This window comes from Streptomyces sp. NPDC048411 (assembly GCF_040704695.1).
Lineage (GTDB): Bacteria > Actinomycetota > Actinomycetes > Streptomycetales > Streptomycetaceae > Streptomyces.
The window spans coordinates 1-56,132 of sequence record NZ_JBEZKL010000045.1 but is presented as its reverse complement, the minus strand read 5'-3'; the positions used below and the strand labels follow the sequence as shown (position 1 = coordinate 56,132).

Genomic DNA, 56,132 nt, shown 5'->3' with positions numbered 1-56,132 from the left:
CCAGACTCTTTTTCGTTTCCGTTTCCGGTCCGAATTTGATTCCGGTGGCCGTTGAAGTGGCCTTTGCCTTTCGGCGGATCCGACTTTATCAGAAGCGTTTCGACCGATCTAATCGGCTTCATTGCTTGAGATAGATAAAGGAATCAATGGCTCTACGGAAGCTTGGTTCCGTTGAGAGCGAGATAGATACTAGCCGTTGGGATCGAACCTGTCCAGTCCGACTCAACCGTTTGAATCTACCTCCCCCCGTCCACCATGTCAACGGTTTTTGGGGCGAGGAGAAGACTAGCAGGTCAGCGGGGTCGTACGCACCATCAGGCAGCGGCCGGGAGCTCGGCGCTCCGCTCGGTGGCGTCGAGGTCTCCTGCCTCTCCGGCTCGGGCCGCGCGGCCGCCGAGTATGTAGACATACGCGAGAAACGCCAGCTCGGCCGCGATGCCGATGGCGATACGGGCCCAGGTGGGCAGACCCGAGGGGGTGACGAAACCTTCGATCACGCCCGAGACGAACAGGACCAAGGCCAGACCGATGGCCATGCCAATGGCGGCTCGGCCTTGCTGCGCCAGGGCGGAGCGGCGGGTCTGCGGGCCGGGGTCGATGACCGTCCAGCCGAGGCGGAGGCCTGTACCGGCTGCGACGAATACCGCGGTGAGCTCGAGCAGGCCGTGCGGGAGGACCAGGCCGAGAAAGGTGTCGAGTCGGCCGGCCGACGACATCAGGCCGATGCCGACCGCGAGGTTGAGTACGTTCACGAAGAGGATCCAGATCACCGGCAGGCAGAGGAACGCCCCCAGGACCAGACACATCGCGGCGGCCTGAGCATTGTTCGTCCAGACCTGGGCGGCGAACGAAGCGGCCGGGTGGCTGGAGTAGTACGTCTCGTACTCCCCTCCGGGGCTTGTCATGCGGCGGAGGTCTTCAGGGGCGGCGATCGCCGCCTGGACCTCCGGGTGGGTGCCGATCCACCAGCCCATGAGTGCGGCCAGGAGCGTCGAGAGGACGGCCGTGGGTATCCACCAGTGCCTGGAGCGGTAGACCGCTGCGGGAAAGCCGGCGGTCAGGAAGCGGGTGGCGTCGCGCCAGGTGGCCAGGCGGGTGCCCGTCACCGTGGACCGGGCGCGGGCCACGAGCTGGGTGAGGCGCGCGGTGAGCATCGGGTCAGGGGCGCTGGACTGGATCAGTGAGAGATGGGTGGCCGTCCGCTGATAGAGGGCGACGAGTTCGTCGGCTTCGGCGCCGGTGAGACGGCGCCCGCGGTGCAGGAGGTGGTCCAGGCGGTCCCACTCGGTGCGGTGGGCTGTCACGAAGACGTCGAGATCCATGGTCGGCTGCTGCTCCAGGCATGGGTGCGTACGGGTCCGTACTACTGCGGCGCGCTGCGGGTCAGCTTGGCAGACTGACCTCCCGAGGGGCAGGGAAGGTCGGCGAAGGGTGGGCGGCAATGAGTGAGCTCGTGACCGGGGACGCGGTCGTGCTGGGGCTGAGGCCGGCGAAACTGCCGAGTCGGGCGCTGGCTCTGGCGATCGATCTTGTCGTGGTGTGGACGGTTTTCATCCTGGTGTCGATCGGGCTGACCGTCGCGACGGTGACGCTGGACGAGGCGGCGAGCGCGGCCATTGCCGTCGCCACGTTTCTGCTCGTGCTGGTGGGCGGGCCCATCGCGGTGGAGACGCTCAGCCACGGCCGTTCGCTGGGGAAGCTGGCGTGCGGGCTCCGGGTGGTGCGGGACGACGGCGGGCCGATCCGGTTCCGGCACGCGCTGGTGCGCGGGGCGATGGGGGTCGTCGAGCTTCTGATGACGCTCGGGGTCGTCGCATCCATCGCGTCGCTGGTGTCGGCGCGGGGGCGGCGGCTCGGGGATGTCTTCGCGGGGACGCTCGTCGTACGGGAACGGGTGCCTGCGGGGCGGGGTGTCGCCGTGCCGCCTCCGCCGCCATGGATGGTCGGACGGTTCGCCGGGCTTGATCTGTCGGCGGTGCCGGACGAGCTGTGGCTGGCGATACGGCAGTACCTGACGCGGATGAACCAGCTCGATGCGGAGGTGGGGTGGTCGATGGCCACGCGGCTGAGTGGGGAGCTGGCCGCGCGTACGGGGGTTCCTGTTCCGGAAGGGGTGCCGGCCGCGGCGTATCTGGCCGGCGTGGTGAACGAGCGGCAGGCACGGGACGCGCGGCGGGTGTTCGCCACTGCGCAGAGAGTTTCCCCGGAGGTCGCGGGTCCGCCTGTGGACGGACAGACAGGTCTGCACGTCGTCGGACAGAGCGGTATGGAGGGCGCGGGGGGCGTGCGGGCTGCGTCGGCGCCCATGGAGAGGCCGGCCCCTGTGGAACCCGTTAACCCTGGGGCTTTTGGCGTTTCCGAGGCGGACGGGTCCCCGGTGCGGACTCCGGGCACTGGGTTTGCGCCGCCTGCTTGAGGGGCTCACAAAATGGGAGTCCGATCAGCTCGGGGCGTCTGGTGCGTGCGATCGCAAGGCGCCGGAAGGTCCTCGGATGGGGTCTCCCCTGCTCGAACGAAGCTGAGAGCTTGGGGAAGGAGCTACTAGGGCATTTCGGCAACGCAGCGAGCGTGCGTGCCAGACGTCGCGAGCCGGGCGCCCATTTTGTGAGCTCCTCTTAGCGAGGGGAGGGCGGGGATTCCAGCTCTTCGAGCTCGATGCCGGGGGCCGAGAGGACCACGTCGCCGGCGATGTGGACGGTGTGCTGCTCACCCGTGTCCAAGGCGCTGACCTGGTATTCGTCCACCATCAGGGGGCCACTGTCAGTGGCATGCGCTTCACTGTTCACCAGGGCCCAGGACTGGTCGACGGTACGGGGGGCGAGGACGGGTTCCGTGAAGGCGACGAGGCGAACGCGGGTCGCGGGGGAACCGGGGGTGAGGCGCAGTAGTCGTGAGGTCGCGACGAGGAATGCGGGAGAGGTGCCGGTGAAGGCGTGGGCGCGGACATTGCCTTCGGTGGCATGGGTACCGGTCGGATCGGTGCGGACCCAGGTGACGCCTTCGAGGGCGGCTCCTCGGATCTGCCAGCTCGCGGCGTGGAGTTCGAGGCGAACGGGGCGGCCGAGTTCGTCGAGGGTGAGGTCGACGGAGCCCAGCTGATCGCCGGAGGGGGCGGTGGTCAGGGAGACGTAGCGCCAGCCGGAGGGGCCTGGGGCGCATTGGAAATGTTCTTGACCGAGGGGGGTGTGGTCGTGGGGATCATGGAGCGAATAACGGCCGCGGGGCATGGGGTCCTTCGGGTTCCTCGAGCTGTGCGGGTGCCGTACGGCGCAGGCCCCCGACACGGGGGTGCGGGGGCCTGCGCTCGTATCTGCTGCTGAAGGAAGGGCTGGTCCGTCCGTCAGGGCGGTTCCGGACCGGTCACCGGCCGGTCTGATCTGTGCCGCCGGCGGACGGGATCAGCGCCGGATCAGTAGCGGTAGTGGTCGGGCTTGTACGGGCCTTCGACCTCGACGCCGATGTAGGCGGCCTGCTCGGGGCGGAGTGTCGTGAGCTTCACGCCGAGCGCGGCGAGGTGGAGGCGGGCGACCTTCTCGTCGAGGTGCTTGGGCAGCACGTAGACGTCGGTCGGGTAGTCCTCGGGCTTGGTGAACAGCTCGATCTGGGCCAGGGTCTGGTCCGCGAACGAGTTGGACATGACGAACGAGGGGTGGCCCGTGGCGTTGCCCAGGTTCAGCAGGCGGCCCTCGGACAGCACGATGATGACCTTGCCGTCGGGGAAGGTCCACGTGTGGACCTGCGGCTTGACCTCGTCCTTGACGATGCCGTCGATCTTGGCGAGACCGGCCATGTCGATCTCGTTGTCGAAGTGGCCGATGTTCCCGACGATCGCCTGGTGCTTCATCTTGGCCATGTCGGCGGCCATGATGATGTCCTTGTTGCCCGTCGTGGTGACGAAGATGTCGGCCTGGGCGACGACGTCGTCGAGGGTGGCGACCTGGTAGCCGTCCATTGCCGCCTGGAGCGCGCAGATCGGGTCGATCTCGGTGATGATCACGCGGGCGCCCTGGCCACGGAGGGACTCCGCGCAGCCCTTGCCCACGTCGCCGTAGCCGCAGACAACGGCGGTCTTGCCGCCGATCAGGACGTCGGTGGCGCGGTTGATGCCGTCGATCAGGGAGTGGCGACAGCCGTACTTGTTGTCGAACTTGGACTTGGTGACGGCGTCGTTGACGTTGATCGCCGGGAAGAGGAGGGTGCCGTCGCGGTGCATCTCGTACAGCCGGTGCACACCGGTCGTGGTCTCCTCGGTGACGCCGCGGATCTCGGACGCCAGCTGGGTCCACTTCTGCGGGGCCTCGCCGAGGGTGCGGTTCAGCAGCGTGAGGATGTGGCCGTACTCCTCGCTGTCGGCGGTCGACGGGTCCGGGGCCGATCCGGCCTTCTCGAACTCGACGCCCTTGTGGACGAGGAGGGTGGCGTCGCCGCCGTCGTCGAGGATCATGTTCGGGCCGCCGGTGGGCGTGTTCGGCCAGGTCAGGGCCTGCTCCGTGCACCACCAGTACTCTTCCAGCGTCTCGCCCTTCCAGGCGAAGACCGGGACGCCGGCGGGGGCGTCCGGGGTGCCGTTCGGGCCGACGGCGATGGCCGCGGCGGCGTGGTCCTGGGTGGAGAAGATGTTGCAGGAGGCCCAGCGGACCTGGGCGCCGAGCGCGACCAGGGTCTCGATCAGCACGGCGGTCTGCACGGTCATGTGCAGCGAGCCGGTGATGCGGGCGCCGGCGAGCGGCTGTGCGGCGGCGTACTCCTTGCGGATCGACATCAGGCCGGGCATCTCGTGCTCGGCGAGCGTGATCTCCTTGCGGCCGAACTCCGCGAGGGAGAGGTCGGCGACCTTGAAGTCCTGTCGATTGGCGACCGTCGTCATAACGGGCTGCTCCTCGTAATGGGGTCGAGGGTGGATAGGGCCGGCTCTGCGGCGGCGGGCACACGAATGCCCGGGCGCTCGCAGCGCAGTCCGTCGGAGGCCCTCTCTCCCTCGCCCGGTCCGCAGGAGCGGAGCGGCCGACCGCCATCAGCAGCGACGTCTGACACTGTCACCGAATCTACACCGATCGGCCCAGTCGCTCCCAGCCCACTCGGGGCCGGGAGCGGTCAAAAGGGGGATCGGGAGGGTCAGTGGCCGGAATCGACCGGGTCGGTGTCGGGGGCCGTGGCCGGATTGGTGCCCGCGGCGGCGGCCGCCTCGTTGAAGATGTCCGGTTCAAGGTAAATGACCCGGGCGATCGGGACGGCTTCGCGGATGCGGGCCTCGGCGGCGTTGATGGCGTTGGCGACCTCGGTGGCGGTGTCGTCGTGCTGGACGGCGATCTTCGCGGCGACCAGCAGTTCCTCCGGGCCGAGATGGAGCGTACGCATGTGGATGATGCGGGTGACGGTTTCGCCGTCGACGACCGCGGCCTTGATCTTCTCGACCTGGTCGGTGCCGGCGGCCTCACCGAGCAGCAGCGACTTCGTCTCGGCGGCGAGGACGATCGCGATGATGATCAGCAGGGTGCCGATGCAGAGGGTGCCGATTCCGTCCCAGACGCCGTTGCCGGTCCCGAGGGCCAGGCCGACACCTGCGAGGGCGAGCACCAGACCGATCAGCGCGCCGAAGTCCTCCAGGAGGACGACGGGGAGCTCGGGGGCCTTCGCGCGGCGGATGAACTCCTTCCAGGAGAGCGATCCGCGGGTCTCGTTGGACTCCTTGATGGCCGTACGGAAGGAGAAGCCCTCGGCGATGATCGCGAAGACCAGTACGCCGACCGGCCAGTACCAGGCCTCGATCTCGTGCGGGTGCTTGATCTTCTCGTAGCCCTCGTACACCGCGAACATGCCACCGACCGAGAACAGGACGATGGAGACGAGGAAGGCGTAGATGTAGCGCTCACGGCCGTAGCCGAAGGGGTGCTGAGGGGTGGCTTCGCGCTGGGCCTTCTTGCCGCCGAGCAGCAGAAGCCCCTGGTTGCCCGAGTCAGCGAGCGAGTGGACGCTCTCCGCGAGCATCGACGACGAGCCACTGAACAGGAACGCCACGAATTTGGCCACTGCGATCGCGAGATTGGCGCCGAGCGCCGCCACGATCGCCTTGGTTCCGCCTGACGCACTCATGGGTGCCTGGTGTCCCTTCGTCAATGCTGCGGCCCTGGCGCCGCGGTACGGCCGGACATTGTTGCAGCCGCTGATTCGGACGGTACGTCAGGCCACCACTGTGGCGCGGAACAGTGTGCCGGTACCGGACGCTTCGACCGATTCGTCCGACGGCACGAAGACCGAGCCGCCGGGGGCGAGGTCAAGTGTGCCGACGCGAGGCGCACCGGCGGTGCAGAGCAGGATCTGCGGGGCGGACCTGGTCAGGTCCACGGGGGCGGCGCCGGGTGAGAGGTCGTAGCGCGACAGCCGGAATTCGTCGACCGGGGTCTCGTACAGCTCCTCTCCGGAAGGGGACGCCTCGGGACGCAGGATGCCGGGGTCGGTCGCCTCGAAGCGGACGACTGCGAGGAGCTCGGGGACGTCGATGTGCTTGGGCGTCAGTCCGCAGCGCAGCACGTTGTCCGAGTTGGCCATGATCTCCACACCGAGGCCGCCGAGGTAGGCGTGCGGGACGCCGGCGCCGAGGAACAGGGCTTCGCCGGGCTGGAGTTGCACGTGGTTCAGCAGCATCGCAGCGATGACACCCGGGTCACCGGGGTAGTGGTGTGCGATACGGGCGTACGGGGCGTGGGCGCCACCGAGGCGTTCGGCGGCGGCGGCCGCCGCCGTGACCGTCTCCGCCATCTCCGCGGGGTCGGCGGTGAGGATCGCCGTGAGCACTTCGCGGAGCGCCGCCTCTTCGGGGTGGGCTCCGAGCAGGTCGACGTACGGCTTGAGGGAGTCGACGCCGAGCGCCGCCATCGCCTCGGCAGCCTCGGTGGGCCGGCGGAAGCCGCAGAGGCCTTCGAAGGGAGTGAGCGCGCAGATCAGTTCGGGCTTGTGGTTGGCGTCCTTGTACGTGCGGTGGGGTGCGTCGATCGGGACGGACCGACGCTCCTCGTCCTCGTACCCCTTCTTGGCCTGCGCGAGGTCGGGGTGGACCTGGAGGGAGAGGGGGGCGCCCGCGGCGAGCAGCTTGAGGAGGAAGGGGAGACGGGGGCCGAACTTCTCGACCGTGGCCGGGCCCAGTTCACGCTCGGGGTCGGCGGCGATGATGTCGGTGAGGGGCTGCTCGGTGCCTGCTGTGCGGGTGAGGCGGGAGGGGGCTCCGGGGTGGGCTCCCATCCACATCTCGGCCTGGGGTTCGCCGGTGGGGGCGACACCGAGCAGTTCGGGGATGGCGGTGGTGGAGCCCCAGGCGTAAGGGCGCACGGTGTTGGAGAGCCGGTCCATGGAGATTTTTCGTCCTCGTGAGATGCGGGGATCGTGCGATGCGGTGGAGCGGGTCAGGGATGAGCCGCCGACGCCAGGGACAGGTAGACGGCGGCGAAGTCGGTGACTGCAAGGAGTTCGGCGAGGGCTTCGAGTTCGGTGCCCTCTTCCGGTTCGAGTTCGCTGATCGCCGTGTCGTGGCCGAGGGCGAGTTCGCGGGCGGCCGGGGCGGCGCTCAGGCCGCCGGTGGGCCGGTCCCGGAGCAGGACGACCCGGGCGTGCAGGGGCTCCGTCTCATCGACCCGGTCGCGGAAGAAGTCGTCGGGGTCGGCTCCGGCGGCGAAGGTGCCCGCCAGCAGTGCCCCGTGGGCGGGGAGCGCCTCGGGGAGTTCGGCGGCGATGGCCGGGCGGCCGGAGAGTTCGGCGAGGACGGCGGCGAAGCGTCGCCCGACCGGTCCTGCGGTGTCGCCCTCCGTCCAGATGAGGGGCAGGCTGTCAGCAAGTTCGGCGGCGAGGGTCTTGGCCGGGTTGCTGTACGTGGCAATGGCCGGGCCGCAGCGTTCGGCGGTGCGGTCGAGGCGGTCGGCGACGCTCTGCAGTGCCTCGGGGGTTGCGGTGACCAGGCCGACCCGGTCGAGCAGGGCGAGCAGCGGCGTGAACAGGGCCCAGAGCGTGCCGGGGCCCGCGGCCGAGGTCTCGGCGTCGTACTCGCCGTGCGGGGCGGACGCCATCGGTACGACGAGGCCGTGCACCCCGTCGACCGCCTCGCGCAGCGGGGACCGGTGGGGGGCGACGGCAACGACCGTGCAGCCGCGCCGGTACGCCTGTTCGGCGAGGAGGGCGAGGCCCGGTTCGGTGCCGTCGGCCGTGGCGATCAGCAGCAGGTCGACGGAGCCGGCCCAGCCGGGGAGCGTCCAGCGCATCGCGCCCGCGGCGGGTGCGACGCCGGAGGGGGAGATACGGGTGACAGGGGCCGAGGCGCCCGCCAGCGCGGCGATCAGGTCGGCGACGCCGAATGCGGCGGTGCCTGAGCCGGCGACCATGACCGCGCGGGGGCGGCCCTCCGGGGTCAGTTCGGTGATCCCGGCCTCCGCGGCGTGCCGGGCGGCGGTACGGACGCGCGCCCCGGCCTCGGCGGCGCCACGGAGCAGACCACGGCGGTCGGCTCGGGCCAATGCTTCCGGGGCGTCGAGCAACGACTCGTCGAGCATGGGGACGGGCCTCCGATCACGTGCTGCTCAGCGTGAGGTCTGCGGTGTACGGGGCGGGGCCGCCGGTGTGGTGGGTGACGGCGATCCCGTGGCTCGCCGTTACGCGGGGCGGCGGGCCTCGTCGACGAGGAGGACGGGGATGCCGTCCCGTACCGGGTAGGCCAGGCCGCAGTCCGTGCCGGTGCAGACCAGCTCGGGGCTGTCGGCTGCCGAGCGGTCGTCCAGCGGGGAGTGGCAGGCCGGGCAGGCGAGGATCTCCAGGAGGCCGGCTTCGAGCGGCATGGGGTGGGTCCCTTCGGGCATTCGAACGTGTGTGTCCGGTTCACGCGGATCGGGCGTCGTCAGCCTACCGCTGGGGTGGCGGGGGCGCGGCCCGGCCCCGAGCCGGTGGGGCGGGTGGGGCGGGTGGGGCGTTGTGGGGGTGCACGGGGTTGCGGTGCGCGTCGGGGCCGGCGGGTGGGGCGCCTTCGGCAGGCTCGTCCCTTTCCGAAACCGGTGCTCCGTCCCGGCCCTCCGTCCGGTTCCCGAACGCCGGACGGGCTGGATGCTGGCCCAAGAGGGCCGGGAGTGGACCTACGCGCGGACCAGGGTCAGCACCTCGTCGCGTACGGCCTTCATCGTCCCCTCGTCACGCGCCTCGACGTTCAGGCGCAGCAGGGGTTCCGTGTTGGAGGCCCGGAGGTTGAACCACCAGTCCGGTGCCGTGACCGTCAGGCCGTCCAGTTCGTCGAGCGTGATGCCCTCGCGCGCCTCGAAGCATGCGCGTACCACCGCTGTGCGGGCCGGCTGGTCGTCGACCGTGGAGTTGATCTCTCCAGAGCCGGTGTAGCGGTCGTACTGGGCGACCAGTTCGGAGAGCGGGCCCTGCTGGCCGCCGAGGGCGGCGAGGACGTGGAGGGCGGCGAGCATGCCCGTGTCGGCGTTCCAGAAGTCGCGGAAGTAATAGTGCGCGGAGTGTTCGCCACCGAAGATCGCGCCGTGTTCGGCCATCTCCGCCTTGATGAAGGAGTGGCCGACGCGGGTACGGACGGGGGTGCCGCCGTGTTCGCGGACCACCTCGGGGACCGACCAGGACGTGATCAGGTTGTGGATGACGGTGCCCTTGCCGCCGTTGCGGGCGAGCTCGCGCGCCGCGACCAGCGCGGTGATCGCTGACGGGGAGACACCCGCGCCGCGTTCGTCGACGACGAAGCAGCGGTCCGCGTCGCCGTCGAAGGCGAGGCCCAGGTCGGCGCCCTCGGCCAGCACCCGGGCCTGGAGGTCGACGAGGTTCTTCGGGTCGAGGGGGTTGGCCTCGTGGTTGGGGAACGTGCCGTCCAGTTCGAAGTACAGGGGGACGACATCGAGCGGGAGTCCCTCGAAAACGGTGGGGACGGTGTGGCCGCCCATGCCGTTGCCCGCGTCGACCACGACCTTCAGCGGGCGGATGGCCGTCAGGTCGACCAGGGACCGCAGGTGGGCCGCGTAGTCGGTGAGGGTGTCGCGGTCCGTGACGGTGCCGGGCGTGGCGACCGGCTGCGGTACGCCCTGTTCGGCCCACTTCTCGAGCAGGGTGCGGATCTCGGTGAGCCCGCTGTCCTGCCCTACCGGTGCGGCGCCCGCCCGGCACAGCTTGATGCCGTTGTACTGCGCCGGGTTGTGCGAGGCGGTGAACATCGCCCCGGGCAGGCCGAGGCTGCCGGAGGCGAAGTACAGCTGGTCGGTGGAGCAGAGGCCGATCAGCGTGACGTCCGCACCGCGTGCCGCCGCGCCGCGCGCGAACGCCGCCGAGAGGCTGGGCGACGACGGGCGCATGTCGTGGCCGATCACGATCGCCTCCGCGTCCGTCACCTCGACGAACGCCGCCCCGAACTGCTCGGCCAGCGATTCGTCCCACTGGTCGGGCACGACTCCGCGCACGTCGTACGCCTTCACGATCTGCGACAGATCAGCAGTCACGGGCCGGTCCTCCTGAGTTTCCTGCGGACCGCCCAAACTACCCGGCCGGTCCACGCGCCCACGGGGGGATGCGGTCGTTCGGTGATCGACCGCTTCAGGAGTCGGGAGAGCGCAGGACCCGCAGGTGACCGCGGCGCGCGACCTCCATCGGGTCCGCGGCGTGCGGGCCGCCGCCTCTGGCCCCCGCCGCGCGGTCGTGCGGACGCGCCGCTTCCCGCACGGCGTTGGCGAGTGCTTCGAGGTCGTCACCGCTGGGGCGCGTGGGTGCGGAGGGATCGGTGAGCCGGACGACTTCCCAGCCGCGTGGCGCGGTCAGTCGCTCACTGTGCTCGGCACAGAGGTCGTAGCAGTGGGGCTCGGCGTAGGTGGCGAGCGGGCCGAGGACCGCAGTCGAGTCGGCATAGACGTACGTCAGTGTCGCGACGGCAGGGCGGCCGCACGCGGTGCGCGAACAGCGACGTACAGGGCTCACGATGTTGGACGGTACCGCACTCTTGAGCGGGCTGCGACGACTCTCCCTCAGGTCACCCCACCGTGTCGCACTGTGACCTCCGGCACAACCACCTTTCGGGCAACTGGCCTGACCTGCGCGGGAGGACGGAAGCGCAGGTCGCAACGGCAACGATTCCGGTCACCACTCGGTGCATAAGCTGTCAATACGTAGGAGATCCATGATCGCGGACCGGGCCTGAAACGGGCTCAAGCTTGGCCGGAATGTTCAAGTGCGGACATGCCGCTGTGCTGCCGGCGACGGGCGATCCGGCCGCCCCGCAGAGGGTTACGCTGCGTCGGTGATGGACAGTCCTGTACCGCCGCCCCACCCGTCCGAGCCGCGGTCCGAGCCGCGACCGCGCCGTCGTGACCGCCATGGCCGCGGTATGCGCGGCCCCGTCGCCCCGCCCCAGGTACCGCTCTCGGCCACCAGGGCGGAGAACTTCCGTGATCTCGTACAGGACTCGGTGGAGCGGCTGGAGCGGCGCTGGCCTCAGCTGGCCGATGTCGACTTCATGGTCCTCGATGTGCCGGGGCCGCAGGCGGAGACCGTACCGCTGGGGCGTGCGGTGTCCGCGGAGAAGGACCGGCCCGCGCAGATCGTCATCTACCGGCGCCCCATCGAGATCCGCACCAAGAACCGCGACGAGCGTGCGCTGCTGGTGCACGAGGTCGTGGTCGAGCAGGTCGCGGAGTTGCTCGGGCTGTCGCCGGAGTCAGTGGATCCGCGCTATGGGCAGGACTAGCGCGTGCCAGGCGTCGCCTGGCAGGCGGGACTTTCGACACACGCCCTAGGAGGGTGCTGAAGATCTTGGCCGGATCAGCGAGCGGCGTCTGGTGCGTGCAGCTGCAAGGCGCCGAAGCGGCCTCCTAGCGGAACTATCAGGCCGTTTTGGCAACGCCGCAGATGTGCGTGCAGGACGCCGGGAGCCCGGCCAAGATCTTCAGCGCCCTCCTAGGGCCGTGACCGGCAGTTTTGCCCCCTGAGCAGCGTCGTCCGGTGCGCGCGATCGCCAGCGGAGCCACCAGGGCTTCTGGCCAACGTGGCGTGCCGGGCGGTGCGACGGGGCAGAGCTTGCCGGGAGGCGCACCAGGTCCTGTCGTCCGGATCAGGCTGCGACCCCCGCGAGCAGGGTCCTGACGAGAGGCCCTGGGTGTCCGGGGCGGGCCGGCCTCGGCCCGCCCCCGAACCCGTTGCTCAGTCGTCCAGGACCGAGAGGTCCTGTTCGGCGTCGGGTACCCCGACCGTTCCGCCGTCGTCCGGCAGCGTCTGCACCGTGAACATCGGGATCCCGTTCTCCGGAAGGGACAGGGTGCGCGCGGCATGGACCGGACCGCCCGACAACGTCTCGATCGTCAGCGCGTAGCTGCCCTTGAGCCCGGCCGGTACCGGCGGGGTGACGGCGATCGTCGTACCGGCCTTGACCGTGTACATCTGGACGGTCTGTTCGCCGCCCTCGCTGCCGGCTGAGGCCGTGACCTTCACCTTCCCGGTGGCGCCCGGAGCGGTGAGGGAAAGGGTCGAGCCCTTCGCCCGGTTGTCGGCCACGGTGGCCTGTGCGCCCACCGGCCCGGTCGCCGGAATGTACGCGACCTCCCGCTTGTCGCCGGTGCCGCGGACCACGCGCAGCGCCGCCACTACCGGAGTGGCCCGTCCGCTCTCCGCCGGGGTCAGCAGCAGGGAGCCCGCTTCACCCTTGGTGACGTCCTTCAGGTCGACGCCTGCGGTCATGTTCGACTTGATGTGAAGATCCTCGTGTCCGGCCGGTGAGATCGCACTGTTCTTGCCCAGCAGCTTCACCGTCAGATCGGCGTCCTCCTCGCCGGGGGCGAAGGCCACCAGCCGGACGTCCGTGGCGTCCGCCGGGATGCCGGGGAGGACGAGGGTGCCGGTCGGGTCGACGGAGGCGGCGAGCCAGTCGCTGCCGGCCTCGTTGTCCGCTGCCCTGACGACGGCGCCGACCCGGCCGGTACGCGTGGTGACGTGGACGGTCACGTCGTCGGCCGCCTCGCTGGTCAGGGTGGAGATCAGGACCGGAACGCTGGACCTGGCCGGGACCGTGATGCCCTCCCCCACATCGGACTTGAGCGAGCCGTCCGGCCCGTACAGCTCGATGTCGGCCACCGCGGCCGTGTCGTCCGGGTTGGTGAGGTGGACGTAGTCCTCGCGGGACTTCGCGGTGCTGGCGGCCGGGAACCAGAAGTTCGTGTCGGGGCCGGTGCAGCTGACCCCGAGCAGGCCGCGGGTGGCGCCCGCGCTGACCGTGGTGGTCTGCTGCGTGGTCCAGCCGGGCGCCAGCTCGCCGGTGGCGGTGCCGACCAGGGCCGGGGCGTCGGAACCGGACGCCTCGGCGGTGGCCGGTCTGCCCGGCTTCTTGAGGGAGACGACCGGCTTGCCGGAGTCCGCCTTCTTGCTCTTGTCCTTCTTCCCGTCCGTCTTGGCGGTGGTGTCGTCGCCCCCACCCGCCGTGGTGAAGACGGACGGCATCAGTTCAGCGGCGCCTGCCGCTCCGCCGCTGCCGGCCGCCGGGGTGAAGGACGTGTACGTCGTCTCCGCGAGGTCCGAGAGACCGGGCGCCGGGCAGAGCAGACTGGACCGCTCCACCGGCAGCCGTGCGGCGGCTTTCGCCTCGCCTGTATCTGCGGCGCCCGGCGCGGTGAGCGCGGCGAACCCGGTGACGGCGGCGAGGGCTACGGTGCCCGCGATGAGGGACAGGCTGGTGGACTTCACTCGGACTCGCCTCGCGATGCGTTACCGGTCGGCCACGGGTTCCGGGCCGGGGCGGGGTTCTCGTCGGGGTTCTGCGGGTCGTACGGGGGCTGTGCGGTGTAGGGGGCCTGTGGGTCGTACGGGGGCTGCGGGGCGTACTGGCTGTACTGGCCCTGGTCGTACGCGCCCTGGCTCTGGTCGTACTGGCCCTGCTCCTCGTTGTACTGGCCCTGGCTCTGGTCGTACTGGCCCTGGCTCTGGTCGTACTGCTGCTGGTAGCCGTACGGGTCGTAGACCGGGGTGGTGCCCTGCTGGTAGGGATCGGCGGCGGCCTGCTGCTGCTCACCCTGGTACTGCGTGTAGTCGGCGCCCTGGTACTGCTGGGTGTCCCACTCGCCGTACTGCTGTTGCTCCGGTACGGGGGCGTAGAGGCCGTCGTCGTCGGGTTGGGCGTACGGGTCCTGTGCCGCGGACTGCTCGCCGTACGGGTCCTGCGCTTCGGACCGCTCGGCGTACGGGTCGGCCGACTGCTGCGCGGGGATGTTCTGCCCTGCCTCGTCCGGCGTCGGCTCGGCGTCCTCGGATGCCGCCTCAGCCTCAGCGGCGGCGCGCAGCCTGCGCGCCCGGCGCCCCTCGCCGGCGACCGGCTCGGCCGGAACCGTCAGGTCAGCCTCGGGCAGGTCGTCGTCGATCTCCCGTCGGCGGCCCGGCAGGGCCAGGACCAGCAGGACCACGCCGAGCGCGGCCTGGGTCCAGATCCACGCGGTGTGGGTGATCGGCGTCTCGTACGTGACGTCCAGCGTGCCGCCCTCGGCGGGCAACTCGAAGCCCTGTGCCCAGCCGTCCACAGTCTTGGCGGTCAGGGCCCGGCCGTTCAGCGTGGCCTTCCAGCCGGGGTCCGCGGCGTCGGCGATCCGCAGGACGCGGCCGGAGCCGCCCGCGGGAATCTTGGAGTGCGCCTCGACCGGCCCCGAGCCGACGGGAAGCTGCTCGCCGCCGGCACCGGACGGGACGATCATGATGCGGGCGACCTGCCGGTCCACGCGCCACAGCGCGCTGCCGTCGAGCTGGCTCAGCCGGCTCAGACCCGGGGTCGCGTCGAGCACCCGGCTCATCTCGCGCGGCGCGCCGTCCCGTACGAGTACGTAACGGATCGCGAAGCCGCTGAGCTGACTGCCCTGGTCGGCACCCGAGCCCGCGACCAGGTTGGCGACCACCTTGTCCAGATGGCTGTTGGAGCCGCCCGACTCGGTCAGCTCCGCGTCGCCGAGCCGCGCGCCGGAGCCGCGGACCAGGGTGTACGCGACGGAGGCGGGCGAGCTGCCGCCGAGTACCAGGGTGCGGGGCTGGTCGCGGGTGCTGCTCTCCTCCGCGACGAACGCGGGGACCTGCACCGGGTCACGGCGCTCCAGCGGGCCCGCGGCGCCGCCGATCATCCAGCCGGCGGCGGCCAGCGCGGGGGCCAGCACCGCGGCGAGGGCGATCAGGGCGGCGACCGGCTGGCGCCAGCCGAAGCTGAGCTCGGCGACCCGTACCCGGGCACCGTCCGCGCCGACGAGCGCGGCGGTGATCAGCGCGATGCCGTAGACGAGGGTGGCGGGCCCGGCCCAGCCGGAGCCGTTGGCGAGCCCGGCGAAGAGCAGGGCGACGAGCGCGACGGCCCAGGCTGCGCGGATCGCGAACTGCCGCTCCCCGCGCAGCAGCGCGGCCAGCGCCGCGAGCACGATGCCGAGCAGCAGCACGCCGCCCGCGGCCTTGGGGCCGCCGGGACTGATCCCGAGCAGGTCGAGTGCGGAGGCCGTACCCGTACCGAAGTCCAGCCCCGCCTCGTTCAGGAACGACGAGGGGCTGCTGAGCAGCGACAGCGACCACGGGGCGAGGACCAGCAGCGGGGTGCCGATCGTGGCGAGGAACCGGAGCCCGTAGGCGGCGATGTCGTGGCGGCGCAGTACGAGGACGCCGATGCCGAGGACGACAGCGAGCGGCCAGACGATGGGCGTGAAGGCCATCGCGAGGGTGAGGAGCAGGGTGTACGCCCAGGTGGCGCGCCAGCTGCCGCGGGTGTCACCGTGGCCGCGCATCCCCCATGCGGAGACGGCGGCGCGGGTGATCAGCGGAAGCAGGATCGCCAGTACGGCGGTGCCGAGGCGGCCGGTCGCGAGGGCGCCGGTCGCGGCGGGCAGGAAGGCGTACGCGATGCTCGCCCAGGCCCGCAGCAGTCGTGATTCGAGCAGCGGGCGGGAGACGAAGTACGCGGTGAGTCCGGCGAGCGGGACCGAGCAGACGAGCAGCAGCGTGAGCGCGAAGCCGGTCGAGCCGAGGAAGAGCGCGGACAGGGCGGAGATCACGGCGAGGTAGGGCGGTGCGGTCTGGGTGCCGCCGGTGCCGACCGGGTGCCAGCCGTCCGCGTACCGCCCCCACAGGTCGGAGACGTCCGCGGGTGCGGGCAGCAGCGCGCCGCCCGCCAGTGCGCCGCCGCCGAGGAGACCGCGGCAGGCGATGAGGGAGACGAGGAGCAGGACGGCGAAGAGGACCGGGCCGGGCTTGCGGCCGATCCGCTTCAGCCGGGCGAACTGCTCGATCTCCAGGAAGTCGGCGTCGTCACCGCCCGGTCCGGACTCGACGGCGCCGTGCCGTGAGCCGCCGGAATCGGCGTCGGATCCGCTGCCGAAGTTTCCGGCGACCTGCTCGAAGGTGGCGCGGACGGTCGCACCGGGCGGCGGGAAGAGCCCCCGCAGCTCAGCCGTGTCCACGACGCCCTTGCCGCGCCTGCGGCGGGCCGCGAGGATCCTGCCGGGGCGCAGCAGGGTGCCGAAGAGTCCGGTGACCTCGTCGAGTGCCTGGCCGGGCACCTTGCCGACCAGGTAGGCGAGGGTGCGGAGCAGGGTGCCGAGCACAAGCCGGAGCAGCACCCAGGGCAGCTGTTTGCCGCGGGCGTTGGCGAGCATCGTGTAGACGGCGCCGGCCTTGTCGACACGGTGCGGGGAGGCGACGGAGCGTCCGGCGCAGTCGATGGGGCGGCGTTCCCGGGCGGATGCCTCGGCATGCCGCAGGACGGCGTCGGGGGCGACGAGGACCCGGTGTCCGGCGGCATGCGCGCGCCAGCAGAGATCGACGTCGTCACGCATCAGCGGGAGCCTGCCGTCGAACCCGCCGAGTTCCTCCCAGATGTCACGGCGGATCAGCATGCCGGCGGAGGAGACGGAGAGCACGGTACGGACCTGGTCGTGCTGGCCCTGGTCCTGCTCACGGCGGTCGAGTCCGGTCCAGCGGCGTCCGCTGTTGGCGATCGAGACGCCGACTTCGAGGAGCTGCTTGCGGTCGTACCAGCCGCGGAGTTTGGGGCCGACGATCGCTGCGTGGTGGTCGGTCTCGACGACGCGCAGCAGTTCGGCGAGCGCGTCGGGCTCGGGTGCGCAGTCGTCGTGGAGCAGCCAGAGCCACTGCACCGGTTCGCCGTGCGGCAGTTCGGGCAGGTCGTACGCGTCGTCGCGCCAGCTCCTGGTGACCGGGTCCCAGGAACTGGGGCGCTTCAGGTACGGCAGGTCGTCGGGGGTGAGTTCATCGGCCGTGCGGACCGCCTCGTCGACGGCCGTACCGAAGCTCGTACGGCGTGCGAGGTGCAGGACACGCTCGGCGCCGAGCGCCTCGGTGACCAGCCGCGCGGAGTCGTCGGCGGAGCCGGTGTCGGCGGCGACGACCTGCTGTACGGGACGTTCCTGCCCGAGCAGCCCGGCCAGCACGGTGGGCAGCCAGCGTGCGCCGTCGTGGGAGACGAGCACGGCGGTGACGACGTGCCGGGGGAACTCTGGGGCGGCGGCGGCCGCGTACGGCGCCGTCGATTGGCTGTGCACGGACATCGAGGTACGGGCCCTCCGGCCGGGTCCGGGGGGCGTCCCCCCGGGGGCTGCATCGGTGTACACGCGCGCTCCGTCGGGGCGTTGGCGCGTCTCGGACGGGGCCCCACACTAACGGTACGGATGACCGGGGTGGCGCCGAGCGGTTGAACGGGGGCGCTCGGAGGGCGACGGGCGGAGCGGCCGCGCCAGCAGTGGTATTGGGGTGTGCGGACACGGCGATGGCCCGCCGCCTGTGGGCAGGGTGCAGGCGGCGGGCCATCGGGGCCGAGGTCCGGAGCGTGGTCGGTGGCGCTCGGGCGGCCGGGGGTTCCAGTGAATCCGTCGGTCTGTTGCTTCGCAGGCCTCGCGGTCAGACAGCGGCCTTCTTCAGGCGTCGCCGCTCCCGTTCGGAAAGGCCGCCCCAGATACCGAACCGCTCGTCATTGGAAAGGGCGTACTCGAGGCATTCGGACCGGACTTCACAGGCGAGGCAGACCTTCTTGGCCTCGCGGGTCGATCCGCCCTTCTCGGGGAAGAAGGACTCGGGGTCGGTCTGGGCGCACAGTGCGCGCTCCTGCCAGCCGAGTTCCTCGTCCGCGTCCTCGACCAGCAGTTGTTGGAACAGCTCGGTCATGTGCGCCCCTCGTCTGTCTCTTGCGTCCCCGTGATGCAGCCGTTATCGATTCGGCCGAACGACACGAGTGAAATTACAAGTGTGTGGATCCGAGCCAGTCAAGCGGAGATCTGCTATTGGGCCCGGTATTCACTCTGCGGAACCAAGCCTATGCGGAAAGTGTGCAAATCACCAAAAACCTGACATATGCCATGGGCTTCTTCGCGCCCCCATCCGTCACAGAGTCAGACTCCCGGCAGGGCGGCCATGTTTCGATTCGATCACCGAAGCGATCAAGATCACAGTCGGATCACGAGGCCGCTACGACGTTTGAGGGCGCCGTCGTTGCGCCACATCTCCGGCACAGCGGGTGCACAAACCTTTCTCCGGCCGGAGTAACCGGATGAGGTGAAACATTACCGCCAAATCGGGCATCAGGTTGACAACGGGAGCTTTGCTCGGTTCCCTTTCTGTCATGCCAGCGAACTCCGTGATGCGTGTGACCCACCTCCGTGGGTTCCGCACCGCTGTGCAGGCTCGCTGTTGCTGTTCCAGCTGTCTCAGCTGTTGAGGCCTTCGCGCTCCAGCTAGTCGTAGCTCTTCTCCGGACCTCGACCTTCTCCGGCACAACCCCGTCGAACGGCTTCCCGACCGGCGGCTGCCCGGCCCCTCCCCGGTCCCCGGTCCTCGCGACACCCCTGGATCTCTGCATCTGCACTCTTGCCCTGCACTCACTTGCCGAGGAACCACCGCACCCATGAACAGCGACAGCGACCTCCAGATCGCCGGCGACATCCTTGAGGTCCAGCACCTCCTGCGCCCTGCCCGCCAGCACCCGTCCACGGTGGCCGAGTTCGTCGGGCTCGCCCGCAGCATCGCCGCCGACCGCTCGCAGTGGGCGCCGCTCGTCCAGTACGACGCGACCACCCGCTGGTACCACCGGCTCCGCACCGTTCCCCAAGCTCTCGGCTCCGCCCGAGCAGGGGAGGCCCCACTCGGTTACGAGGTGTGGCTGCTCAGCTGGGTCCCCGGTCAGGGCAGCGGGCTGCACGACCACGGGCTGTCATCCGGCGTACTGACCGTCCTGGAAGGCGAATTGACCGAGCGTACGGAGCGCGGAATGCGGTCGCTGAGCCCCGGCGCACAGCGCGTGTTCGCGCCCGGGTACGTCCACGAAGTGGTCAACGACTCCCTCGAACCGGCCGTCAGCCTGCACATCTACTACCCGGGGCTCACCGAGATGCCCATGCACGCGGCGCGGTGCACCTCGGCAACCGCCGACGCCGTACACGCCTGACCTTCCCCCACCCGTCGCCCACCACCACCCCCACAACGATCAGGCTGCGCCTGACAGACTGGTCTGCATGCGCATTGTGGTTCTGGCCGGCGGTATCGGTGGTGCTCGTTTTCTGCGTGGCCTCAAGCAGGCCGTGCCCGACGCGGACATCACGGTGATCGGCAATACCGGTGACGACATCCATCTGTTCGGACTCAAGGTCTGCCCCGACCTCGACACCGTGATGTACACCCTCGGCGGTGGCATCAACGAGGAGCAGGGCTGGGGCCGTACCGACGAGAGCTTCCACGTCAAGGAGGAACTCGCGGCGTACGGCGTGGGACCCGAATGGTTCGGGCTCGGCGACCGTGACTTCGCGACCCACATCGTCCGTACGCAGATGCTGGGCGCCGGCTACCCGCTGAGCGCCGTCACCGAGGCGCTCTGCGCACGCTGGAAGCCCGGGGTCCGGCTGCTGCCGATGTCCGACGACCGGATCGAGACGCACGTCGCCGTCGACATCGACGGCGAGCGGAAGGCGATCCACTTCCAGGAGTACTGGGTGAAGCTGCGCGCCTCGGTCCAGGCGCAGGCCATCGTGCCGGTCGGTGCCGAGCAGGCGAAGCCGGCGCCCGGTGTCCTGGAGGCCATCGCCGACGCCGACGTCATCCTCTTCCCGCCGTCCAACCCCGTCGTCTCGGTCGGCACCGTCCTCGCCGTGCCCGGGATCCGGGAGGCGATCGCCGAGGCCGGGGTGCCGGTCGTCGGCCTCTCCCCCATCGTCGGCGACGCACCGGTACGCGGCATGGCGGACAAGGTGCTCGCCGCGGTCGGCGTGGAGTCCACAGCGGCCGCCGTCGCCCGGCACTACGGCTCCGGGCTGCTCGACGGCTGGCTCGTCGACACGATCGACGCCGGCACGGTCGACGAGGTGGAGTCCGCGGGCATCCGCTGCCGCGCCGTGCCGCTGATGATGACGGACGTGAACGCGACCGCCGAGATGGCGCGGCAGGCGCTGGCGCTGGCCGAGGAGGTACGGGCGTGAGCGGCGCGGCCGCCGGTGAAACGCCCTCGTACCGGGTGTGGGCGCTGCCCGGGATGCCCGAGGTGCGGGCCGGTGACAACCTCGCGAAGCTGATCGCCGCCACCGAGCCGGGGCTGGCCGACGGTGACGTCCTGCTCGTCACCTCGAAGATCGTCTCCAAGGCGGAGGGCCGGGTCGCCGAAGCCACCGACCGGGAGGCGGCGATCGACGCCGAGACCGTACGGGTGGTGGCACGCCGCGGCACGCTGCGGATCGTGGAGAACCGGCAGGGACTGGTCATGGCCGCGGCCGGGGTCGACGCCTCGAACACCCCCGCCGGGACGGTGCTCCTGCTCCCCGAGGACCCGGACTCCTCCGCGCGGACGATCCGGGACGGGCTGCGGGACACGCTCGGCGTCGAGGTCGGGGTCCTGATCACGGACACCTTCGGGAGGCCGTGGCGCAACGGGCTGACCGATGTCGCCATCGGGGCGGCCGGGGTCCGGGTGCTGGACGATCTGCGGGGTGGAACGGATGCGCACGGCAATCCGCTGAGCGCCACCGTGGTCGCCACCGCGGACGAGCTCGCCTCGGCCGGTGATCTGGTCAAGGGCAAGGCGGAGGGGCTGCCGGTCGCGGTCGTGCGGGGGCTCTCGCATGTGGTGGACCCGGCGGACGCTGAGGCCGGGGCCCGCGCGATGGTGCGGGTGGCCGCCGAGGACATGTTCCGGCTCGGGACGTCCGAGGCGGTGCGGGAAGCGGTGACGCTGCGGCGTACGGTCAGGGAGTTCACGGACGAGCCGGTGGACCCGGCGGCGGTACGGCGTGCCGTGGCCGCGGCGGTGACGGCGCCGGCGCCGCATCACACGACACCGTGGCGGTTCGTACTCCTGGAGTCCGAGGAGTCGCGCACCCGGCTGCTCGACGCGATGCGGGATGCGTGGATCGCGGATCTGCGCCGCGACGGCAAGAGCGAGGAGTCGATCGCCAAGCGGGTGCGGCGGGGCGATGTGCTGCGCCGGGCGCCGTATCTGGCGGTTCCGTGCCTGGTGATGGATGGCGCCCATACGTACGGGGACGCGCGACGGGATGCGGCGGAGCGCGAGATGTTCGTGGTCGCGGCGGGCGCGGGCGTTCAGAACTTCCTGGTGGCGCTGGCAGGTGAGCAGCTCGGGTCGGCGTGGGTGTCGTCGACGATGTTCTGCCGCGATGTGGTGCGTGAAGTGCTGGATCTGCCGGCGGAGTGGGATCCGTTGGGGGCGGTGGCGGTCGGGCGTCCGGCGGTTGCGCCGGTGGCCCGGGCGGAGCGGGGTGCGGAGGGGTTCGTCGCGGTGCGGTGAGGTGGGCCGGGGTGGGATTTCCCCTGCCCACCCCTGTCCTGGGGCCCAGCGGCGGCCCTGGGGCCCGTTCGCCCTCGCTCGCCGGACCGGCTCGCATGCGACACCGCTGGTCGTGGACTGCGAGGCCGAGTCGGTGTTTGAGGGGATCTCAGAGGCGGGCGATGTCGCCTCTTGTCATGCGCGGAGCTCTGCGCGGCGGGGTGTGGCCCGAGAGCAGGATGAGGCGGGTGGCTCGGTGGCGCTGGCCCTCGTAGGGGGTGAGGAGCGTCAGCATTTCCGCGTCGTCGGCGTTTTGGTTGCCTGCCAGGGCGTGCCCGATGATGCCGGGGAGGTGGAGGTCGCCCACGGTGACCGCGTCGGGGGCACCGTTGGCTCGTTGGAGGGTTTCCGCCGAGGTCCACGGGCCGATGCCGGGGATCAGTTCCAGGCGGGCAGTGGCCTCGGGGAGGGGCATCGTCGCCGCTTCCTCCAGGCGGCGGGCGACTCGTACCGCGCGCAGGATCGTGGCCGAGCGCTTGGCGTCGACGCCGGCGCGATGCCATTCCCAGGACGGGATCAGCGACCAGGTGCGCGGGTCCGGCATGACGTGCAGGCCGTGCGTGCCGAACAGGGCCGCTGCCGGACCGGGGGCCGGAGTGCCGTACGTACGGACCAGGAGGCGCCAGGCACGGTAGGCCTCGTCGGTGGTGACCTTCTGTTCCAGGATCGACGGGATCAGCGACTCCAGCACCAGACCGGTGCGCAGCAGGCGCAGTCCGGGTCGGCGGTGCCGGACTGCTGCGACCAGGCGGTGGCGGGGGCGGAATGCTTCCGGGTCGTCCTCCGCACCGAGCAGGGTCGGGAGCTGGTCCAGCAGCCAGGACGCACCGGGGCCCCAGGCCGTCGCCTCGATCCGGCCGCCCCGGTCGGTGATGTGGAGCGTGCCGGGGCCTGCAGGGGTGCGGGTGGCCCGCCAGACCGAGCCGTCCCGGTCGATGCGGAACGTGGGGTCGGCGGGGCCGCGGCGCAGCGGGCCGAGGACGAGGCGCAGGTCGAGCGGGCCCGGCGGGGTCCAGTCCCGGGTCAGTGCCTCCGGTGCCGGACCGGTCGGCACCTGGCGTGGGACGGGCGTGCGCGGGGCGCTGCGGGGAGCGAATCGTCCTGCCACGGGTGAAGGTCCTCGGTCGTCGGGGATGCCTCTCGAGGGTACGCGCCGCAGCGCGTGCGTCATTCGTCCGACGAGAAACGGACCGACGCGTCCGGCAGGACCGCACCGCACCAGACACGGACGCCGTCACGCAGTTCGTTGTTGGCGCCGACGTGGGCGCCGTCGCCGATGACGGCGCCCACCAGGACCGTACGGCTGCCGATCCGGGCACCCGCTCCGACCAGGGAGTCCGTGATCACGGCGCCGGGTTCGACGACCGCTCCGGCCAGTACCGCGGAGCCGTCGATCCGTGCGCCGTCGCCGATCAGGGCGTCCTCGCCGATGACCGTACCGCCGGTGAGTTTGGCGTCGGCGGCGACGGATGCGGTCGGCAGGACGAGCCGGTCGCCGCACCGGCCGGGAACGGCCGGGGACGGGGCGCGGCCGAGGACGAGGTCGGCGGAGCCGCGCACGAATGCCTGCGGCGTGCCGAGGTCCAGCCAGTACGTGGAGTCGACCATGCCCTGGAGGTGCGCGCCGGAGGCAAGCAGTCCGGGGAACGTCTCGCGCTCCACGGAGACCGGCCGGCCGGCCGGGATCGTGTCGATGACCGAGCGGCGGAAGATGTACGCCCCCGCGTTGATCTGGTCGGTGACGATCTCCTCGGGCGTCTGCGGCTTCTCCAGGAACGCGGTCACCCTGCCCGTGGAGTCCGTCGGTACGAGTCCGAAGGCGCGGGGGTCCTCGACCCGGGTGAGGTGGAGCGAGACATCCGCGCCGTAGGTGGCGTGCGAGGTGACCAGCGCCCGGATGTCGAGGCCGGTGAGGATGTCGCCGTTGAAGATGAGCACGGGTTCGTCCGGGCCCGAGGTGAGGCGGGACGCCACGTTGCGGATGGCCCCGCCCGTGCCGAGCGGTTCGCGTTCGGTGACGTACTCGATGTGCAGGCCGAGCGACGAGCCATCACCGAAGTACGGCTCGAAGACCTCCGCCAGGTACGAGGTCGCGAGCACGATGTGCTCGACCCCGGCGGCCCGCGCCCGCGCCAGTTGGTGCATGAGGAACGGGACACCGGCCGCCGGAACCATGGGCTTGGGAGTGTGCACCGTGAGCGGGCGCAGTCGGGTGCCCTTGCCACCGACCAGGAGAATCGCTTCTTTTGCCTCTGTCACGGCACGTCTCTGCTTCCTGCTGGGGCCGGGCCTGGTTTTGGCTGGCCAGTGTATGCAGACCGGGCCGTTCATCACCGTCCGGCAGCCCCGCAGCAGTCCGCAGCGGCGGGTCGTCAGCGGCCTTGCAGACGGGCGGAGGTGGTCCGGGCCGTGCCGAGCTTCTCGTAGAGGCGTTCTCCCGGGCATTCGGTGACGAAGCCGTCCCGGTGGCCGGAGATGACCTTGAGTTTGACCTTCGTTCCCTTCTTGAACCGGTTGCCGCCGCCGGAGACGAGCGTGGTGCTGCCACTGGGGTCGGCGCCGAACAGGCCGAGCTTCCAGGCGGTGAGCTCGGCGACGGCGTTCACCACTGCGGTGGGCGGCTTGGACGTGGTGAAGGTTCCGAGCACCGCAATGCCCATGCTGTCGGCGTTGAAACCGAGCGTGTGCGCGCCCTGGACGGGCTTCGTCACGCCTCCGGCGCGCCCTTCGTAGATGGTTCCGCACTTGTCGACGGCGAAGTTGTAGCCGATGTCGCGCCAGCCGCTGCTCTCGACGTGGTAGCGGTAAATACCCCGAAGGACCGAGGCCGCTTGCGCACACGTGTAGCTATTGCCCGTAGCGGTGTGGTGGATGAAGGCGGCCTTGACGGACGTTGTGTACACGAAGGTGCTCTCGCGGAGCTTCTCGTCGGCGCCCCAGCCCTTGCGGGTGATGATGGTCGGTCGGGGGCCGATGTACGGCTTGCTGCCCGGGGCGACGCCGTCCTCGGCCTCGCTCTCCGCCTCGGTCTCCGCCTTGCTCAGCGCTGGGAGAACCAGGGCTTCGGAGGACTGGGCACGACTGTCCCCGCCGCCGGCTGCGGCTCCCGGGCCTGCTGCGGGGAGGTGTTGAGGGTCCTTGCCCGGGTCGACGAGCTCGAGTCGCAACCCGTCGGGCAGCGGGACGCTGGCGCCGCTGTCCCGGTCCCGTACGTCGGTCACTTCGGGGCTCACCCGGACCTCGACGCCGTCGGAGTCGCCGACCCAGAGCGGAGCGGTGGAGCCGCGGACGGTCCCGGAGTCGCGTTCGGCGGTGCCGGGGTCGGCGCCGTGCTCGACGTTGTGGGTCTCCAGCTCCTGCCAGTCCGACCAGTGGGTGGTGTTGGTGGCGCGGGTGCGGACCTGGACGGTGCCGTTGAGTTCCACGTCGGCGTCGTCCCAGACGACACCGACCAGGGAGAAGGGGTGGACGTCGCGCCGGGGCAGGCCTTGTTCGGCGGTGGCGGCGGCCTCGGTGGGGGCGCCGGTCGCCCGCGTGGACGCGGGGGGCAGCGCAGTGAGTGGCAGGGACTGGGTCGACCCGGGCACCTCGACGGGGTCGGCGGCCTCGGTCTCTGCGGTGACGGTGGTGTCGGGGGCGGCGCCCGCGGGCGCGGCGAGCGGCAGGACGAGGACTGCCGAGCAGGTGACACCGATGGCGGATGCAATGAAGGCACACATACGAACGATCTTGGGCATAATCCGACAACTCTGGCTACTGGGATATCTCCCTGCAATTGACGAGCCGTCTGCCGAACCGGTGTATGCGACATCCGTGGCACCGGGTCCCGTCCGACGCGGCCGCGTACCCTTGCGCGGATGAACGCCAGCGACCGCACCCCTGCCGACCTGCTGCGTTCCGCGCTCGCCGCGGACCCGGCCCGCCCCATGGTCACTTTCTACGACGACGCCACCGGAGAACGGGTCGAACTGTCGGTGGCCACCTTCGCCAATTGGGTGGCCAAGACAGCCAATCTGCTGCAGGGCGACCTGGCCGCGGAACCCGGCGACCGGCTCGCCCTCCTGCTGCCCGCGCACTGGCAGTCCGCGGTCTGGCTGCTCGCCTGCTCCTCGGTCGGCGTCGTCGCCGATGTGCAGGGCGACCCCGCCGCCGCCGATCTCGTCGTGACCGGTCCGGACACGCTGGACGCGGCGCGCGCCTGCCGCGGCGAGCGCGTCGCGCTGGCCCTGCGTCCACTGGGCGGCCGGTTCCCGCAGCCGCCCGAGGGCTTCGCGGACTATGCCGTGGAGGTGCCGGGCCAGGGCGACCGGTTCGCGCCGTTCGCACCGGTGGACCCGGACGCGCCCGCGCTGACCGTCGGCGGTGTCGCGCTGACGTCGGCGCAACTGGTCGCGCGCGCCCGCGAGGACGGTGCGGAGCTGGGTCTGATGCCGGGGTCGCGGCTGCTGACCGGGCACACCTACGACACCTGGGAAGGGCTCAGCGCCGGGCTGTACGCGCCGCTGGCCACCGGCGGCTCGGTGGTTCTGTGCCGACATGTGGACCGGCTGGACGAGGACGGGCTCGCCAAGCGCATCGAGAGTGAGCGGGTCACCAACACCGCGGTACGACCGGCACCCTGAGCGCACTCGTACGGCCCACAGCGGGCCGAGCCCCCGGGCCTGCGCCTCAACTCCGGTACATGATCGGCGGTACAGGCCCTGGGCACAACCAAAGCGTGGGGTTCAGCCGTCTACTCCTGCGACCGGCGGCCCAGCGCGCTGCCGAACGTGAAGGATGGACGCAGACGTGACCGAAAATGCCGGCACGCCGCCGGATCCCGACCACTCGGCCGCGGACAAGGACGAGGACACGTCGAGGGGCGAGTCGCAGGACAAGTCACAGGACGGGCCGGACGGAAAAGCCTCGCGCGTGCGCTGGCGGGACGGGGCCGCCCCCGCCCGGCGCAGGCACCACTGGCTGCGCTGGGCCGCGCTCGCCGCCTCGTTCCTCGTCCTGGTGGCCGCCGGCGCCGGCTGGTGGCTGTACCGGAAGCTCGACAGCAACATCAAGACGGACACGGCGGCCGCCGCCGAACTGCGCGCGTACGAGAAGGAGCGCCCGCCGTCCGTCGTGCACGAGGCGCAGAACATCCTGCTCATCGGCTCCGACAGCCGCGCCGGTGACAACCGCGAGTACGGTCGCTCCTACGGCGGCAGCCAGCGCTCGGACACCACGATCCTGCTGCACCTCCCCGCAGGCCGGAAGAGCGTCACCGCGATGTCCCTCCCGCGCGATCTGATGGCGGAGATCCCCAGGTGCCGCACATCGGACGGAAAGCAGACCGCCAAGCAATTCGCCCAGTTCAACTGGGCCTTCGAGTTCGGCGGCACCGCCTGCACGATCCGTACGGTCGAGCTGATGACCGGGATCCGCATAGACCACTACATGGTCGTCGACTTCAACGGCTTCAAGGACATGGTCGACGCGGTGGACGGTGTCGAGGTCTGCCTCAAGGAGCCGATCGACGACCCCGACGCGCACGTGAAGCTGCGCGCGGGACGCCAGAAGCTCGACGGCGAGCAGGCACTGGGTTACGTAAGGGCGCGCAAGTCCCTCGGCGACGGGAGCGACACCGACCGGATGGACCGCCAGCAACGTTTCCTCGGCGCGCTGGTGAACAAGGTGCAGAGCAATGGTGTCCTGCTCAACCCGACCCGCCTCTATCCGGTGCTGGACGCGGCCACCAAGTCGCTGACCACGGACCCCGGCCTGGGCAGCCTCAAGGACCTGTACGCGCTGGTGCGCGGCGTGCGCGACGTACCGACCGACAAGGTGCAGTTCCTGACCGTGCCACGACAGCCGTACGCCGCCGACCCGAACCGGGACGAACTCGTCCAGCCCGACGCGGCCAAGCTCTTCAAGCAACTGCGCCAGGACGCCTCTGTCACGGTGGTCCCGGCGGACGAGCCGGCACGCAGGAAGAACGGGAACAGGCACGCCTCGGAGTCCACGAACCCGACGCCCACACCCACCTATTCGGGCAACAACGCGGCCGCGGACCTGTGCAAGCAGTAAAGCAATGGCCAAGGAGATGTCGACGATCGGCGCACAATGAGCAGAATGACCGGTTGTAAAGTCCGTGGAATTTGTCACGCCCGTCGCTCGACGCCGAACTTGGCGGATAGTGTGACGCGATCCGGTGCTTCCGGCCGTCAGGTCGCGCACTGCTGGAGCGAAAGAACGAGCGCCTTGTCGGGGGAGGCGCCTCGCGTGGCACCGACGGAGGACTCAAACAACCGTGGATGCGCAAAGCCGTGGGCGGGCGGACGAAATCGACCCCGCAGACCAGTGGGTACTCAACCCGCAGACCGGCGATTACGAATTGCGACTGCCCCAATCCGGAGGGGATTCAAGCCGTATGCCGACCCCTCCGGGGCAGCGTGGTTCCAGGCGTGCAGGTGCGGTTCGTGAGGGCGGTGGCGAGCGCAGAAGCGATGCGCGTGACGGCGGCGGGCGTGGCAACGGGCCGCGGCGCGAGGTGCCGGCCCAGCGTGGCCGTCGGGCGGCCAATGGCCCGCGCGGGCCGGAAGGTTCCGGTCCGGACACCGCGGGCCGGCGCAAACGCAAGCAGCCCAAGTCCCGCGGCAAGAAGGCGCTCATCTGGACGGGCGGCGTGACGGCCTTCGTGCTCGTCGGCCTCTCGATCGGCGGCTACGCGCTGTACCAGCACTTCAACAGCAACCTGAGCACTATCGACACCGGTGACGTCGGAAACAAGAACGTCACCTCCGACGCACCCCTCAACATCCTGATCATCGGCACCGACAAGCGGACCGGTAAGGGCAACGAGGGGTACGGCGACAAGGGCAGCGTCGGCCACGCCGACACCAACATCCTCTTCCACGTCTCCAAGGACCGGACCAACGCGACGGCGCTGAGCATCCCCCGCGACCTGATCACCAACATCCCGGACTGCGAAACCACGCTGCCGGACGGCACGAAGAAGGTCATTCCGGGGACGCAGAACATCCGGTTCAACACCAGCCTCGGCCAGGACGGGCGCGACCCGGGCTGCACCATGCGTACCGTCGAGGAGATCACCGGCCTGAAGGTCGACCACTTCATGATGGTCGACTTCAACGCGGTGAAGGAACTCTCCACGGCGGTCGGCGGCGTCAAGGTCTGCCTGGCGCACGCGGTCAAGGACCCCAAGTCGCACCTCGACCTGCCGGAGGGTGAGAGCACGGTCCAGGGCGAGGACGCTCTCGCGTTCGTCCGCACCCGGCACAGCTTCGGCAACCACGGCGACCTCGACCGGATCAAGGTGCAGCAGCAGTTCATCGGCTCGATGATCCGGCAGATGAAGTCGGGCGACACCCTGACCAGCCCGACGAAGCTGTACGACCTGGCGAACGCGGCGACCAAGGCCCTCACGGTCGACAAGCCCATCGGCACGGGGAAGAAGCTGATGTCGCTCGCCCAGGAGCTCAGCAAGGTCGACACCAAGAACATCACTTTCGTGACGGCCCCGGTGATAGACAACCCGGCCGAGAAGGTCCATGCGACGGTGGTGCTCAACACCGCCAAGTCCGAACCGCTGTTCCAGATGATGCGTGAGGACACCTCGCTGACCGAGGTGAAGAAGCAGGAGAAGGCCGCCAAGAGCAAGCAGGACGCACTGCTCAAGGGGACCAAGGCCGCTGCCGCCGACGTACGTGTCGATGTCCTCAACGGCGGCGACCGGCCGGGTGCCGCGCAGGAGACGGTCACGTGGCTGCAGAACGACCAGGGCGTGCTCAAGTCCACCAACAAGGCCAACGCCCCGGCGAAGATCTCCAAGACGACGCTCGAGTACGCCCCCAACCAGGCGGACCAGGCCCGTGCACTCGCCGCCATGATGGGGCTGCCCGGCTCGGCTCTGAAGAAGGGCACCACCGACGCGGAGGGGCTTCAGGCGATGGTCCTGACCCTGGGCGCGGACTTCAAGGGCGCGGGCGTGCCCATCACCGGACCGGCAAAGGCACCGGCAGACATACCGCTAGCAAACGCCGCCAAGGCAGAGTGCGCGAAGTGACGCCGGGTCACTGCGCCATTCCAAGAGTCTGAGCAGCAGGGGGGTCCAGGTGGGACGGAGCAGCACGCCCGGGGAGGGGACGCGACCACGCGTCCGGCATGCCGGCCAACTCGGCTGGGACGACGACCTGTACGCGGACGGCCCGGCCCCAGGCCGGGGCGCCGGCGCGGACCGGGAGGGGCCGGGTCACGGCGGGCGCCGCCGCGGCACGTCGCACCGGCACGGGAAACGCGGAAAGCGCCGCATACTGCGCTGGGTCGCGTACGTACTCGCACTGGTCATACTCGGCGGCGCGGGCGCCGGATACCTCTACTACCAGCACCTCAACGGCAACCTCAAGAAGGCCGACCTGACGCTCGGCGACAAGAAGATGGCCGATCACAAGGCCAATGCCGCCGGTCAGACCCCGCTGAACATCCTGCTCATCGGCTCGGACGCGCGGGACTCCAAGGAGAACCAGAAGCTCGGCGGGGCCAAGGAAACCTTCGGGGCGCCGCCGCTGGCCGATGTGCAGATGCTGCTCCATCTCTCCGCGGACCGCAGCAACATGTCGGTGATCAGCATGCCGCGCGACACACTGCTGAAGATCCCGAAGTGCACCGATCCGAAGACGCATCACGTCTACTCCGCGTCCACGGGCCTGGCGATGACCAACCAGACGCTCGGCCGCGGCGGTCCCGGGTGCACCGTGGCCACCTGGTACGAGCTGACCGGCATCACCATCGACCACTTCATGATGATCGACTTCGCCGGTGTGGTCTCGATGGCCGACGCGATCGGCGGCGTCCCGGTCTGCGTCAAGGGCAACGTCTACTCCCACACACGCGACGGCAAGGGTTCCGGGCTGAGGCTGGAGGAAGGCACCACGAAGGTGAAGGGCAAGCAGGCCCTTCAGTGGCTGCGGACCCGCTACGGCTTCGAGGACGGCACCGACCTCGGACGCACCCACGCCCAGCACATGTACATGAACTCGATGGTCCGTGAGCTGCGCAAGGGAACCAAGCTCACCGACCCGGGCAAGCTGATGGACCTCGCCGAGGCGGCGACCAACGCGCTGACGGTCGACAAGGGCCTCGACACGGTCAAGAAGCTGTACGACCTCGCGGGCGAGCTCAAGAAGGCGCCCACCAAGCGCATCACGATGACGACGATGCCGAACGTCTACGGAACGGGTGTGGACAAGGGCCGGGTACTGCCCAAGCCCGGCGATGCCGATCAGCTGTTCCAGATGGTCCGCGACGACATCCCGCTCGACGGCAAGGCGTCCAAGCGCAAGGCCCCTACGACCAAGGAGCCCACGTCGCCCGTCTCCGAGATCCCGGTCAGCGTCCGCAACGGAACCCGCACCACCACCGAGTACCCGGTCAAGGGCCGCGCCACGGCGGTCCAGGAACTGCTGACCGGCAAGGGCTTCACCCAGGCCAAGGTCAACACCCAGTACACCGAAGCGACAGCACGGACCGGGGTGCTCTTCCCCAGCGTGGACATGGAGGGCAATGCCCAGGCCGTCGCCAAGGCGCTCGGTATCCCGCTGACGGCGGTGAAGAAGTCGACCGATGTCTCGGGCATCACGCTGACGGTGGGGGCTGACTGGCGCGAGAGCGGGGACTACCACGCGTCCAGCGGCGAGGAGAAGACTCCGAAGAGCGCCCGCGCCCTGAACGGCGACGACGAAACGGCCTGCATGGACATCCAGCCGGGCTTCGGCTGGTAGCTCCGGACCGGGCACAACGCACGGTGGGGGGCCTTCCGGCACATCGGAGGGCCCCCCACAGCATGTCGGTCTGCTACACCGTGACGGCCGGGCGCCGGCTGGCGATGACCTTCTTCGCCAGCGAGCGCGGGCTGGTCAGGAAGCCGTACCCCCAGGACATGTGCATGGTGGCCAGCGCCACCGGGATCTGGGCCCGTGCCTTCAGCGACAGGCCCTTGCCCGCCGGGAGGGACCCGGCGACGATGGCGGCGACATACCCGGCCGGGACGACGAACGCCCACGGGGTGACGGCCGCTCCGGCCACGAGGCCCGCCGCGATCGCGCAGACGGCGGTCGGCGGGGCGAGGTAGCGCAGGTTGATCGAGCCGGAGTGGTAGCGGGCGACGACATGGCGCCAGCGGCCGTAGTCCTTGTACTGCTTGGCCAGCGCCTTCACCGAGGGACGCGGCCGGTACTGCACCTTCAGCTCCGGCGAGAACCAGATCAGTCCGCCCGCCTCACGGATCCGGAAGTTCAGCTCCCAGTCCTGGGCGCGGATGAACTCCACGTTGTACCCGTCCGCCTTCTCCAGCGCCTCGCGGCGGAACACGCCGAGGTAGACGGTCTCGGCCGGGCCCGCCTGGCCGCCGGTGTGGAAGGCCGCGTTGCCGACGCCGATCTTCGATGTCATGGCCGCGGCGACGGCGTCCTCCCAGGCGTTCTCGCCCTCGGCGTGCATGATGCCGCCGACGTTCTGCGCGCCGGTCTCCTCCAGGAGACGGACGGCGGTCGCGATGTAGTTCGGCGAGAGCATGCCGTGGCCGTCGACCCGCACCACGATGGGGTGCGAGGAGGCCTTGATCGCCGCGTTGAGCGCTGCCGGGGTGCGGCCGGTCGGGTTCGGCACGGTGTGGACCCGGGAGTCCTCCCGTACCAGCTCGGCGGCGATCTCGTCCGTACGGTCCGTGGACGGGCCGAGCGCGATCACGACCTCCATCTCGCCGGCGTACTCCTGCTCCAGGATGTGCCGGACGGAGTTCCTGAGATGGCGTTCCTCATCGAGCACCGGCATGATCACGGAGACGGCGGGGTACTGCGCGGCAGGCATGTGGTCCTCGGGGGGTCCTCGGGGGCGCCGGGGGTTCTCACCCCAGGAGGCGGCGTTTCGGCCGCCACGTTACCGCGAATGGGGGACACGGGCGCGCGCCGCAAGGTCGCTTCCCGGTATGGAGATCGTACGGGCCTACTGTGCGAACGATCCCCCTTGCACCGCGGAGGTCCCCCTGTGCCCACACCGCACCGCTCCCCCCGTCCGCCGCGCCCCCGCGCCGCTCCCCCGCAGCTCAGGTCGAGAAAGCAGGACGAGAGGCCCCGCTGGGGCATGCGGGTCGCGACCGGTCTGTCCGTGCTGGTGCTCGGCGCCGGCGGGATCGGTCACGCGGTGGTGACCAATCTGGAAACCGGGATCGACCGCATCGATCCGTTCAAGGACATGAAGAACCGGCCGCGGGCCGGGAACGGCACGAATCTGCTGCTCGTCGGCACCGACGGCCGCGACAGCATCAGCAAGGACGACAAGAAGAAGTACCGGCTTGGCGGTGCGCCCTGCTACTGCACCGACACGATCATGCTGGTGCATCTGTCGGCGGACAAGGAACGCGCGAGCGTCGTCTCCCTTCCGCGCGACAGCTACGCCGAGATCCCGGAACACCGCGACCGGAACACCGGCGCCGAGCACGCCGCCCACCCGCTGAAGCTGAACGCCGCCTACGCGGAGGGCGGGCCGAATCTGACCGTGCGGACCGTCGAGGACATGACCGGTATCAAGATCGACCACTATCTGGAGGTCGACTTCACCAGCTTCATGAAGACGGTCGACACCCTGGGCGGGGTGCAGATCTGCACCACCCGGCCGCTGAAGGACTCGTACACCGGTCTCGATCTCGCCGCGGGCACCCACTGGCTGAACGGCGGGCAGGCGCTCCAGTACGTGCGCTCACGCCATGTCGACGGGGCCGCGGACCTGGGCCGGATGCAGCGCCAGCAGAGGTTCCTCGCCTCGCTGATCAAGCAGACGACCAGCAGCGGTGTCCTGCTGAACCCGGTGAAGTTCCGGGACATCGCCTCGACGATGCTCCATTCGGTCCGGGCCGACGAGGGGCTCGGCACAGAGCAGATCCTGGAACTCGGCCAAGCGATGCGCGGCTTCACCGCGGCGTCGTCCGAGTTCACCTCCGTACCGATCAGCGACCCCTCCTATCCGGTCAAGGGCATCGGCTCGACGGTCAAGTGGGATCCGAAGAAGTCGGCCAAGCTTTTCCAGGCGCTGCGTGACGACAAGCCCCTCGCGGTGAAGCGGCCGGAGCAGGCAGCTGCGAAGCCCGTCGATGTCGCGCCACAGCAGATTCGGGTCCAGGTCTACAACGGAACCCCGATGGACGGCCTCGGCAGGACGGCCGACGACGCCCTGCGCGCCACCGGGTTCCGTACGACGCAGGCCCCGCTCAACGGGGCACCGCGGGAACTGAAGCACACCCTGGTCGAGTACGACCCGAGGTGGGACCGGTCGGCGAAGTCGCTGGCGGCGGCGCTGCCGGGGGCCGAGCTGCGGGCAGTCAAGGGGCTGGGCTCGACGATGAAGGTGACGACGGGAGCGGACTTCGGCAAGGTCGAGCGGGTACGGGCCGAGGACACGCACCCGGGCACGTTCGCCACGGTCACGGGTGACCAGGTGGCATGCCCGTAGCGAGGCGCCCCGTGGGCGGAACTCCGGGGCGGTGGTCCTCCCCGGAGTTCCGGGGAGGACGCCCCGCCGTCAGTCCTCGATGCCTTCCGCCGCGCGCTTCTCGCGCAGTTCCTTGATCGCACGGCGCCGGGCCAGCCGGTGCGTGCGCCGGATCTGCGCCTCCTGGTAGCGCCGCTTGTCGCGCTCCGTCTCGGGGATCACCTGCGGTACGGGGCGCGGCTTGCCGTCCCCGTCGACCGCCGCGAACACCAGATACGCGGTGCCGACCTGCTGGGCCGGGGTCGATTCGTTCCACCGCTCGGCCATGACCCGGACGCCGACCTCCATCGAGGAATGGCCGGTCCAGTTCACCTGGGCACGGACGTGAACAAGGTCCCCGACGCGTACCGGCTCCAGGAAGACCATCTCGTCCATCGAGGCCGTGACCGCGGGTCCGCCGGAGTGCCGGCCGGCCACGGCGCCCGCCGCGTCGTCGACCAGCTTCATGATCACGCCGCCGTGCACCGTACCCAGCAGATTGGTGTCGCTGCCGGTCATGATGTGGCTGAGGGTGGTCCGGGACGCCGCAGTCGGCTTGCCCGGAATGTCGCCCTCCGGGCGTGGGGCCTGATCTGTCATACCGTCTACCTTATGCGGGGGGCCCTGCGCCGCGGACATTGCATCAGCTTCGCAACAGCCCAGGCCCGATATCTCACACCCCCTGTAATACTGGCACGCCCGGACTGCACACTGGACCGCATGAGCGACAGGCCCGGTGGATGGACCGACGACGACCGCAACGACCGCTACGGGCGGGGCAGTGACAGCGCCCAGCCCGAGGGCGCCCGCGTCATGCGGCACGTCCAGCGGCGCCCCGCGCCGCCGCAGCAGCGACCGACGGCGCCGCGACAGCGTCAGCCCGAGGCGCCGCAGTACTCCGGCGGTTATGACGACAACGCAGGGTACGGCGGCGGTTACAACACGGGACAGGTCTACGGCGGCGGCAACGGCGGCGGCTACGGTCACGGCGGCGGCCGGGGTGACGGCGGTTACGTCCAGGGGAGGCCCGCGCCCAACTGGCGCCGCCGGATAAAGATAGGCGCCCTGACCCTCGTGGTCGTGGTGCTGGCCGTCTCCATCGGCACGTACTTCTGGGCCGACTCCAAGCTCAAGCGTGAGGTCGACCTCTCCAAGGTGATCGAGCGACCGCACGAGGGCGACGGCACCAACTATCTGATCGTCGGCTCCGACAGCCGCGCGGGCATGACGGCCGAGGACAAGAAGAGGCTCCACACCGGCTCGGCCGAGGGCAAGCGGACCGACTCGATGATGATCCTGCACGACGGATCGAACGGCCCGACGCTGGTCTCGCTGCCGCGTGACTCGAACGTCGAGATCCCCTCGTACAAGGGCTCCGACTCCGGCAAGCTCTACCCGGCCCGTGGCCGCTTCACCAAGCTGAACGCCGCATACGCCGAGGACGGACCCGAACTGCTCGTCCGCACGGTCGAGTTCAACACCGGACTGCACATCGACCACTACGTCGAGATCGGCTTCGGCGGCTTCGCCAAGATCGTCGACGCGATCGGCGGGGTGGAACTCGACATCCCCAAGGCGTTCAAGGACAAGAACTCCGGCGCCGATTTCCAGGCCGGCAAGCAGACCCTCAACGGCGAGCAGTCCCTCGCCTTCGTGCGGACCCGGTACGCCTTCGCGGGCAGCGACCTGGACCGTACGAAGAACCAGCAGAAGTTCCTCGCGGCGCTGGCGAGCCAGACGGCGACGCCGTCCACGATCCTCAACCCGTTCAAGCTGTACCCGACGATGGGCGCCGGTCTCGACACTCTGATCGTCGACAAGGACATGTCGCTGTGGGACCTGGGCAACATGTTCTTCGCGATGAAGGGCGTCACGGGCGGTGACGGCAAGTCCATGAACATGCCGATCTCCGGCTCCACGGGCGGGAACCTGGTGTGGGACAAGGCCAAGGTCAAGCAGCTGGTGGAACAGCTCAACAACGACGAGAAGGTCACCGTCTCCGGTAACTGACGGCAGGCGGACGCGGGGCCCGGACGGTTCGCCGTACGGGCCCCGCGTCATGCCCGGCCCGGATCCGCCGCTCGCTCACGTCGAACGCGGTCATCACACGCCTCCGGCGGGCCCCTGCGGCTCGACCTCGTCCAGGTCCTCGTACAGCGCGTCCAGAATCCGTCCGGTTGGCTCGCCCCGCGGTGTCAGCTCGGCCAGGCACCAGCCGGGCAGCTTCTGTTCGATCTCGGGCGGAAGGTCGCCGTCCGCCGGGTCGGCCAGTCCGTAGAGAAGACCGAACGCGGTCTCCTTCGCTACCTCACGGGCTATCTCCCCCAGGTCGCCGGGGGTCAGACCGAGGGCCAGCGCCCGTTCGACGGCACCAGCGGCGAGCCCGTCCTTCCGATAGGCCTCGACCCAGTCGGGCGCCGCCGTACTCCACCCGTCGATGTCCTGCCAGACCATCCGCAGGAACCGGTAGCGGGCGAGCTGCGGAATGTTCTCCTCGGCCTCGGATTCGGCCCAGCCCTCCGCGTCGTCGGCACCGAGCGCGGTGAACAGGCCGGTGAGTGCGGTGATGTCGGTCATGGAAGGGGAAGGTACGCCATGGCGCCCGACGTAACGATCTTTTGCGGGCCTGCTCCGCCACTGTCCGCCGCAGGTGACAGTGCCCAATCGTCCAACACCCGTGCCCCGATGCCTGGATCAACAAGGCTCAGGGCAACGGTGCACAGGCCTCAGCTCCTGGACGCGTACGTCACGAACTCCACCCACGCGGCAAGCGGTACGGCGAATCGAGGGCCATCGGCGTTCTTGGAGTCGCGGACGTGGACCGTGTCAGAAGCGGCGGCGACCTCGATGCACTCACTGCCGTTGCTGCTGTCGCTGTAGCTGCTCTTGGCCCACTGCAAGACGGAGGCGTCCCCGGCAGACGGCTTGCGGATCATGTCTCTCCCAGCACTCGCTCGATGAAGGCCCTCGACTCCCTAGGGGTGAGAGCCTGGGCCCGGATCACGCCGTAACGCAACTCAAGGATTCGGAGGTGCTTCGGATCGGAAACGGGCCGGCCACCGAACGCACCTTCCGAACGTCCCATCGCCGTACCGTCCTTGAATTTCAGCACTTGGATCTCCCCGTCGATTCCCGCGTGCTCCTGGCGGCCGATCGGCATCACCTGAAGTGTGACGTTTCGCGACTCGATAATCTCCAGCACGTGTTCGAGTTGGCGGCGCAACACCATCTTGCCTCCGAGCGGACGCCGGAGCACCACCTCTTCCTGAACGAACCCGAGCGTGGGGCTGGGCGATCGCTCGAAGATCGCCTTGCGGGCCACGCGTGCATCGACTCCTCGTTCCACCTCATCCTGCGAGTACGCAGGCTGCCTCATCGAGAACAACGCCCGTGAGTACTCAGGCGTCTGAAGAAGGCCATGGAAGCTGCTGTTGCCATAGGCCAGCAACTCGACCGCCTGAGCCTCCATACGCGCCAGATCCCGCACCTTCTTCGGGTAGCGGACCTCCGCCACATCCCGCTTCATCGCGGCAAGTTTCCCGCCCGCACCCAGCACCTCGTCCGCCCTGTCCAGGAACTCCGGGCGAGGGATGCGCCGACCGCCCTCCACCTTGTAGACCAGGTCCTCGCCGTACCCGATCGCCGCCCCGAACTCGCCGGCCCGCATCCCCGCCGACTCCCGCCACGCCTTGATCTGGCGGCCCACCGCAGCAACCACCGCAACCCCCGACTCGTCATCGGGATCGACGTCCCAGCCGGGCTCATCCGCCCCGCCGTCCCCACGCTCCGTACCGGTCTCATCCACACTCATCCGTGCCCCACTTCCGACGCGCATGCCGTTCTTGCTCAACCCCTGGTGTCCCCAGCACGTCACTCCGGACAGCCAGGACAGCACTGGACAAGTACGGGACAATCACCGTACGTAAGGGGCTCGTCACTGTTCACGGTACGCGCGCCCGGCCACGCTGAGTGATGTGAACCAACACATCACCCGAAACGAACGTTCCGCTCCCACCCGGCAATTCACCGTGCTGCTGTCCCCGACCCGCCGAGGCGCCCGGCTCGCCCGACTGCTCGCCACCGCACATCTGGGCGACTGGGGGCTGCCGTCGGAGAAGGCCGCGCACATCGTCGCCGAGCTGGCCACCAACGCCACGGTCCACGGCCGCGTGCCGGGCCGGGACTTCCAACTGAGTCTCGCCGTCCACCGCGACGCACTCCTGCGGATCGCGGTGACCGACACCCGGGGCGAGCAACTACCTCCCACGCCCGGCAGCGCGTCAGCCCCCGCTGACGATTCGGAATCCGGGCGCGGCCTGCTGATCGTCGAGGCGCTCGCCGACCGCTGGGGAATCGACCTCGGGCCTGTCCCGCGCAAGACGATCTGGGCCGAACTCAGCCTCCTACCGTGACCGCTCCACCGGGTCGCGAAGACCCACGACCCGGTGAGCCACGTCGCCGCGCCCCACGACGCATAAAGCATTAAAGAACCTGGGGAAATTACCCTCCCCACCCAAACCCGGCCCCACCCCGCCCTCGTCACTCGCGCGGGTGACATAGGGCAACTGGGCTGGATTTCATATGGGTTGGCAGGCATATGCTCGCCGCGACAACTACAGACATGCGACGGCCCCCGACGAGACGCCAATCTCGACCGAGGGCCTGACCACCGAGGAAGTTAGGCCCTTCCCGATGGATACCCAGCAGGTTACCGCGCCCCCATGCGCCCCGTCCCCCGTACCCGGGGACGCCACACCGTCATCCGGCGTCATCCACATCAACGTCCGGCACGCCGCAGGCTTCACGGTCCTCGGCAACCACCTCACCCAGCACCGCGGACTCTCCCTCACCGCCATCGGGCTCGCCGCACACATCCAGTCGCTGCCCGTCGGGGCGAAGATCGGCATCAAGGTTCTCTCCGAACGCTTCCCCGAGAGTGGGACCCGCATCGCCGCCGCCCTGCGCGAACTCGAAGCAACCGGCTACCTCCACCGCAGCCGCGTACGCCTTCCCAACGGCCGCGTCGTGACGCGCACGGTCTCCTACAACCAGCCGGGCGCCACCACGTCCACCGCCCCAGCACCCGAGCCGCGGACCAGGCGGACCAAACCGGCAGCCCCCCGGCCCACACCACAGCCGCGACTGCGCGAGACCGCCCCCGCCGAGGCGCCGCAAGCGCCCGCGCCGCAGCGGACGCCCGAACCGCACCCCACCCCCGTCCTCGTACCGGCTCCCACCGCCCCCAGGACGCCGCCCCCGCCGCTCCCCCAACCGCGGGCACTCACCCCCAACTGCACCAAGCAGCCGCCGCACTCCTCGCCGACCTGCGCCGCCATGCACCTCAGCTCGTCCTCTCCGAGAACGACATCCGCACCCTCACCCCCGGCGTCGCCACCTGGCTCGAACGCGACGCCCACCCCGGCACCATCCGCCACGCCCTCACCACCGACCTCCCGAGCCCCGTGAAGCACCCGGTCAAGCTCCTGCGCCACCGGATCACGACGCTCCTGCCACCGCCGCTGCCGGGAGGCCAGGACGTCGCACTCGCACGCCCCGGAGTCATCGTCATCCCGCTCCAGAACTGCGACCGCTGCGACCGCGCCTTCCGCTCCCGCCACCCCGGCCACTGCCGCGACTGCCGGGCAGACCTCCACACAGCCGCCTGACGGAAACGCCACCCGACCCGAACGGACCTCCATGGTCAGCTCGCCCCACGAGGCAATGCACCGCATCTTCCAGGAGTACCCGGGCCTCTTCTCCCGCGTCTCCGAAGTACTCGGAGTCGACATCCCACCACCCACCTCGGCCATCGCCCTTCCCACCGACCTCACCGAAGCCCGTCCCGTCGAACGCCGGGTGGACACCCTCCTGCGCATCGAAACGGAGCTGGACGGGCCCTTCCTCCTCGCCATCGAAGCCCAGGGCAAGAAGGATCCGGCCAAGACCGCCAGCTGGCCGTACTACGTCGCCTACCTCCACAACAGATACGGGCTGCCCATCCTGTTGCTGGTCGTCTGCCAGGACCACGCGACCGCCGCATGGGCCGCACGCCCCATCTCTATCGGCCTCCGCCACTGGCAGACGCTCGCGCTGAACCCCCTCGTCGCCGGGCCGCACAACATGCCCGTCATCACCGACGTGGCCGAAGCCTGCAAGGACCTCGCTCTCGCCACCCTGGCCGCCATCACGCACGCCGACAACCCGGACGTCGGTGCCATACTGAAAACCCTGTCCGCCGCGCTGCGGGACGCACCGGAATCCGTCGCCGACCCCATCGTCGAACTCACCGCACAGGGCCTGGGCAACCGCCCGGCCGCACAACAGTGGAGGAACCTGGTGGCCGTGGACCTCTCTTTCTACAAGTCCTTCATGTCGGAAGAAATCCGAGACGAAGGCCGGGCAAAGGGCCGAGCAGAAAGCCTCTTGCTGGTCCTCGAAGCACGCGGCATCGCCATCACCGACGGGATCCGCGAGAAGATCGACACCTGCGACGACCCCCAGTTCCTGCGCCAATGGCTCAACCGCGCCGCCACCGCCGCCTCCGCCGAGGAAGTCTTCGCCGAGGAGTAACCCCCGCCCCGCCGGCTACGGCCCGGTCGGCCCGTCTCACGCGGTCTCTTGGCCGCCACATACACGTCCGGCCCCCGATGTGCGCATCGGGGGCCGGACGCCAAGGCAATAACCGCTACGGCAGGTTCCTCGCCATGACGATCCGCTGGACCTGGTTCGTACCCTCGTAGATCTGCGTGATCTTGGCATCGCGCATCATCCGCTCCACCGGGTAGTCCCGCGTGTAGCCGTAGCCGCCGAGCAGCTGGACCGCGTCCGTGGTGATCTCCATCGCGACATCGGAGGCGAAGCACTTGGCCGCGGCGCCGAAGAAGGTGAGGTCGCTGTCGAGGCGCTCGGACTTGGCGGCGGCGGAGTAGGTGAGCTGGCGGGCCGCCTCCAGCTTCATCGCCATGTCGGCGAGCATGAACTGGACGCCCTGGAAGTCGCCGATCGGCTTGCCGAACTGCTTGCGCTCCTGGACATAGCCCTTGGCGTAGTCGAGGGCGCCCTGCGCGATACCGAGGGCCTGGGCCGCGATCGTGATGCGGGTGTGGTCCAGGGTCTTCATCGCGGTGGCGAAGCCGGTGCCCTCCTCGCCGATCATGCGGTCGGCGGGGATCCGGACGTTGTCGAAGTAGACCTCGCGGGTCGGGGAGCCCTTGATGCCGAGCTTCTTCTCCGGGGCACCGAAGGAGACGCCCTCGTCCGACTTCTCGACGACGAAGGCCGAGATGCCCTTGGAGCGCTTGGTCGGGTCGGTGACGGCCATCACCGTGTAGTACTCGGAGACGCCCGCGTTGGTGATCCAGCGCTTCACGCCGTTGAGGACCCAGAAGTCGCCGTCGCGGACGGCCTTGGTCTTCATGCCGGCGGCGTCGGAGCCCGCGTCGGGCTCGGAGAGGCAGTACGAGAACATCGCGTCGCCCTTGGCGAGCGGGCCGAGGTACTTCTTCTTCAGCGCCTCGGAGCCGGAGAGGATCAGCGGGAGCGAGCCCAGCTTGTTCACGGCCGGGATCAGGGAGGAGGAGGCGCAGACGCGGGCCACCTCCTCGATCACGATCACAGTGGCGAGGGCGTCTGCACCGGCGCCGCCGTACTCCTCGGGGACGTGCACGGCCTGCAGTTCGGAGGCGACCAGGGCGTCCAATGCCTCCTGCGGGAAGCGGGCCTCCTCGTCGACCGCCGCAGCGAACGGGGCGATCTTCGCCTCGGCGAGCGCACGGACCGTCTCGCGGAGCATGTCGTGCTCCTCGGCCGGACGGTACAGGTCGAAATCGGTGGAACCCGTCAAGACTCTCACTCCCCAGGGATGCTAACTACCGTTAAGTAACCCGATTTTAGGTGCCTGGCCCACAAAGGCCTATGGGAGCTGCACGTGAGCTTCGCGACAGGGGTCCCCCGAGCCCGTAAAACCCGGCCTTCAGAGGCACGACTATGCTCGTTCACCGCATGTCTGTCCGCATCTCTCAGGAGCACTCCATGGCCCTCAGGATCACTGTGATCGGCACCGGCTACCTCGGCGCCACCCACGCCGCAGCCATGGCGGAACTGGGCTTCGAAGTCCTCGGTCTCGATGTCGTGCCCGAGAAGATCGAGATGCTCAGCAGTGGCCGGGTCCCGATGTACGAGCCGGGACTGGAGGAGCTGCTCCACAAGCACGTCGCGGGCATCGAGGGATCCACCGGGCGGCTGCGGTTCACCACCTCGTGGGAAGAGGTCGGTGCCTTCGGTGATGTGCACTTCGTCTGCGTCAACACCCCGCAGAAGCACGGCGAGTACGCCTGCGACATGTCGTATGTGGACTCCGCCTTCGAGTCGCTGGCGCCGCAGCTCACCCGGCCCGCGCTGGTCGTCGGCAAGTCGACCGTGCCGGTGGGCTCCGCCGCCCGGCTCGCGGCGCGGCTGGCGGAGCTGGCGCCGGCGGGCGCGGACGCGGAGCTGGCCTGGAACCCGGAGTTCCTGCGCGAGGGCTTCGCCGTGAAGGACACCCTGCACCCGGACCGGATCGTCGTCGGTGTGGCGAGCGAGCGGGCCGAGAAGCTGCTGCGCGAGGTGTACGCGGTGCCGGTCGCGGAGGGGTCGCCGTTCGTGGTGACGGACTTCCCGACCGCGGAACTGGTGAAGACCGCGGCGAACTCGTTCCTGGCGACCAAGATCTCCTTCATCAACGCGATGGCGGAGGTCTGCGAGGCCGCCGACGGTGATGTGGCGAAGCTGGCCGAGGCGATCGGTCACGACGACCGGATCGGAGCCAAGTTCCTGCGGGCCGGTATCGGCTTCGGCGGCGGGTGTCTGCCGAAGGACATCCGGGCCTTCATGGCGCGCGCCGGTGAGCTGGGCGCCGACCAGGCACTGACCTTCCTCCGTGAGGTCGACTCGATCAACATGCGGCGCCGCGGTCACATGGTGGAACTGGCCCGGGAGGCCGTGGGCGGGGGCTCGTTCCTCGGCAAGCGGGTGGCCGTGCTGGGTGCGACGTTCAAGCCGGACTCGGACGACGTACGCGATTCGCCGGCCCTGAACGTGGCCGGTCAGATCCACCTCCAGGGCGGCCAGGTCACCGTCTACGACCCGAAGGGCATGGACAACGCCCGGCGGCTCTTCCCGACGCTCGGGTACGCCGAGTCGGCGCTGGACGCGGTGCGCGACGCGGACGTGGTGCTGCACCTGACGGAGTGGCGGGAGTTCCGCGAGCTGGACCCGGCGGCGCTGGGGGAGGCCGCCGCACACCGGATCATTCTCGACGGCCGCAACACGCTGGACAGCACGCTGTGGCGCGACGCGGGCTGGACGTACCGGGCGATGGGCCGGCCTCGCGCCTGACCCGCCCCAGGACATGCCCTACCGGTCGTCGGGGACGTTCGACGGGTGGTCGGTGAGCGTGTGGGCCGCCGAGCGGGAGGGCCGAAGCGGGTGAGTCCGCTGCCGCGTTCAGGGGACGGGAGGAGTGCCCTCCCGTCCCGTGGGACGTCAGGCCGCCGGGGCGTCGAGTTCCTCGATCGTGGCGTGGGACGGGCCGCGTCGCGTCCGCAGGTCGCGGGCGACGGTCTCGGCGTCGCGCAGCACCCGTACCGCGTTGCGCCAGGTGAGTTTGGCGAGGTCGGCGGCGGACCAGCCGCGGCCCAGCAGTTCCGCGATCAGGTTCGGGTAGCCCGAGACGTCCTCCAGACCTGCGGGGAGGAAGGCGGTGCCGTCATAGTCGCCGCCGATACCGATGTGGTCGATCCCGGCGACCTCACGCATGTGGTCGAGGTGGTCGGCGATCGTCCCCACGGTGGCCATCGGGCGCGGGTTGGCCGCCTCGAAGGCAGCGTGGATCTTCATGGCCTGCGCGGTGGTGTCGAGGTGGTGCAGGCCGTGGGCGCGCATGTTCTCGTCCGCGGCCCGGGTCCAGGCGACGGCTTCCGGGAGGACGAACTTCGGTACGAAGGTCGCCATGGCGATGCCGCCGTTGGCCGGGAGCTGCGCGAGGACGTCGTCGGGGATGTTGCGCGGGTGGTCGCAGACCGCCCGCGACGAGGAGTGCGAGAACATCACCGGCGCGGTGGAGGTGGCGAGCGCGTCGCGCATCGTCGTGGCCGCCACGTGGGAGAGGTCGACCAGCATGCCGGTGCGGTTCATCTCCCGTACGACCTCGTGGCCGAACGGTGAGAGACCGCCGACGCCGGGCTCGTCCGTCGCCGAGTCCGCCCACGCGATGTTGTCGTTGTGGGTGAGCGTCATGTAGCGGACACCGAGGGCGTGCAGGGCGCGCAGGGTGCCCAGCGAGTTGTTGATGGAGTGGCCGCCCTCGGCACCCATCAGGGAGGCGATCCGGCCCTCGGCGCGGGCCGTCTCCATGTCGTCGGCGGTCAGGGCGCGCCGCAGGTCCGCGGGGTAGCGGTCCAGCAGCTCGGTGACCACGTCGATCTGTTCGAGGGTGGCGCTGACCGCATCCTCGCCCGCCATGTCGGACCGTACGTAGACGGACCAGAACTGCGCGCCGACACCACCGGCCCGCATCCGCCCGATGTCGGTGTGGAGGTGGGCGGACTGGTCGGTGGCGAGGTCGCGGGCGTCCAGGTCGTACCCGACCTGTTCGCGAAGTGCCCAGGGCAGATCGTTGTGACCGTCGACGACCGGGTACTCGGCGAGGAGTTCCGCAGCCTGTGCGAGGTGGTCCCCGGAGTGGTCAGTGGTCCGTTCCGTGATCTGATCCGCCATGGTCGCCCGCTTCCGCTCGTGTCCGCTGTGTCTGCTTGCCGAGGCTACTTGCCGAATCCGAAGGAGTCGCTGCCCTCGACCTTGCTGCGCAGCCGCTTGCCCTTCTCGGTCGCCTGGTCGTTCAGCTCCTGCTGGAACTCCCGCATGCGGGCCAGCAGCTCGCTGTCGTGGGCGGCGAGGATACGGGCGGCGAGCAGACCCGCGTTGCGCGCACCGCCGACCGACACGGTCGCGACGGGCACACCGGCCGGCATCTGCACGATGGACAGCAGGCTGTCCATGCCGTCCAGGTACTTCAGTGGAACCGGGACGCCGATGACGGGCAGCGGGGTGACCGACGCGAGCATGCCTGGCAGGTGGGCTGCGCCGCCCGCGCCCGCGATGATCGCCTTGAGGCCGCGGTCCGCGGCGTTCTCCCCGTACGCGATCATTTCGTGCGGCATGCGGTGGGCGGAGACGACGTCGACCTCGTACGGGATCTCGAACTCGTCGAGGGCCTTGGCAGCTGCTTCCATGACGGGCCAGTCGGAGTCCGAACCCATGACGATGCCGACGACCGGCGCGGCGGAGGCGGGGGAAGTCATTCGGTGATCGTTCCTCGCAGGTAGTCGGCCGCGTGCCGGGCGCGCTCACGCACATCCGCCAGGTCGTCGCCGTAGGTGTTGACGTGTCCGACCTTGCGGCCGGGCTTCACGTCCTTGCCGTACATGTGGATCTTGAGCTGCGGGTCGCGGGCCATGCAGTGCAGGTACGCCTGGTACATGTCCGGGTAGTCGCCGCCGAGGACGTTGCACATGACCGTCCAGGTGGCGCGCGGGCGCGGGTCGCCGAGCGGCAGGTCGAGAACGGCCCGGACGTGGTTGGCGAACTGGGAGGTGATCGCGCCGTCCTGGGTCCAGTGCCCGGAGTTGTGCGGGCGCATCGCGAGCTCGTTGACGAGGATGCCGGGAGTCCCGTCGTCATTGCGGGTCTCGAAGAGTTCGACGGCGAGGTGGCCGACGACACCGAGCTCGGCGGCGATCCGCAGGGCCAGCTGCTGGGCCTCGCCGGCGAGCTGCTCGCTCAGCTCGGGGGCCGGGGCGATGACCGTGTCGCAGACACCGTCGACCTGAATGGACTCGACGACCGGGTAGGCGACTGCCTGGCCGTGCGGCGAGCGGACGATGTTGGCCGCCAGCTCCCGTACGAAGTCGACCTTCTCCTCGGCGAGGACCGGGACCCCCGCCCGGAACGGGTCGGCCGCGTCCGCCTCGGAGCGGACCACCCAGACGCCCTTGCCGTCGTAGCCGCCGCGGACCGTCTTCAGGATGACGGGGAACCCACCGACCTCGGCCGCGAACGCCGCGGCGTCCGCCGGGTCCGTCACGATGCGGTGGCGGGGGCAGGGCGCGCCGATCTCGTCGAGCTTCGCGCGCATCACCCCCTTGTCCTGGGCGTGCACCAGCGCGTCGCGGCCGGGGCGTACCCGAATGCCGTCCGCCTCCAGGGCCCGCAGATGCTCGGTCGGGACGTGCTCGTGATCGAACGTGAGCACATCACAACCGCGTGCGAAGGCGCGCAGCGTGTCCAGGTCGCGATAGTCGCCGATGACGACTTCGCTCACCACCTGGGCCGCCGAGTCCTGAGGGGTGTCGCTGAGGAGCTTGAATTTGATGCCGAGGGGGATGCCCGCCTCGTGGGTCATACGGGCGAGCTGACCGCCGCCGACCATGCCGACTACCGGGAACGTCACGCCTCCAGGGTATCGGGCGTCCCGATGGCCGCCGGACGATGCCCCTGGGGCGGCGGCCGGAGGCTTCGTGTCACAGGCGCGCCACGCCTCTGTCGATGCTCACAGGAATCTCCTAGGAGGCCTGGATAGCATGTCCGGGTTGACCGAATCCATGGACGGGGCTGAGTCATCACCATGAACGAACGGGGCGTACTACGGACCCGGCTGGATGCGCTGGCCCGGGAGGTCGCCAAGTTCGGCGTGGTCGGTGCGATGGGTCTGCTGGTCAATATGGCGGTGTCCAACCTGCTGTGGCACACCACGGACCTTCAAGTGGTGCGGGCCAGTCTGCTGGCCACGTTCGTCGCCATCCTCTTCAACTACGTGGGCTTCCGCTACTGGACGTACCGGGACCGTGACAAGACCGGGCGGACCCGGGAACTGACGCTGTTCCTGCTGTTCAGCGCGGTGGGTGCGGCGATCGAGAACGGTGTGCTGTACACGGCGACGTACGGGTTCGGGTGGGACGGCCCGGTCCAGAGCAATGTCTTCAAGATCCTGGGAATCGGGATCGCGACGCTGTTCCGGTTCTGGTCCTACCGGAGCTGGGTGTTCAAGGCGCTGCCTGCCAAAGACGGCGTAGCCGTGGTGGCACAGGGGCGCGGGGCCGCGGAGCAGGTGCCGGTGGAGCCGGCGGAGACCGTACGGCGTTGAGGCACCGGGGGCGTCCGGTTGCCGCTTCACCCTCGGTCTCCCCTCGGCGGGCCTGATTCAGCGGACCGGTCGTTCCGGTTCCTCGCGGTTACGGGCCACCCGGCTCAGGAACAGGGCGAAGACCGGCGGTTGCTGCTGGAGCAGTTCCAGGCGACCGCCGTCCGCCTCGGCCAGGTCGCGGGCGACCGCGAGGCCGATTCCCGTCGAGTTGCGGCCGCTGATGGTCCTCTCGAAGATCCTGGCGCCCAGATCGGGCGGGACGCCGGGGCCCTCGTCCGTCACCTCGATGACCGCCTGATTGCCGGTGACGCGGGTGCGCAGGGCCACCGTGCCGCCGCCGTGCATCAGTGAGTTCTCGATCAGTGCGGCCAGCACCTGGGCGACCGCGCCCGGCGTGCCGACGGCCCGCAGGCCCTGTTTGCCGGAGCGGACGATGGCGCGGCCCTCGCCGCGGTAGGCGGGGCGCCACTCCTCGATCTGCTGCTTGACGACCTCGTCGAGGTCGAAGACGACCGCCGAGCCGGTGCGCGGGTCGCGGGCGTTGGTCAGCAGCCGCTCCACCACGTCGGTGAGGCGCTCGACCTGGGTGAGGGCGATGTTCGCCTCCTCCTTCACCGTGTCCAGGTCGTCGGTGACGGAGATCTCCTCGATCCGCATGGAGAGCGCGGTCAGCGGCGTGCGGAGCTGGTGGGAGGCATCGGCTGCGAGCCGGCGTTCCGCGGTCAGCATCCGGGCGATCCGTTCGGCGGAGGAGTCGAGGACGTCCGCGACCCGGTCCAGCTCCGGCACCCCGTACCGCTTGTGGCGCGGCCGCGGGTCACCGGAGCCCAGGCGTTCCGCGGTCTCGGCGAGGTCGGTGAGCGGCGAGGCCAGTTTGTTGGCCTGGCGTACGGCGAGGAGCACCGCGGAGACGATCGCGAGCAGCGCCACCGCACCGATGATCAGGAGCGTGCGCCCGACCTCGCCGGTGACGGCGGAGCGGGACTCCTCGACGGTGACCTTCTCGCCCTGCTCCCCCTTCGCCGTACTTCTGATCACACTGCCGGTGGGACGCGTGCCCACGGTGATGGGGGCGCGGCCGGGGATCTCGACCCGGGCGTACCGGTTGTGGGCGACCTGTTGGGCCAGCACCCCAGGGTTGATCCGTTCCGCCCCGAGGAGCCGGCTCTCGACCACACTGATCAGCCGCAGCGCCTCGGAGTCGACACTCTCCTGGGCGCTGTGGCTGATGGTGCGGGTCTCGACGATGACGAGGGAGACGCCGAAGACGGCGATCACCACGAGCACCACGGCGAGCGTGGAGTTGATCAGTCGGCGGCGCATGACTGTTTCTGTATGTCAGCTCTTCTCGAACCGGAAGCCGACGCCCCGGACGGTCGCGATGTAGCGAGGGTTGGCCGCGTCGTCGCCGAGCTTCTTGCGGAGCCAGGAGATGTGCATGTCGAGCGTCTTCGTGGACGACCACCAGGTGGTGTCCCAGACCTCGCGCATCAACTGGTCGCGGGTGACGACCCGGCCGGCGTCGCGGACCAGGACCCGCAGCAGGTCGAACTCCTTCGCGGTGAGCTGGAGCTCCTCGTCGCCCATCCAGGCCCGGTGCGATTCGACGTCGATCCGCACCCCGTGCGTGGCGGGCTGCGGGGCCGGGTCGGTGATGCCGCGCCGGAGCAGCGCCCGGACCCGGGCGAGGAGTTCGGCCAGGCGGAACGGCTTGGTGACGTAGTCGTCGGCTCCGGCGTCCAGGCCGACGACGGTGTCCACCTCGTCGGCGCGGGCGGTGAGCACCAGGATCGGCACGGCGTGGCCGTCGGCGCGGAGCCGTCGGGCTACTTCGAGGCCGTCCATCCCGGGCAGGCCCAGGTCGAGTACGACCAGGTCGATGCCGCCCTGGAGGCCGGCGTCGAGAGCGGTCGGACCGTCTTCGCGGACCTCGACCTCGTAACCCTCCCGACGCAGGGCGCGAGCCAGCGGCTCCGAGATGGAAGCGTCATCCTCGGCGAGCAGTACACGGGTCATGGAGTGATGGTAGTCCGCATGGGGCGGCCACTGGGAGGTGATCCACAAGGCCTGTAGGTCTGCGTCCCAATTCAAAGGGCCGCCTTGGAATATGCGATTTGGTTGCACCTGAACCTGTGATCCATATCTCAAGCCCTTTCATATCGACCATCGTGGTTCGTATGGTGACTCGACGCCTGTTGCACTACTCAAAGACCTTTGGGCAGCTTTAAGCGCCAAGGGTCTCTTTTGTGCACGGGCTGGCACCCGCCAGCCCTGGCGTCAGTGAATGACCTGTGGCCGGGCCCGGAGCGCAAGGATGTGCGCCGGGCGTGGATCCCGATGCAGCTGGTCCCCCGACTCCGGCACCCGCTCCGCGCACCGTGCGGAGTCCGGAGCGAATCCCTTCTCAGGCGTGAGGGGTGGGACGTTTGCCGCGTCGGTGCCGGCCTCCCCCCACCGGGCGCGTCACGCTCACGAGGCGTCGCGTCCCGAGCAAGCAAGGATCGACCATGGCGTCCAGCCTGACGAAGGACTCCGCCGGCACGGCCGGCTCGGAGAAGACCTTCTTCGGCCACCCCCGCGGCCTGGCCACTCTCTTCATGACCGAGATGTGGGAGCGCTTCAGCTACTACGGCATGAGGGCCCTGCTTCCCCTCTATCTGATCGCTCCCGACGGGCTTCACATGAACCCCGCCACGGCCACGGCGATCTACTCGGTCTACGTGTCGCTGGTGTACCTGCTCGCGATGCCCGGCGGCTGGTTCGGCGACCGTGTCTGGGGCCCCCGCAAGACGGTCGCCGTCGCCGGCACGGTCATCATGATCGGCCACCTGGCGCTGGCGCTGCCCATGCAGGGCACCTTCTTCGCCGGTCTCGGACTCGTCGCCATCGGCTCCGGTCTGCTGAAGTCCAACATCTCCACGATGGTCGGCCACCTCTACAACGGACCGGACGACCCGCGCCGCGACGGTGGCTTCACGGTCTTCTACATGGGCATCAACGTGGGCGCCTTCGCCGCCCCGCTGGTCATCGGCACCATCGGTGAGAGCGTCAACTGGCACCTGGGCTTCGCGCTCGCCGCGGTCGGCATGGGGCTGGGCCTCACCCAGTACCTGCTCGGCACCCGCCACCTGAACGAGCGCAGCCTCGTCGTCCCGAAGCCGCTGTCGGCCGCCGAGCGCACCGACACGCTGCGCAAGGGCATGATCTGGCTGGCCATCGCGGCCGTCTTCTACATCGTGACGGTTGTCACCGGCGTCTACACGCTCAACTGGATCCTGGTCCCGATCACCATCGCGGGTCTGGTCATTCCGGTGATGGTCCTGACGCGCATCAAGCGCGACAAGGAGCTCAGCGCCGCCGAGCAGTCGAAGATGTCCGGCTACATCTGGTTCTTCGTCGCCGCCGCCATGTTCTGGATGATCTACGACCAGGGCGGTTCGACCCTGGCGATCTTCGCCGACAACTCGGCCGACAACAGCATCCTCGGGTGGGACTTCCCGGTCTCCTGGTACCAGTCGGTCAACCCGGTCCTGATCATGGCGCTGGCCCCGGTCTTCGCCGCCTTCTGGCTGGCGCTGAACCGGCGCGGCAAGGAGCCGAGCACGATCGTGAAGTTCAGCTCCGGTCTGGTGCTGGTCGGTGCGTCGTTCTTCCTCTTCCTGATGCCGCTGACGATCGCCACGGACGGTCACAAGGCCGCCGCGATGTGGCTGGTCGCGATCTACTTCGTGCAGACCGTCGCCGAACTGACGCTGTCCCCGGTCGGTCTCTCCGTCACCACGAAGATGGCTCCGGCCAAGTACGCGAGCCAGATGATGGGTGTCTGGTTCCTGGCCGTCACCGCCGGTGACTGCACCACGGGGCTGCTCTCCATCGCGGGTGTCGAGCTGAACGGCACCGGTATCGTCGCTCTGCAGGCCGCCCTCGCGGCGGCCGCGGGTGTCGCGATCTTCATGTACCGCAACAAGGTCAAGCAGCTCATGGGCGACGTGCACTGAGGCACTGAAGCGCTGAAGGGCTGAACGGCTGAAGGGCCGCTGCACCGGATCGTCGGTGCAGCGGCCCTTCGCGTTCGAGGCAACTCAGCTCACCGGGTGCCGCGCAGCCTGCGCCACGGGGTGAACGTGAACACGGCGCCGCCCAGCAGGATCGCCGTACCGGCGACCAGGCCGAGTGCGCGCAGAGTGCCGTTGTCCTCGGCCCCGGTCTCGGCGAGTCCGCCTCCGGAGTCCGTACCGCCGCCGGTCGTGGCGCCGCCCGTGCCCGAGCCGCCCACGGCCCCGCCGGGCTGGGACGAGGTGTCCAGCTCCAGGGAGACCGCGACACCGGCGGGCGGGGTGCAGGTCGTCGTCGTGCCGAGCGCCTTCACGGTCAGCACGCCCGGGCTGAGGGTGGACCTACCGCTCGCGCCCGGCTTGTACGTACCCGTGAGATCGGGGATCCCGATCGGTTTGCCGGACTTGATGGGCTCCTTGTTGGTGGGGCCCTCGACATGGACCGTGCCCTTGTCGGCTCCGCCGAGCTTGACCTCCATGGAGGGCTTCACCGAATCGGCCGGAATGTCGGCGGGGCTGTCCATGACCGACGTACTGAACTTCACCGTGAGGTCGAAGCTGCCGCCGTTCTTCTTCGCGTCGATCTTCACCGGGGAGGTGGCGTTCTTGTCACCGATCGGGGTCTTGCAGGCGTACGCGACAGACACCTCCTTGCCCTCGAAGTCGGTCTGACTGCCGCCGCCGCCCGACCCGGCGGTGGTGCCGCCGGAGTCAGCGCCTCCGGTGTCCGTTCCGCCGGCCGTCGTGCCCGCCGTCGTGCCCCCTGCCGCCGCCGTTCCCCCTGCCGCCGTCGTGCCGCCCGCCGTCGTGCCCGCCGTCGTGCCGCCCGCCGTGGTGGAACCGGTGGTCGTGCCACCCGCTGTCGTGCCGGTGGTCGTACCGCCCGCTGTCGTACCGCCGCCGTCCGTGACCTTGATCGTCGCGCCCGGCTGAACGGTCTCCTTCGGGGAGCACTTGGTGTCGGTGGATATCGGCTTCGACACGTTGATGGTGTACGCGTTCGGCGTCAGCGTGATCTCACCGGCCTTCTCCAGCTTCAGCGTGCCCTTCATGTCGGGCAGCACCATGGCGCTGTTCCTGGGGATCGGCGGGTTCTGCCGTGGCCCTTCCATCTGCAGCGTTCCCGTGGCCGCGCCGCCGACCTCGATGGTGCCGGTCGGCTTGACCGTGTCCTTCTCCAGGTCCAGGACGTCGGGGTTCCTGGAAGCGGCCTGGACCGTCTTCCACACCACCTCGACGCTGTCCCCGACCTTTGCCTCGGCGGGTGCGGTCAGCCGCACCTCGGTCGTGCCCTGCACAGGAGGCAGTCCGGAGATGGACGGCGGTATGCACTCCGTCTTGTACGACACGTCGGCAGCCAGGGCTGGGCTCGCGGCCAGCAGGATCCCAGCGCCGCCGAGCATCAGCGCGACTCCGGCCGCGCTCATCCTCCGTTGCGTGCTCACGAATGTCCCTTCGTCGTGGGTCTGTTCTCTGACGGTGCGGAATCCGGTGTGAACCACGGCAGCGCGGCCGTGGTGGTCGCGCCCGGAGCGGGCCCTGCCGCGGACGCTGTCGAGGGGGTCGCCGGGGTGCGCGGTCCCGGGCGCAGCCTCGGGGGCTTCGCGGTCACGCCGGCCGGCAGCGCATGGCGGTGACGACCGGCGCGGGCCGGGGTGTACGCGGCGCGGGGCCGCACCTTGTCGACGATCGCCATGCCGATACGGAATACCGCGGCCGGTACGACGACGCAGAGCAGGATCCAGAAGAGCGTGACGCCCCAGGGACGGCCCACCCCCCACGGCTGTTCGGCCAGTGTTTTCGTCCCGTACCGCACGGAGATCCGGTAGTCGCCGTGGGCGCCCGCCGTCAGTTCGACCGGCAGCCCGATCTGTGCCTTGCGGCCGGGCGCGATGGTGCCGCGCCACTGCCGCTCCTCCCACTGCGGGGCGAAGACGCCGTGCGCGGTGCCGACCCGGAAGACCGGGTCCTTGACCGGCGCCGAGCCGAGGTTGCCCACGGTGAAGACGAGTTGCCGGGAGGGCGGGGCGCCGAACCAGGTGAGGATTCCGCTGTCGCCCTCCAGCCGGGTGGTGGCAAGCACCGCGAGCTTTCCGCCGTCCGTCTGTTCCGGCAGTGGGGCGACGGGGTGTCCGGCGACGACGAACCCGGCGTCGGCGGCTGCCTGTTCCCCGGTGACCGTCGCGACATGCACCACGCAGGGGCACGGCTTGGGCGGTTCGGAGACCGGCATCTTCTTACTGAAGGCGCCCTTGGCATCGGTGGTGACGGCGCGTCCGTCGGCGTTGGCACAGGAGTTGGTGCCGCCGATGACGCCCGTGGCGGGCGCGGACTGTCCGCAGATCAGCATCATCAGTAGGGTGTTCGGCCGCCATCCGGTGCCCTTGACGGTAATGTCGCCGCCCTTGCCCGCCTGCTTCCCGGAGAGGGTGACCGCGGGCTTTCCGTCCGCCGCTCGGGCGCCGGGCGCGGACAGGAGCAGCAGGGCGGGCAGCAGCGCGACGAGCAACGCGGCGGCCCACTGGTGGCTGCCGCGCCGGAGGGACGCCGGTCCGGTCTGTCGTCTCACGATTCCGCTCCCGCCTTCACCAAGTGCCTTCTCTCTGCCGGGGTTCGAGCTGCGTCGCCATGGTCCGGGCCGTCGTCGCCCGGTGGTCGGCGGTGGCTGCGCCGGAGCCGGTACGCGTACGCGCCTGCGGCGGCCAGGACCAGCAGGGCGCCGCCGGTCACCGGCACCCAGGGGACGAAGACCGCCGGGGCGGTCGCCTCGCTGTGCGCTCCGCCCGCGGCGGTGACGCGGAGCCGGACGGTGGTGGAATCGAGGGCGGGGGTGTCCCGCCACGGTTCGGTGAGTCTCACCCGCTGTCCGGGCAGCAGGTCCACCGGCAGGTTCCGGGCCTCGCGCCGCAGCAGGGTGCCGAAAACCCCGTCCGCGCTGACGGCGAGGCGTGGGGCGAGGGCCGCGTTGCCCCGGTTGACCAGGGTGTAGTGAATGGTCCGCCCGGACACGCTGACCTCCTCGACGGTCAGCGCGGTCAGCGTGGGCCCGCTGACCCGCAGATGAACGCGTACGCCCACCGAGCGCCCGGAGCTCTCGGCGACGATCGCCCCCGGGTGGTCGCCTGGCGACGCGCCTGCCGGGACGGTGACGGAGAACGGCACTTCGGCGCGGGTACGGGCGGGCACGGTCACCCGGTCCGCGGCGAGCCGCAGCCAGGCGCCGGTCCCGGTGGAGTCCTTCGTTCCGCGTACGGCGACGTCACCGCCCTCGGCGTTGTACGCATCCGCCCCGCGCAGTCGCACGGTGACCGGGGCGGTGCCCGGGTTGGTGACGGAGAGCCGGTCCTGCAGCACAGTGCCGGGCAGTCCCTCCAGGTAGAAGTACGGTCTGCCGCCGTCCTCGCCGCTCCGGGTCCCACCGCCCGCCACGGGCCGCGCCGTCCAGTCCGCGCCGCTCCGGTCGGCGGCGGCCGCCGGGGTCGCGGAGAAGACGCAGGCGAAAGCGCACAGCAGCGCTGCGAGAACGGCTCGGGCGAGGTGACCGGTCAACGGTGGCATAGGGGCAGGCTCCCTGGTGCGTACAGAACGGGCGTGTACGTACGGACGGCGCGCAGCGGCTCCGTGGAGCTCAGCCCGCGGCCCGCTGTCCGCGCCGGGTCAGCCACAGCACCCCGGCCGCACCGGTCAGCAGTACCGTGCCGCCGAGCGTCCCGAGCGCCATCGCCGAGTCGAGCGGTCCGGTCTTCGGCAGGGTGGTCTCCGGGGTGTCCTTCGAGCCGCCCGCCGCCGTCACATCGAGTTCGAGCGACGGCTTCGGACTGTTGCCAGGGGTGCAGGTCGTGGTCGTACCGAGCGCCTTGATGGTGAGCACTCCGGCGGTGAAGCCGACCTTGCCGCTCTTCTTCGGGGTGTACGTACCCGACAGGTCACTGATCTTGATCGGGGTGTTCGCGGGGATCGCCTCGGTGTTCGCCGGTCCCGAGACCTGGACCTGACCCGATTCGGCGCCGCTCAGCCGGATGACCGCGCTGGGCTTCATGGCGCCCTTGCCCAGCTCGACGGGGCTGGACGAGACGCCCTTCTGGAAGGACATCGTGAGCGTGTAACTGCTGCCGCTCTTCACACCCTTGATGTCGATGGGCGACACCGCGCTCTTGGCGCCGATCGGCGTCTTGCAGTTGTAGTCGACGTCCACGACCGTGGCGTGGGCGGCGGGCGCGGCCAGCAGCACCACTGAGCCGGCCAGCGCGGACGCCAGCGCGAGAGCTGTTCGCTTCGGGTACGGCACCTCAGTTCCCCTCATGCCGGAAGTCGCCGCGCGCCGCAACACTCCGACGCAAGTTACTGACGACACATCAGATTGGGCGCTCAAGGTACGCCTGGGGCCGTATGGAGGGAAGACAAAGAGCGCGCCGATCCGGCGCGCTCTTCGGGGGGGCAAGAAGGGGGGCCGCACGGCCCGACGGTTCGGGTGGCGACTAAGACCGACCGGCACATGGGGGGTGGGAGAAGGAGCGGGGCTGGGTGCGTGCAGCTGCAAGGCGGAGGATTGAGACATGGCGGAGCCATGGTGATT

At 69.9% G+C, this 56,132-nt stretch carries 46 protein-coding genes and 1 pseudogene; 17 read left to right on the top strand and 30 right to left on the bottom strand.

Features of this window, described 5'->3' with window-relative positions; all coding sequences use genetic code 11:
* Positions 1 to 314 precede the first annotated feature (314 nt).
* A complete protein-coding gene (locus AB0915_RS18185) occupies positions 315 to 1,322 on the bottom strand; it encodes a stage II sporulation protein M (RefSeq protein ID WP_366692035.1) in 1,008 nt (335 codons plus the stop codon).
* A 119-nt stretch (positions 1,323 to 1,441) separates the two neighbouring features.
* Here AB0915_RS18185 and AB0915_RS18180 point away from each other — a divergent pair, with 119 nt between their 5' ends.
* Positions 1,442 to 2,416 carry an RDD family protein gene (locus AB0915_RS18180; protein ID WP_366692034.1) on the top strand — a complete coding sequence of 325 codons (975 nt, stop codon included), beginning with the start codon at positions 1,442 to 1,444 and terminating at the stop codon, positions 2,414 to 2,416.
* 199 nt (positions 2,417 to 2,615) lie between these two features.
* On the opposite strand, the gene AB0915_RS18175 is transcribed toward AB0915_RS18180, so the two are convergent.
* From AB0915_RS18175 to AB0915_RS18140, 8 genes are all read right to left on the bottom strand, one after another.
* Positions 2,616 to 3,227, bottom strand: coding sequence for a hypothetical protein (locus tag AB0915_RS18175; protein ID WP_366692033.1), 612 nt, complete (start codon positions 3,225 to 3,227; stop codon positions 2,616 to 2,618).
* Positions 3,228 to 3,409: 182 nt separating this feature from the next.
* Positions 3,410 to 4,867, bottom strand: coding sequence for an adenosylhomocysteinase (gene ahcY / locus AB0915_RS18170; protein WP_366692032.1), 1,458 nt, complete (start codon positions 4,865 to 4,867; stop codon positions 3,410 to 3,412).
* A 248-nt stretch (positions 4,868 to 5,115) separates the two neighbouring features.
* Positions 5,116 to 6,093, bottom strand: a complete 978-nt coding sequence (locus AB0915_RS18165) for a cation diffusion facilitator family transporter (protein ID WP_366692031.1) — start codon at positions 6,091 to 6,093, stop codon at positions 5,116 to 5,118.
* 87 nt (positions 6,094 to 6,180) lie between these two features.
* Entirely contained in the window at positions 6,181 to 7,347 is a 1,167-nt protein-coding gene (gene manA / locus AB0915_RS18160) for a mannose-6-phosphate isomerase, class I (RefSeq protein ID WP_366692030.1), read from the bottom strand.
* Positions 7,348 to 7,400: 53 nt separating this feature from the next.
* Positions 7,401 to 8,537 (bottom strand): SIS domain-containing protein, encoded by a 1,137-nt coding sequence (locus AB0915_RS18155; protein ID WP_366692029.1) that lies wholly within the window; start codon positions 8,535 to 8,537, stop codon positions 7,401 to 7,403.
* Between the two features lie 99 nt (positions 8,538 to 8,636).
* Positions 8,637 to 8,819, bottom strand: a complete 183-nt coding sequence (locus tag AB0915_RS18150; RefSeq protein WP_030927015.1) for a Trm112 family protein — start codon at positions 8,817 to 8,819, stop codon at positions 8,637 to 8,639.
* A 291-nt stretch (positions 8,820 to 9,110) separates the two neighbouring features.
* Positions 9,111 to 10,475: a phosphomannomutase/phosphoglucomutase gene (locus AB0915_RS18145; RefSeq protein WP_366692028.1), complete on the bottom strand. Its 1,365-nt coding sequence runs from the start codon at positions 10,473 to 10,475 to the stop codon at positions 9,111 to 9,113.
* A gap of 94 nt (positions 10,476 to 10,569) precedes the next feature.
* Positions 10,570 to 10,947, bottom strand: a complete 378-nt coding sequence (locus AB0915_RS18140; RefSeq protein ID WP_366692027.1) for a DUF3499 domain-containing protein — start codon at positions 10,945 to 10,947, stop codon at positions 10,570 to 10,572.
* A gap of 322 nt (positions 10,948 to 11,269) precedes the next feature.
* Here AB0915_RS18140 and AB0915_RS18135 point away from each other — a divergent pair, with 322 nt between their 5' ends.
* Positions 11,270 to 11,713 (top strand): metallopeptidase family protein, encoded by a 444-nt coding sequence (locus AB0915_RS18135; protein WP_366692039.1) that lies wholly within the window; start codon positions 11,270 to 11,272, stop codon positions 11,711 to 11,713.
* 452 nt (positions 11,714 to 12,165) lie between these two features.
* Here the strand turns inward: AB0915_RS18135 and AB0915_RS18130 are convergent, their stop codons facing one another.
* The 3 genes from AB0915_RS18130 to AB0915_RS18120 form a co-directional block, all read right to left on the bottom strand.
* On the bottom strand, positions 12,166 to 13,698 hold the full coding sequence (locus tag AB0915_RS18130) for a DUF5719 family protein (RefSeq protein WP_366692026.1): 1,533 nt from the start codon (positions 13,696 to 13,698) through the stop codon (positions 12,166 to 12,168).
* Positions 13,695 to 17,537 (bottom strand): glycosyltransferase, encoded by a 3,843-nt coding sequence (locus AB0915_RS18125; RefSeq protein WP_366692025.1) that lies wholly within the window; start codon positions 17,535 to 17,537, stop codon positions 13,695 to 13,697. The genes AB0915_RS18130 and AB0915_RS18125 overlap by 4 nt, the downstream gene beginning before the upstream one ends.
* Positions 17,538 to 17,886: 349 nt before the next feature.
* A complete protein-coding gene (locus AB0915_RS18120) occupies positions 17,887 to 18,150 on the bottom strand; it encodes a WhiB family transcriptional regulator (RefSeq protein WP_030927001.1) in 264 nt (87 codons plus the stop codon).
* A 736-nt stretch (positions 18,151 to 18,886) separates the two neighbouring features.
* Here AB0915_RS18120 and AB0915_RS18115 point away from each other — a divergent pair.
* The 3 genes from AB0915_RS18115 to AB0915_RS18105 all read left to right on the top strand — a co-directional run bounded on the left by AB0915_RS18115 (position 18,887) and on the right by AB0915_RS18105 (position 21,769).
* Positions 18,887 to 19,426 carry a cysteine dioxygenase family protein gene (locus AB0915_RS18115; RefSeq protein WP_366692024.1) on the top strand — a complete coding sequence of 180 codons (540 nt, stop codon included), beginning with the start codon at positions 18,887 to 18,889 and terminating at the stop codon, positions 19,424 to 19,426.
* A gap of 67 nt (positions 19,427 to 19,493) precedes the next feature.
* A complete protein-coding gene (gene cofD, locus AB0915_RS18110; protein WP_366692023.1) occupies positions 19,494 to 20,450 on the top strand; it encodes a 2-phospho-L-lactate transferase in 957 nt (318 codons plus the stop codon).
* The gene (locus AB0915_RS18105; protein ID WP_366692022.1) at positions 20,447 to 21,769 is read left to right on the top strand and encodes a coenzyme F420-0:L-glutamate ligase; all 1,323 of its coding nucleotides are present in this window, start codon (positions 20,447 to 20,449) and stop codon (positions 21,767 to 21,769) included. The genes cofD and AB0915_RS18105 overlap by 4 nt, the downstream gene beginning before the upstream one ends.
* A 148-nt stretch (positions 21,770 to 21,917) precedes the next feature.
* Here the strand turns inward: AB0915_RS18105 and AB0915_RS18100 are convergent, their stop codons facing one another.
* From AB0915_RS18100 to AB0915_RS18090, 3 genes are all read right to left on the bottom strand, one after another.
* On the bottom strand, positions 21,918 to 22,916 hold the full coding sequence (locus tag AB0915_RS18100; protein WP_366692021.1) for a DNA-3-methyladenine glycosylase 2 family protein: 999 nt from the start codon (positions 22,914 to 22,916) through the stop codon (positions 21,918 to 21,920).
* Positions 22,917 to 22,975: 59 nt separating this feature from the next.
* On the bottom strand, positions 22,976 to 24,067 hold the full coding sequence (locus tag AB0915_RS18095) for an NDP-sugar synthase (RefSeq protein WP_366692020.1): 1,092 nt from the start codon (positions 24,065 to 24,067) through the stop codon (positions 22,976 to 22,978).
* Between the two features lie 113 nt (positions 24,068 to 24,180).
* Complete coding sequence (locus AB0915_RS18090; RefSeq protein ID WP_366692019.1) at positions 24,181 to 25,527, bottom strand: peptidoglycan recognition protein; 1,347 nt, start codon at positions 25,525 to 25,527, stop codon at positions 24,181 to 24,183.
* A gap of 138 nt (positions 25,528 to 25,665) precedes the next feature.
* On the opposite strand from AB0915_RS18090, the gene AB0915_RS18085 reads away from it, so the two are divergent.
* The 4 genes from AB0915_RS18085 to AB0915_RS18070 all read left to right on the top strand — a co-directional run bounded on the left by AB0915_RS18085 (position 25,666) and on the right by AB0915_RS18070 (position 31,578).
* Positions 25,666 to 26,430, top strand: coding sequence for a TIGR03089 family protein (locus AB0915_RS18085; protein ID WP_366692018.1), 765 nt, complete (start codon positions 25,666 to 25,668; stop codon positions 26,428 to 26,430).
* A gap of 166 nt (positions 26,431 to 26,596) precedes the next feature.
* Positions 26,597 to 27,865, top strand: a complete 1,269-nt coding sequence (locus AB0915_RS18080; RefSeq protein WP_366692017.1) for an LCP family protein — start codon at positions 26,597 to 26,599, stop codon at positions 27,863 to 27,865.
* Positions 27,866 to 28,088: 223 nt separating this feature from the next.
* On the top strand, positions 28,089 to 29,864 hold the full coding sequence (locus tag AB0915_RS18075) for an LCP family protein (RefSeq protein ID WP_366692016.1): 1,776 nt from the start codon (positions 28,089 to 28,091) through the stop codon (positions 29,862 to 29,864).
* A gap of 49 nt (positions 29,865 to 29,913) precedes the next feature.
* Positions 29,914 to 31,578 (top strand): LCP family protein, encoded by a 1,665-nt coding sequence (locus AB0915_RS18070; protein WP_366692015.1) that lies wholly within the window; start codon positions 29,914 to 29,916, stop codon positions 31,576 to 31,578.
* A 73-nt stretch (positions 31,579 to 31,651) separates the two neighbouring features.
* Here AB0915_RS18070 and AB0915_RS18065 read toward each other — a convergent pair whose 3' ends face one another.
* On the bottom strand, positions 31,652 to 32,665 hold the full coding sequence (locus AB0915_RS18065; RefSeq protein ID WP_366692014.1) for a glycosyltransferase family 2 protein: 1,014 nt from the start codon (positions 32,663 to 32,665) through the stop codon (positions 31,652 to 31,654).
* A 273-nt stretch (positions 32,666 to 32,938) separates the two neighbouring features.
* Between AB0915_RS18065 and AB0915_RS18060 the strand changes: the two genes are divergently transcribed.
* The gene (locus AB0915_RS18060) at positions 32,939 to 34,303 is read left to right on the top strand and encodes an LCP family protein (protein ID WP_366692013.1); all 1,365 of its coding nucleotides are present in this window, start codon (positions 32,939 to 32,941) and stop codon (positions 34,301 to 34,303) included.
* A 69-nt stretch (positions 34,304 to 34,372) separates the two neighbouring features.
* Here AB0915_RS18060 and AB0915_RS18055 read toward each other — a convergent pair whose 3' ends face one another.
* On the bottom strand, positions 34,373 to 34,921 hold the full coding sequence (locus tag AB0915_RS18055) for an acyl-CoA thioesterase (protein ID WP_366692012.1): 549 nt from the start codon (positions 34,919 to 34,921) through the stop codon (positions 34,373 to 34,375).
* A gap of 120 nt (positions 34,922 to 35,041) precedes the next feature.
* Between AB0915_RS18055 and AB0915_RS18050 the strand changes: the two genes are divergently transcribed.
* Positions 35,042 to 36,331, top strand: coding sequence for an LCP family protein (locus AB0915_RS18050; RefSeq protein ID WP_366692011.1), 1,290 nt, complete (start codon positions 35,042 to 35,044; stop codon positions 36,329 to 36,331).
* A 93-nt stretch (positions 36,332 to 36,424) separates the two neighbouring features.
* Here the strand turns inward: AB0915_RS18050 and AB0915_RS18045 are convergent, their stop codons facing one another.
* The 3 genes from AB0915_RS18045 to AB0915_RS18035 form a co-directional block, all read right to left on the bottom strand.
* A complete protein-coding gene (locus tag AB0915_RS18045; protein ID WP_366692010.1) occupies positions 36,425 to 36,898 on the bottom strand; it encodes a hypothetical protein in 474 nt (157 codons plus the stop codon).
* 149 nt (positions 36,899 to 37,047) lie between these two features.
* On the bottom strand, positions 37,048 to 37,257 hold the full coding sequence (locus AB0915_RS18040; protein WP_366692009.1) for a DUF397 domain-containing protein: 210 nt from the start codon (positions 37,255 to 37,257) through the stop codon (positions 37,048 to 37,050).
* On the bottom strand, positions 37,254 to 38,132 hold the full coding sequence (locus AB0915_RS18035; protein ID WP_366692038.1) for a helix-turn-helix transcriptional regulator: 879 nt from the start codon (positions 38,130 to 38,132) through the stop codon (positions 37,254 to 37,256). The genes AB0915_RS18040 and AB0915_RS18035 overlap by 4 nt, the downstream gene beginning before the upstream one ends.
* Positions 38,133 to 38,295: 163 nt before the next feature.
* On the opposite strand from AB0915_RS18035, the gene AB0915_RS18030 reads away from it, so the two are divergent.
* From AB0915_RS18030 to AB0915_RS18020, 3 genes and pseudogenes are all read left to right on the top strand, one after another.
* Positions 38,296 to 38,733 (top strand): ATP-binding protein, encoded by a 438-nt coding sequence (locus AB0915_RS18030; RefSeq protein WP_366692008.1) that lies wholly within the window; start codon positions 38,296 to 38,298, stop codon positions 38,731 to 38,733.
* Between the two features lie 280 nt (positions 38,734 to 39,013).
* Positions 39,014 to 39,987: pseudogene (locus tag AB0915_RS18025) on the top strand (helix-turn-helix domain-containing protein).
* Positions 39,988 to 40,018: 31 nt separating this feature from the next.
* Entirely contained in the window at positions 40,019 to 40,891 is an 873-nt protein-coding gene (locus tag AB0915_RS18020; protein WP_366692007.1) for a hypothetical protein, read from the top strand.
* 115 nt (positions 40,892 to 41,006) lie between these two features.
* On the opposite strand, the gene AB0915_RS18015 is transcribed toward AB0915_RS18020, so the two are convergent.
* Positions 41,007 to 42,164 (bottom strand): acyl-CoA dehydrogenase, encoded by a 1,158-nt coding sequence (locus tag AB0915_RS18015; RefSeq protein ID WP_366692006.1) that lies wholly within the window; start codon positions 42,162 to 42,164, stop codon positions 41,007 to 41,009.
* A gap of 188 nt (positions 42,165 to 42,352) precedes the next feature.
* On the opposite strand from AB0915_RS18015, the gene AB0915_RS18010 reads away from it, so the two are divergent.
* Entirely contained in the window at positions 42,353 to 43,696 is a 1,344-nt protein-coding gene (locus AB0915_RS18010; protein WP_366692037.1) for a UDP-glucose/GDP-mannose dehydrogenase family protein, read from the top strand.
* A 147-nt stretch (positions 43,697 to 43,843) separates the two neighbouring features.
* Here AB0915_RS18010 and AB0915_RS18005 read toward each other — a convergent pair whose 3' ends face one another.
* From AB0915_RS18005 to AB0915_RS17995, 3 genes are read right to left on the bottom strand one after another with little or no spacing between them, the layout of a single operon-like run.
* A complete protein-coding gene (locus AB0915_RS18005; protein WP_366692005.1) occupies positions 43,844 to 45,076 on the bottom strand; it encodes a dipeptidase in 1,233 nt (410 codons plus the stop codon).
* A gap of 44 nt (positions 45,077 to 45,120) precedes the next feature.
* Positions 45,121 to 45,660 carry a 5-(carboxyamino)imidazole ribonucleotide mutase gene (gene purE / locus AB0915_RS18000; RefSeq protein ID WP_266984915.1) on the bottom strand — a complete coding sequence of 180 codons (540 nt, stop codon included), beginning with the start codon at positions 45,658 to 45,660 and terminating at the stop codon, positions 45,121 to 45,123.
* Positions 45,657 to 46,808 (bottom strand): 5-(carboxyamino)imidazole ribonucleotide synthase, encoded by a 1,152-nt coding sequence (locus AB0915_RS17995; protein WP_366692004.1) that lies wholly within the window; start codon positions 46,806 to 46,808, stop codon positions 45,657 to 45,659. Before AB0915_RS17995 ends, purE begins: the two co-directional genes overlap by 4 nt.
* 174 nt (positions 46,809 to 46,982) lie before the next feature.
* On the opposite strand from AB0915_RS17995, the gene AB0915_RS17990 reads away from it, so the two are divergent.
* Positions 46,983 to 47,501, top strand: coding sequence for a GtrA family protein (locus tag AB0915_RS17990; protein ID WP_366692003.1), 519 nt, complete (start codon positions 46,983 to 46,985; stop codon positions 47,499 to 47,501).
* A 57-nt stretch (positions 47,502 to 47,558) separates the two neighbouring features.
* Here the strand turns inward: AB0915_RS17990 and AB0915_RS17985 are convergent, their stop codons facing one another.
* Both AB0915_RS17985 and AB0915_RS17980 read right to left on the bottom strand, forming a co-directional pair.
* Positions 47,559 to 48,824, bottom strand: coding sequence for an ATP-binding protein (locus AB0915_RS17985; protein WP_366692002.1), 1,266 nt, complete (start codon positions 48,822 to 48,824; stop codon positions 47,559 to 47,561).
* A 15-nt stretch (positions 48,825 to 48,839) separates the two neighbouring features.
* Complete coding sequence (locus tag AB0915_RS17980; RefSeq protein WP_366692001.1) at positions 48,840 to 49,517, bottom strand: response regulator transcription factor; 678 nt, start codon at positions 49,515 to 49,517, stop codon at positions 48,840 to 48,842.
* 491 nt (positions 49,518 to 50,008) lie between these two features.
* On the opposite strand from AB0915_RS17980, the gene AB0915_RS17975 reads away from it, so the two are divergent.
* The gene (locus tag AB0915_RS17975) at positions 50,009 to 51,499 is read left to right on the top strand and encodes an oligopeptide:H+ symporter (RefSeq protein WP_366692000.1); all 1,491 of its coding nucleotides are present in this window, start codon (positions 50,009 to 50,011) and stop codon (positions 51,497 to 51,499) included.
* 89 nt (positions 51,500 to 51,588) lie between these two features.
* Here the strand turns inward: AB0915_RS17975 and AB0915_RS17970 are convergent, their stop codons facing one another.
* From AB0915_RS17970 to AB0915_RS17955, 4 genes are all read right to left on the bottom strand, one after another.
* Positions 51,589 to 52,983: a hypothetical protein gene (locus tag AB0915_RS17970; protein WP_366691999.1), complete on the bottom strand. Its 1,395-nt coding sequence runs from the start codon at positions 52,981 to 52,983 to the stop codon at positions 51,589 to 51,591.
* Between the two features lie 14 nt (positions 52,984 to 52,997).
* A complete protein-coding gene (locus AB0915_RS17965) occupies positions 52,998 to 54,125 on the bottom strand; it encodes a hypothetical protein (RefSeq protein WP_366691998.1) in 1,128 nt (375 codons plus the stop codon).
* Positions 54,122 to 55,114 (bottom strand): hypothetical protein, encoded by a 993-nt coding sequence (locus tag AB0915_RS17960; protein ID WP_366691997.1) that lies wholly within the window; start codon positions 55,112 to 55,114, stop codon positions 54,122 to 54,124. The genes AB0915_RS17965 and AB0915_RS17960 overlap by 4 nt, the downstream gene beginning before the upstream one ends.
* 70 nt (positions 55,115 to 55,184) lie before the next feature.
* Positions 55,185 to 55,844 carry a peptidase gene (locus AB0915_RS17955; protein ID WP_366692036.1) on the bottom strand — a complete coding sequence of 220 codons (660 nt, stop codon included), beginning with the start codon at positions 55,842 to 55,844 and terminating at the stop codon, positions 55,185 to 55,187.
* Between the last annotated feature and the right edge of the window lie 288 nt (positions 55,845 to 56,132).

Coding starts and splice junctions, on each gene's coding strand:
- ahcY (WP_366692032.1), bottom strand. CDS start 4,867: ATGACGACGGTCGCCAATCGACAGGACTTCAAGGTCGCCGACCTCTCC.
- AB0915_RS18150 (WP_030927015.1), bottom strand. CDS start 8,819: ATGCCGCTCGAAGCCGGCCTCCTGGAGATCCTCGCCTGCCCGGCCTGC.
- AB0915_RS18180 (WP_366692034.1), top strand. CDS start 1,442: ATGAGTGAGCTCGTGACCGGGGACGCGGTCGTGCTGGGGCTGAGGCCG.
- AB0915_RS18060 (WP_366692013.1), top strand. CDS start 32,939: ATGCGGGTCGCGACCGGTCTGTCCGTGCTGGTGCTCGGCGCCGGCGGG.
- AB0915_RS18155 (WP_366692029.1), bottom strand. CDS start 8,537: ATGCTCGACGAGTCGTTGCTCGACGCCCCGGAAGCATTGGCCCGAGCC.
- AB0915_RS18185 (WP_366692035.1), bottom strand. CDS start 1,322: ATGGATCTCGACGTCTTCGTGACAGCCCACCGCACCGAGTGGGACCGC.
- AB0915_RS18010 (WP_366692037.1), top strand. CDS start 42,353: ATGGCCCTCAGGATCACTGTGATCGGCACCGGCTACCTCGGCGCCACC.
- AB0915_RS18125 (WP_366692025.1), bottom strand. CDS start 17,537: ATGTCCGTGCACAGCCAATCGACGGCGCCGTACGCGGCCGCCGCCGCC.
- AB0915_RS17975 (WP_366692000.1), top strand. CDS start 50,009: ATGGCGTCCAGCCTGACGAAGGACTCCGCCGGCACGGCCGGCTCGGAG.
- manA (WP_366692030.1), bottom strand. CDS start 7,347: ATGGACCGGCTCTCCAACACCGTGCGCCCTTACGCCTGGGGCTCCACC.
- AB0915_RS18115 (WP_366692024.1), top strand. CDS start 18,887: ATGAACAGCGACAGCGACCTCCAGATCGCCGGCGACATCCTTGAGGTC.
- AB0915_RS17960 (WP_366691997.1), bottom strand. CDS start 55,114: ATGCCACCGTTGACCGGTCACCTCGCCCGAGCCGTTCTCGCAGCGCTG.
- AB0915_RS17980 (WP_366692001.1), bottom strand. CDS start 49,517: ATGACCCGTGTACTGCTCGCCGAGGATGACGCTTCCATCTCGGAGCCG.
- AB0915_RS18135 (WP_366692039.1), top strand. CDS start 11,270: ATGGACAGTCCTGTACCGCCGCCCCACCCGTCCGAGCCGCGGTCCGAG.
- AB0915_RS18020 (WP_366692007.1), top strand. CDS start 40,019: ATGGTCAGCTCGCCCCACGAGGCAATGCACCGCATCTTCCAGGAGTAC.
- AB0915_RS18045 (WP_366692010.1), bottom strand. CDS start 36,898: ATGACCGACATCACCGCACTCACCGGCCTGTTCACCGCGCTCGGTGCC.
- purE (WP_266984915.1), bottom strand. CDS start 45,660: ATGACTTCCCCCGCCTCCGCCGCGCCGGTCGTCGGCATCGTCATGGGT.
- AB0915_RS17985 (WP_366692002.1), bottom strand. CDS start 48,824: ATGCGCCGCCGACTGATCAACTCCACGCTCGCCGTGGTGCTCGTGGTG.
- AB0915_RS18085 (WP_366692018.1), top strand. CDS start 25,666: ATGAACGCCAGCGACCGCACCCCTGCCGACCTGCTGCGTTCCGCGCTC.
- AB0915_RS18040 (WP_366692009.1), bottom strand. CDS start 37,257: ATGATCCGCAAGCCGTCTGCCGGGGACGCCTCCGTCTTGCAGTGGGCC.
- AB0915_RS18065 (WP_366692014.1), bottom strand. CDS start 32,665: ATGCCTGCCGCGCAGTACCCCGCCGTCTCCGTGATCATGCCGGTGCTC.
- cofD (WP_366692023.1), top strand. CDS start 19,494: ATGCGCATTGTGGTTCTGGCCGGCGGTATCGGTGGTGCTCGTTTTCTG.
- AB0915_RS18055 (WP_366692012.1), bottom strand. CDS start 34,921: ATGACAGATCAGGCCCCACGCCCGGAGGGCGACATTCCGGGCAAGCCG.
- AB0915_RS17990 (WP_366692003.1), top strand. CDS start 46,983: ATGAACGAACGGGGCGTACTACGGACCCGGCTGGATGCGCTGGCCCGG.
- AB0915_RS18050 (WP_366692011.1), top strand. CDS start 35,042: ATGAGCGACAGGCCCGGTGGATGGACCGACGACGACCGCAACGACCGC.
- AB0915_RS18005 (WP_366692005.1), bottom strand. CDS start 45,076: ATGGCGGATCAGATCACGGAACGGACCACTGACCACTCCGGGGACCAC.
- AB0915_RS18165 (WP_366692031.1), bottom strand. CDS start 6,093: ATGAGTGCGTCAGGCGGAACCAAGGCGATCGTGGCGGCGCTCGGCGCC.
- AB0915_RS18120 (WP_030927001.1), bottom strand. CDS start 18,150: ATGACCGAGCTGTTCCAACAACTGCTGGTCGAGGACGCGGACGAGGAA.
- AB0915_RS17970 (WP_366691999.1), bottom strand. CDS start 52,983: ATGAGCGCGGCCGGAGTCGCGCTGATGCTCGGCGGCGCTGGGATCCTG.
- AB0915_RS18035 (WP_366692038.1), bottom strand. CDS start 38,132: ATGAGTGTGGATGAGACCGGTACGGAGCGTGGGGACGGCGGGGCGGAT.
- AB0915_RS18090 (WP_366692019.1), bottom strand. CDS start 25,527: ATGTGTGCCTTCATTGCATCCGCCATCGGTGTCACCTGCTCGGCAGTC.
- AB0915_RS18175 (WP_366692033.1), bottom strand. CDS start 3,227: ATGCCCCGCGGCCGTTATTCGCTCCATGATCCCCACGACCACACCCCC.